At 63.2% G+C, this 57,671-nt stretch carries 56 protein-coding genes (1 of these 56 running past the window's edge); 48 read left to right on the top strand and 8 right to left on the bottom strand.

The window, feature by feature from the left end; translation table 11 throughout:
- From valS to proC, 3 genes are all read right to left on the bottom strand, one after another.
- On the bottom strand, positions 1-22 hold the 5' end (the start) of the coding sequence (valS, locus tag RYL44_RS01450) for a valine--tRNA ligase (RefSeq protein ID WP_314974857.1). 2,693 nt of this gene lie to the left of the window's left edge; only the first 22 of its 2,715 coding nucleotides appear in the window; its start codon is at positions 20-22; its stop codon lies beyond the left edge, outside the window.
- 319 nt (positions 23-341) lie between these two features.
- A complete protein-coding gene (locus RYL44_RS01445; RefSeq protein WP_276740777.1) occupies positions 342-1,706 on the bottom strand; it encodes a Na+/H+ antiporter family protein in 1,365 nt (454 codons plus the stop codon).
- Positions 1,707-1,779: 73 nt separating this feature from the next.
- On the bottom strand, positions 1,780-2,586 hold the full coding sequence (gene proC / locus RYL44_RS01440) for a pyrroline-5-carboxylate reductase (RefSeq protein ID WP_314974871.1): 807 nt from the start codon (positions 2,584-2,586) through the stop codon (positions 1,780-1,782).
- Positions 2,587-2,935: 349 nt separating this feature from the next.
- Here proC and RYL44_RS01435 point away from each other — a divergent pair, with 349 nt between their 5' ends.
- The 5 genes from RYL44_RS01435 (at position 2,936) to RYL44_RS01415 (ending at position 10,276) form a co-directional block, all read left to right on the top strand.
- Positions 2,936-3,682: a ComEA family DNA-binding protein gene (locus tag RYL44_RS01435; protein WP_314974856.1), complete on the top strand. Its 747-nt coding sequence runs from the start codon at positions 2,936-2,938 to the stop codon at positions 3,680-3,682.
- Positions 3,679-5,349 carry a ComEC/Rec2 family competence protein gene (locus RYL44_RS01430; RefSeq protein WP_314974855.1) on the top strand — a complete coding sequence of 557 codons (1,671 nt, stop codon included), beginning with the start codon at positions 3,679-3,681 and terminating at the stop codon, positions 5,347-5,349. Before RYL44_RS01435 ends, RYL44_RS01430 begins: the two co-directional genes overlap by 4 nt.
- 214 nt (positions 5,350-5,563) lie before the next feature.
- A complete protein-coding gene (holA, locus tag RYL44_RS01425) occupies positions 5,564-6,541 on the top strand; it encodes a DNA polymerase III subunit delta (RefSeq protein ID WP_314974854.1) in 978 nt (325 codons plus the stop codon).
- A gap of 53 nt (positions 6,542-6,594) precedes the next feature.
- Positions 6,595-8,343: an ABC transporter ATP-binding protein gene (locus RYL44_RS01420; protein ID WP_314974853.1), complete on the top strand. Its 1,749-nt coding sequence runs from the start codon at positions 6,595-6,597 to the stop codon at positions 8,341-8,343.
- A gap of 1 nt (position 8,344) precedes the next feature.
- On the top strand, positions 8,345-10,276 hold the full coding sequence (locus tag RYL44_RS01415; RefSeq protein ID WP_314974852.1) for an ABC transporter ATP-binding protein: 1,932 nt from the start codon (positions 8,345-8,347) through the stop codon (positions 10,274-10,276).
- A 233-nt stretch (positions 10,277-10,509) separates the two neighbouring features.
- Here the strand turns inward: RYL44_RS01415 and rpsT are convergent, their stop codons facing one another.
- Together rpsT and RYL44_RS01405 are read right to left on the bottom strand one after the other, a co-directional pair.
- Complete coding sequence (gene rpsT, locus RYL44_RS01410) at positions 10,510-10,776, bottom strand: 30S ribosomal protein S20 (RefSeq protein WP_009648032.1); 267 nt, start codon at positions 10,774-10,776, stop codon at positions 10,510-10,512.
- A 260-nt stretch (positions 10,777-11,036) separates the two neighbouring features.
- Entirely contained in the window at positions 11,037-11,672 is a 636-nt protein-coding gene (locus RYL44_RS01405; RefSeq protein WP_314803639.1) for a type II toxin-antitoxin system PemK/MazF family toxin, read from the bottom strand.
- A 186-nt stretch (positions 11,673-11,858) separates the two neighbouring features.
- Between RYL44_RS01405 and RYL44_RS01400 the strand changes: the two genes are divergently transcribed.
- The 14 genes from RYL44_RS01400 (at position 11,859) to RYL44_RS01335 (ending at position 26,751) form a co-directional block, all read left to right on the top strand.
- A complete protein-coding gene (locus RYL44_RS01400) occupies positions 11,859-12,845 on the top strand; it encodes a hypothetical protein (protein ID WP_390883762.1) in 987 nt (328 codons plus the stop codon).
- A 113-nt stretch (positions 12,846-12,958) separates the two neighbouring features.
- Positions 12,959-14,815: a translation elongation factor 4 gene (lepA, locus tag RYL44_RS01395; protein ID WP_276739312.1), complete on the top strand. Its 1,857-nt coding sequence runs from the start codon at positions 12,959-12,961 to the stop codon at positions 14,813-14,815.
- Positions 14,816-14,823: 8 nt separating this feature from the next.
- A complete protein-coding gene (trmB, locus tag RYL44_RS01390; protein ID WP_314974870.1) occupies positions 14,824-15,639 on the top strand; it encodes a tRNA (guanosine(46)-N7)-methyltransferase TrmB in 816 nt (271 codons plus the stop codon).
- A gap of 9 nt (positions 15,640-15,648) precedes the next feature.
- Positions 15,649-16,959 carry a radical SAM family heme chaperone HemW gene (gene hemW, locus RYL44_RS01385; RefSeq protein ID WP_314974850.1) on the top strand — a complete coding sequence of 437 codons (1,311 nt, stop codon included), beginning with the start codon at positions 15,649-15,651 and terminating at the stop codon, positions 16,957-16,959.
- 299 nt (positions 16,960-17,258) lie between these two features.
- A complete protein-coding gene (locus RYL44_RS01380; protein WP_276739317.1) occupies positions 17,259-17,948 on the top strand; it encodes a SatD family protein in 690 nt (229 codons plus the stop codon).
- Positions 17,941-18,795: a hypothetical protein gene (locus RYL44_RS01375; RefSeq protein WP_276739319.1), complete on the top strand. Its 855-nt coding sequence runs from the start codon at positions 17,941-17,943 to the stop codon at positions 18,793-18,795. The genes RYL44_RS01380 and RYL44_RS01375 overlap by 8 nt, the downstream gene beginning before the upstream one ends.
- 133 nt (positions 18,796-18,928) lie before the next feature.
- The gene (locus RYL44_RS01370; RefSeq protein WP_234968735.1) at positions 18,929-19,723 is read left to right on the top strand and encodes a DUF3097 family protein; all 795 of its coding nucleotides are present in this window, start codon (positions 18,929-18,931) and stop codon (positions 19,721-19,723) included.
- 124 nt (positions 19,724-19,847) lie between these two features.
- On the top strand, positions 19,848-20,891 hold the full coding sequence (gene hrcA / locus RYL44_RS01365) for a heat-inducible transcriptional repressor HrcA (protein WP_276739322.1): 1,044 nt from the start codon (positions 19,848-19,850) through the stop codon (positions 20,889-20,891).
- 61 nt (positions 20,892-20,952) lie between these two features.
- Positions 20,953-22,071, top strand: a complete 1,119-nt coding sequence (gene dnaJ, locus RYL44_RS01360; protein ID WP_314974849.1) for a molecular chaperone DnaJ — start codon at positions 20,953-20,955, stop codon at positions 22,069-22,071.
- A 6-nt stretch (positions 22,072-22,077) separates the two neighbouring features.
- On the top strand, positions 22,078-22,866 hold the full coding sequence (locus RYL44_RS01355; RefSeq protein WP_314974848.1) for a 16S rRNA (uracil(1498)-N(3))-methyltransferase: 789 nt from the start codon (positions 22,078-22,080) through the stop codon (positions 22,864-22,866).
- 168 nt (positions 22,867-23,034) lie between these two features.
- Positions 23,035-24,366, top strand: coding sequence for a C1 family peptidase (locus RYL44_RS01350; protein WP_073983098.1), 1,332 nt, complete (start codon positions 23,035-23,037; stop codon positions 24,364-24,366).
- A gap of 290 nt (positions 24,367-24,656) precedes the next feature.
- Positions 24,657-25,433, top strand: coding sequence for a gamma-glutamyl-gamma-aminobutyrate hydrolase family protein (locus tag RYL44_RS01345; protein WP_314768609.1), 777 nt, complete (start codon positions 24,657-24,659; stop codon positions 25,431-25,433).
- The gene (locus RYL44_RS01340) at positions 25,430-26,122 is read left to right on the top strand and encodes a sugar O-acetyltransferase (RefSeq protein ID WP_314768607.1); all 693 of its coding nucleotides are present in this window, start codon (positions 25,430-25,432) and stop codon (positions 26,120-26,122) included. Before RYL44_RS01345 ends, RYL44_RS01340 begins: the two co-directional genes overlap by 4 nt.
- Positions 26,119-26,751 (top strand): peptide deformylase, encoded by a 633-nt coding sequence (locus RYL44_RS01335; protein ID WP_314768605.1) that lies wholly within the window; start codon positions 26,119-26,121, stop codon positions 26,749-26,751. The genes RYL44_RS01340 and RYL44_RS01335 overlap by 4 nt, the downstream gene beginning before the upstream one ends.
- A 42-nt stretch (positions 26,752-26,793) precedes the next feature.
- On the opposite strand, the gene pflA is transcribed toward RYL44_RS01335, so the two are convergent.
- The 3 genes from pflA to pflB form a co-directional block, all read right to left on the bottom strand.
- Complete coding sequence (gene pflA / locus RYL44_RS01330; RefSeq protein ID WP_314974847.1) at positions 26,794-27,672, bottom strand: pyruvate formate-lyase-activating protein; 879 nt, start codon at positions 27,670-27,672, stop codon at positions 26,794-26,796.
- A gap of 131 nt (positions 27,673-27,803) precedes the next feature.
- Positions 27,804-28,055, bottom strand: coding sequence for an autonomous glycyl radical cofactor GrcA2 (gene grcA2 / locus RYL44_RS01325; protein ID WP_073983103.1), 252 nt, complete (start codon positions 28,053-28,055; stop codon positions 27,804-27,806).
- Between the two features lie 125 nt (positions 28,056-28,180).
- The gene (gene pflB / locus RYL44_RS01320) at positions 28,181-30,286 is read right to left on the bottom strand and encodes a formate C-acetyltransferase (RefSeq protein WP_073983104.1); all 2,106 of its coding nucleotides are present in this window, start codon (positions 30,284-30,286) and stop codon (positions 28,181-28,183) included.
- A gap of 275 nt (positions 30,287-30,561) precedes the next feature.
- On the opposite strand from pflB, the gene RYL44_RS01315 reads away from it, so the two are divergent.
- The 29 genes from RYL44_RS01315 to RYL44_RS01175 all read left to right on the top strand — a co-directional run bounded on the left by RYL44_RS01315 (position 30,562) and on the right by RYL44_RS01175 (position 56,975).
- Positions 30,562-31,869, top strand: coding sequence for a homoserine dehydrogenase (locus RYL44_RS01315; RefSeq protein ID WP_073983105.1), 1,308 nt, complete (start codon positions 30,562-30,564; stop codon positions 31,867-31,869).
- Between the two features lies 1 nt (position 31,870).
- Positions 31,871-32,821 (top strand): homoserine kinase, encoded by a 951-nt coding sequence (gene thrB / locus RYL44_RS01310; protein WP_314974869.1) that lies wholly within the window; start codon positions 31,871-31,873, stop codon positions 32,819-32,821.
- Positions 32,822-33,040: 219 nt separating this feature from the next.
- Positions 33,041-34,732 carry a transcription termination factor Rho gene (gene rho / locus RYL44_RS01305; RefSeq protein ID WP_314974846.1) on the top strand — a complete coding sequence of 564 codons (1,692 nt, stop codon included), beginning with the start codon at positions 33,041-33,043 and terminating at the stop codon, positions 34,730-34,732.
- A 108-nt stretch (positions 34,733-34,840) separates the two neighbouring features.
- Positions 34,841-36,016 (top strand): DUF5129 domain-containing protein, encoded by a 1,176-nt coding sequence (locus RYL44_RS01300; protein ID WP_314974845.1) that lies wholly within the window; start codon positions 34,841-34,843, stop codon positions 36,014-36,016.
- 425 nt (positions 36,017-36,441) lie between these two features.
- Entirely contained in the window at positions 36,442-36,837 is a 396-nt protein-coding gene (locus tag RYL44_RS01295) for a DUF5129 domain-containing protein (protein ID WP_314974844.1), read from the top strand.
- Between the two features lie 118 nt (positions 36,838-36,955).
- On the top strand, positions 36,956-37,126 hold the full coding sequence (locus RYL44_RS01290; protein ID WP_314974843.1) for a hypothetical protein: 171 nt from the start codon (positions 36,956-36,958) through the stop codon (positions 37,124-37,126).
- Positions 37,127-37,292: 166 nt separating this feature from the next.
- Positions 37,293-38,108, top strand: a complete 816-nt coding sequence (locus tag RYL44_RS01285; protein ID WP_314974842.1) for a DUF5129 domain-containing protein — start codon at positions 37,293-37,295, stop codon at positions 38,106-38,108.
- Between the two features lie 133 nt (positions 38,109-38,241).
- The gene (gene rpmE / locus RYL44_RS01280) at positions 38,242-38,463 is read left to right on the top strand and encodes a 50S ribosomal protein L31 (protein WP_009055255.1); all 222 of its coding nucleotides are present in this window, start codon (positions 38,242-38,244) and stop codon (positions 38,461-38,463) included.
- A gap of 95 nt (positions 38,464-38,558) precedes the next feature.
- A complete protein-coding gene (gene prfA / locus RYL44_RS01275; protein WP_314974841.1) occupies positions 38,559-39,653 on the top strand; it encodes a peptide chain release factor 1 in 1,095 nt (364 codons plus the stop codon).
- A complete protein-coding gene (locus tag RYL44_RS01270) occupies positions 39,650-40,531 on the top strand; it encodes a N5-glutamine methyltransferase family protein (protein WP_073983109.1) in 882 nt (293 codons plus the stop codon). Before prfA ends, RYL44_RS01270 begins: the two co-directional genes overlap by 4 nt.
- 33 nt (positions 40,532-40,564) lie before the next feature.
- A complete protein-coding gene (locus RYL44_RS01265; RefSeq protein WP_314974840.1) occupies positions 40,565-41,230 on the top strand; it encodes an L-threonylcarbamoyladenylate synthase in 666 nt (221 codons plus the stop codon).
- On the top strand, positions 41,227-42,333 hold the full coding sequence (locus RYL44_RS01260; RefSeq protein WP_314768593.1) for an MraY family glycosyltransferase: 1,107 nt from the start codon (positions 41,227-41,229) through the stop codon (positions 42,331-42,333). The genes RYL44_RS01265 and RYL44_RS01260 overlap by 4 nt, the downstream gene beginning before the upstream one ends.
- Positions 42,330-42,623: a hypothetical protein gene (locus tag RYL44_RS01255; protein ID WP_314768591.1), complete on the top strand. Its 294-nt coding sequence runs from the start codon at positions 42,330-42,332 to the stop codon at positions 42,621-42,623. The genes RYL44_RS01260 and RYL44_RS01255 overlap by 4 nt, the downstream gene beginning before the upstream one ends.
- A gap of 98 nt (positions 42,624-42,721) precedes the next feature.
- Positions 42,722-43,597 (top strand): F0F1 ATP synthase subunit A, encoded by an 876-nt coding sequence (atpB, locus tag RYL44_RS01250; RefSeq protein ID WP_314974839.1) that lies wholly within the window; start codon positions 42,722-42,724, stop codon positions 43,595-43,597.
- Between the two features lie 41 nt (positions 43,598-43,638).
- The gene (gene atpE / locus RYL44_RS01245) at positions 43,639-43,848 is read left to right on the top strand and encodes an ATP synthase F0 subunit C (RefSeq protein WP_003792932.1); all 210 of its coding nucleotides are present in this window, start codon (positions 43,639-43,641) and stop codon (positions 43,846-43,848) included.
- Between the two features lie 5 nt (positions 43,849-43,853).
- A complete protein-coding gene (gene atpF / locus RYL44_RS01240; protein WP_073983114.1) occupies positions 43,854-44,414 on the top strand; it encodes a F0F1 ATP synthase subunit B in 561 nt (186 codons plus the stop codon).
- A complete protein-coding gene (locus tag RYL44_RS01235; protein WP_314974838.1) occupies positions 44,411-45,229 on the top strand; it encodes a F0F1 ATP synthase subunit delta in 819 nt (272 codons plus the stop codon). The genes atpF and RYL44_RS01235 overlap by 4 nt, the downstream gene beginning before the upstream one ends.
- A 47-nt stretch (positions 45,230-45,276) precedes the next feature.
- Positions 45,277-46,914 (top strand): F0F1 ATP synthase subunit alpha, encoded by a 1,638-nt coding sequence (atpA, locus tag RYL44_RS01230; RefSeq protein ID WP_073983116.1) that lies wholly within the window; start codon positions 45,277-45,279, stop codon positions 46,912-46,914.
- A gap of 3 nt (positions 46,915-46,917) precedes the next feature.
- A complete protein-coding gene (locus RYL44_RS01225; protein WP_276740667.1) occupies positions 46,918-47,847 on the top strand; it encodes a F0F1 ATP synthase subunit gamma in 930 nt (309 codons plus the stop codon).
- A gap of 25 nt (positions 47,848-47,872) precedes the next feature.
- Entirely contained in the window at positions 47,873-49,321 is a 1,449-nt protein-coding gene (gene atpD / locus RYL44_RS01220; protein ID WP_073983118.1) for a F0F1 ATP synthase subunit beta, read from the top strand.
- Positions 49,321-49,593 carry a F0F1 ATP synthase subunit epsilon gene (locus RYL44_RS01215; protein ID WP_314805942.1) on the top strand — a complete coding sequence of 91 codons (273 nt, stop codon included), beginning with the start codon at positions 49,321-49,323 and terminating at the stop codon, positions 49,591-49,593. Before atpD ends, RYL44_RS01215 begins: the two co-directional genes overlap by 1 nt.
- Before the next feature lie 25 nt (positions 49,594-49,618).
- A complete protein-coding gene (locus tag RYL44_RS01210; protein WP_073983120.1) occupies positions 49,619-50,023 on the top strand; it encodes a DUF2550 family protein in 405 nt (134 codons plus the stop codon).
- Positions 50,024-50,045: 22 nt separating this feature from the next.
- Positions 50,046-50,738, top strand: a complete 693-nt coding sequence (gene nucS, locus RYL44_RS01205) for an endonuclease NucS (RefSeq protein WP_314974837.1) — start codon at positions 50,046-50,048, stop codon at positions 50,736-50,738.
- The gene (locus RYL44_RS01200; protein WP_314974836.1) at positions 50,738-51,844 is read left to right on the top strand and encodes a winged helix DNA-binding domain-containing protein; all 1,107 of its coding nucleotides are present in this window, start codon (positions 50,738-50,740) and stop codon (positions 51,842-51,844) included. The genes nucS and RYL44_RS01200 overlap by 1 nt, the downstream gene beginning before the upstream one ends.
- A 27-nt stretch (positions 51,845-51,871) precedes the next feature.
- The gene (locus tag RYL44_RS01195; RefSeq protein WP_314974835.1) at positions 51,872-53,062 is read left to right on the top strand and encodes an N-acetylglucosamine-6-phosphate deacetylase; all 1,191 of its coding nucleotides are present in this window, start codon (positions 51,872-51,874) and stop codon (positions 53,060-53,062) included.
- A gap of 50 nt (positions 53,063-53,112) precedes the next feature.
- The gene (locus tag RYL44_RS01190) at positions 53,113-53,355 is read left to right on the top strand and encodes a hypothetical protein (RefSeq protein WP_314974868.1); all 243 of its coding nucleotides are present in this window, start codon (positions 53,113-53,115) and stop codon (positions 53,353-53,355) included.
- Between the two features lie 151 nt (positions 53,356-53,506).
- Positions 53,507-54,976, top strand: coding sequence for a hypothetical protein (locus tag RYL44_RS01185; protein WP_314974867.1), 1,470 nt, complete (start codon positions 53,507-53,509; stop codon positions 54,974-54,976).
- Entirely contained in the window at positions 54,973-55,971 is a 999-nt protein-coding gene (locus RYL44_RS01180; protein ID WP_314769909.1) for a hypothetical protein, read from the top strand. The genes RYL44_RS01185 and RYL44_RS01180 overlap by 4 nt, the downstream gene beginning before the upstream one ends.
- A 98-nt stretch (positions 55,972-56,069) precedes the next feature.
- Complete coding sequence (locus RYL44_RS01175; protein ID WP_314974866.1) at positions 56,070-56,975, top strand: tetratricopeptide repeat protein; 906 nt, start codon at positions 56,070-56,072, stop codon at positions 56,973-56,975.
- Positions 56,976-57,671: the final 696 nt, after the last annotated feature.

Below are 57,671 nucleotides of genomic sequence, written 5' to 3'. Positions count from 1 at the left end.
GCGCACGGGTGTTCATGGCCATAATTGAGTTGTCTCCATCCGAGTCGTGGACTGTTTGCCTCACTAGCGTACTTTTGTGCAGGTGCGCCGGTCCAACGCAGCGCCGACGCGGCGGGTGCGGGTTGCTCACACGAGGCCGGGGCCGCCGTTGTGGGCGCATCGTTACTTTCGCACGTAATTCGACGGGCATTCGTGTCACTTCTTCATGGTTCATCAAGGGTAGTAACGGAATGACGTGCGACTTTTGGTGGAGAGAGCGAACGCGACGACCAACAAACGAGGCCGGGGCCAGGCCACCTCAGCAGTGAACCCAGCCCCGGCCTCGTCAATGAGAGACGGTATTACAGAACCATCGCGGCGATCCAGCCGCCGATGAGCAGCGGAATGTTGTAGTGAATGAACTCTGGGATGACCGTGTCCCGCATGTGGTCGTGCTGACCATCCACGCTCAGACCAGCTGTCGGACCCAGCGTCGAGTCCGACGCAGGTGAACCCGCGTCACCCAGGGCACCAGCCGTACCGATAATAGAGACGGTCGCGACAGGGGAGAAACCCAATGTCATGCACAGCGGAACGTAGATCGCGGAAATAATCGGCAGCGTTGAAAAAGACGAGCCGATACCCATCGTGATCACCAAACCGACCAGCAACATGATCATGGCGGCCAGAGCCTTCGAACCGTTGAACATCGCGGAAGTCTGCTGAACAAGCGGCTCGATCTGGCCCGACTCCTTCAACACCGCCGCATACCCCTGGGCAGTAATCATGATGAGGCCGATGAGGCTCATCATTCGCATACCACCCGAAAAGACGTCATCCGCCTGCTGCCACGGCACGACTCGCATAGCGAGCATGAGGCACAGGCCCACGAGTGCACCCACGAGAAGCGGGTCCGCTTCAGAGTCCATCTTGGTCATGACAGCTTGGATGACGAAACAGGCAACGAGGGCGATGACGGCAGCCCAAGCCTTCATCATGCTGACAGGTTTGTCGTCATTCGTGCTGAACTCAGTTTCGCGCTGCTCGTACTCGCGCGGCTTCCGGTAGGAGACGAAGAGCGCAATGAAGCAACCCACGGCCATTGAGGCGGCGGGGATGGCCATGGCAGCCATCGGGTTGACGACGCCCTCGACGGGCAGGCCAGCGTCCTCAATGTTCTTGTAGAGAATGTCGTGCAGGAAGATACGACCAAAGCCGATCGGCACGAACATGTAGGTGGTGACGATACCGAACGTGATCGCACAGGCCACCAGGCGTCGGTCCATCTTCAGCTCGTTCATGACGCCGATGAGCGGAGGCACCAGCAGCGGAATGAACGCGATGTGAATCGGGATCAGGTTCTGACTCATCACGCCCATGATGAGGACACCACCGAGGATGCCCCACTTCGCGGAGCGCGCCACACGCGCCGAATTAGACTGATCAGCGTTGCGCAGCTTTTTGATGATCCAATTCGCCAGCAGGCGAGGCAAACCCGAGTGAGCGACCGACATAGCGAACGCTCCCAGAAGCGCATAGGACAGGGCGATCTTGGCACCACCGGCAAGGCCTTCCTGGAAAGCAACCATCGTACCGGAAAGACCCATTCCGGCCACCAGGCCACCCACCAGTGAGGCGACGAAAAGAGAGATGACGACGTGCACGCGAGCGATGCTGAGGGCCAGCATGACGATCACGGAGAGTACGACTGCGTTGAAAAGCAACATGAGCGTTCCTGTGTTGAGGGTGCGCGAGTGCACCAAATGAGGGGGAAAGTAAGCCGCTTCGCGGCAGGTGGTGTCAGCCGAGATGAGAATCGGCGTGGATGGAGGCGTCGACGGCACCTACCAGTGCACTCGACAAACCACCTTCCTCGGCGGCCAGCAATCCTGCGATCGTGGTACCGCCGGGGCTCGTCACCCGGTCGATGAGTTGCGCGGGGATCGTTCCCGTCTCGCGCTCGGCAAGGAGCAGTGCGGCGGACCCCGCCATCGCCTGCGCAGCGATCTCGACGGCGCTGTCCTTGGACAGCCCGTACTTCAAGCCCGCGCGTGCGAAAGAATCGATGATCTGGAAATACCAAGCCGGTGAGCACGAGGCCAGGGCTTGGAAAACAGGGAAATAGTCCTCGTCAATGAGGATGGTTCGACCGACTGAGTTCATGAGGTCGCGCACGGCGTTGACCTGTTCGTCGGTCGTTCGACAGGAGGTGAGGGCAGTCATGGACTGTCTGACGGTGGCTGCCACGTTCGGCATGACGCGCACCAGAGGAATCCCCGCACCAAAGTCCTGCGTAATCTGGTCGAGAGTGCGCCCCGCAGCCAGGGACGCGACGCACACGTCGGGGCGTCCGACCACGACGGAGCCGATCTCCTTGATGACCGTACGCTGGTCCTTCGGCTTGACGGCCAGAACGATGACATCGACCTGGCGTGCCAAGGACACATTCGAGGACGCGGCTGCCGCCCCCAATTCGTCCGCCAGGTCGCAGGCCTTGGCAGGCGTACGGTTGGAGAAAACCAATGTCGCGGGATCGACACCGGACGCAACGGCGCCGCGAGCGATGGCCTGCGCCATGGCTCCCGTCCCGATAAACCCGATGCGCATGAGCTTCTCCCTGCGTGTGTTGGTCACTTGCCAGGCAGCCTACCCGTGTTTTGCCTTCTCTTGGTGCAGTGGTCGAACTGTGAGACGAGGCCGGGGTTGGATGGCCCTGTCGAACAACCTCGCTCCGGCCTCGTCGCGGAAAACAACGAAAAACGCTCTTTTGCGCGTGCGTGCGTCGCGGTTTGATCGCTACCACACCGGCACCCCCGGGACACCCGCGCCATGCCCTCCTGGACGAACAAGACAGCCTCGTGACTTTTATCCACAGGGGAATACGCCCAATCGCGGCTATCCACAGGGGAGCGTTTGCGGCGTGACATCCTCGATGCCTTGGGCCTAGCGTCGAAGGATGGACCTCTCACGATGGCTCGCGCGCCGCAAAATGGCTGCCCTGACCAAGGCCTTCTACGACAGTGCGATCAGAGACGACGACGAACCACCCGAACCGAGAGCCGTACGGCTACTGCCCGGAAGTGCCACCGTCGCCGCGCTCCTAGTCGTGCTCGTCGCACTCGCCCTCATCGGCGTGTGGCGGCACGCGCGGTCCACCGAACTGGCGCGCGCAAGCCAGCAAGCAACCGAACAATCAGCCGAACGACAGGCCGAGGAAACGCCGCACGAGGACAACAAGGACGAGCGCTTCAACCCCACAGCAACCGTTACCGCTCCCTCCGAGCAGGTCGTCGTGTACGTCTCGGGAGCAGTCGCCACACCCGGTGTCCTCACCCTGCCCGCATCCTCACGTGTCACAGACGCCATCACCGCAGCGGGCGGGGCACTCGACGGTGCCGACCTGACCACCATCAACCTCGCCCGCCCCCTCGTCGACGGCGAGCATATTCACGTCGCAGTCGCCGGTGAATCCCCGCCTCTCGCGCCGGGCAGCGAAGACAACACCCATGCCGCGTGCATCCACCTCGATACAGCCACCGCAACCGAACTGCAAACACTGCCCGGAATCGGACCCGCCCTGGCCTCGCGCATCATCGACTACCGAGCAACCCACCCGCACATTCCCTCCGTCGACTCCCTCGACGACATTCCCGGCATCGGCCCATCCCTCATCGAGAAAATACGACCAGGGGTATGCCCATGAGTAATGACATCGAGGGAGAAGAGACGGGTGGTGAGGAACTACTTCCCATCGCACAGTCGCCGCAACCAATAACCGTTCATCAGCCCTCCCCTGGAGCTGGCAAGCGAGCGCACCAAGTCACCGACCAGAGCATCCCACGCATGATCGACCTGCGCCTACTGCCCGCGGCTGTCGCGGCGTGGGCGGCCACGTGGTGGGCCACCGCTCACCCCGTAGCATGGCCAGCGATCGTCTTGTGTGCGCTCGCGGCCCTGTCGAGCGCCGCCTCCTACGCCTGGAACCGACGACATGCCCTGCCACCCCGCCACGCGCTCACCCCTCCCCGGTCAGTGCGGCTCGCCGCAACGCTCCTCCTCGCCTCCACCGCCTGCGCGCTTGCGGTCGCCTCCGCGGCCGGCCAATCCTCTCTCTTGGACCCCGTCCGCAGCGACGAAAATCCCGTGCACGTGCGGGTCCGTCTGCTCCGCGACCCGACACCAGCCTCGTCGGGGTTCTCAAGGCGGAGTCGAGCGCGAGTGCGCATCCTCGCCGTTGAGGTGGGCCAGCGATGGCTCACATCCAGCGCGACTGCCCTGGTCAGCGCCCCCTCCTGGCAGGACGCCGCGCGCGGCGACGTGTATCAGCTTGAGGGGAGCCTGGATACCTCCTTCGCTGCCCAGCCGCCCTCCGTGGGGGTGATTCGCGCGCGGAAAACTCAACTGCTTTGGCGCCCGGGTGGTCTTGATGCCTGGAGGCGAGAAACACACCGGGCCTTCGGCAGTGCATGCGGTAGCCTGCCGCGCGACGCGCGCGGACTCGTTCCCGGCATGTCGATTGGCGATGACCGCCTGGTTCCCTCCGATCTGGCAGACGCTATGAAAGCTACCTCGCTCACACACCTGACGGCCGTGTCCGGCTCCCACATCGTCATCATCCTGGCCACCCTCAACCTCCTCCTGCCCGCACGCAAGCCCCTGCGCGTCGGAGCAACGACCCTCGTCCTGGCCACCATCGTCATCCTCGTCGGCCCCGAAGCATCCGTGCTCCGATCCGTCTGCGTCGCCTCAGTCGCCTCCCTGGGCCTGGTGCTCGGGCGCGAGGGACAAGCCATCGCGGCGCTGTGCTCGGTCGTCACCGCGACACTCCTCATCGACCCCTGGGCCTCCCGGTCCTACGGATTCGCGCTGTCCGCGCTCGCGGCCCTGGCCGTCGTGGGACCCGCCGCCGCTCTCGCACGAGGGGCCAAGCAGCGCGTCAGGGGCGACACACGGATCGGGAAAGTCCTGCGCCGCCTGGCCGAACTGGTGTGCGTGCCCGCCCTGGCCGAGCTGTTCACCGCCCCCCTCATCGTCTCCCTGTCCGGCACCGTCCCCGTGTGGGGGATTGCCGCCAACGTCGCCGCCGAGCCCGCGGTGCCCGTGGCCACGCTCGCGGGCCTGTCGGGCGCCCTCCTCGCTCCGATCAGCCCTCCCACGTCGAGCGCCTGCGCGCGCGTCGCCTCCTGGGCGACCGGCTGGATCGCCGACTGTGCACGTTTCTTCGCCGCTTTGCCCGGTTCGAGAACGCAGGTGCCTGGGGGAGTGGGAACTGTGCTGAGCCTGTACGTGTGCGTTGGTGTCGGCTGGGCTTCGTGGCGCGCGTGGCAGCATTGGGTGCGTCCACTCGTGGACGAGGCCGGGGAACTTTGAGCGACCGGTGACACGCGCCCGGGTTTCCACGGAGACCTCGGCGTGTGATCGCTCATCGCATGTCAACACGTACCTGCGTGAGTTGTGCCCATGCAGTGTGCAACGTGGGTGACACCTGCCACGGCTTGTGTCCGCCCAGGGCAAAGGCGGACGCAGATGAGCGCCCGCGGTGGCAGACTTAGGGAGTTACTATCGCGTCGAAAGGCAGGCAGACGTGGCAGCACGCGGATCGCGCCCGGCGGCACCAGCCCAGATCACGCTGGCGCCCATCGTGTTGATTAAGGGGCCCGAGGGGCTCCTCGTCGACCGTGCCCTCGACCGGCTGCGCGCCCTGGCCTACCAGGCCGACCCGAACCTGGAACGCACGGACATCAACGCCGCCACCTACCAGGCGGGGCAGATTGACGTCATCGCCTCGCCCTCCCTGTTCGGCGAATCCCGCATGGTCATCATCCGGGACCTGGAGACCATGAGCGACGCGCTCGCCGCCGACCTCATCGCCTACGCGGCCGCCCCCGCGCCCGACGTATGGCTGTTCCTCGCGCACCCGGGCGGCAACGCCCGCGGAAAGAAGGTCACCGACGCGATCGCCAAGGCCAAGTGGCCGGTGATCCCCGCCGATCCGCTCAAAAACGACCGCGACAAGCTGGCCCTCATCGCCTCCGACGTGCGGGCCGCCCGCCGACAGATGGACACCGAGGCGCAGCAGGCCCTCGTCGACGCGCTCGGCAACGACCCCCGTGCCATGGCGGGCGCCCTGTCCCAGCTGCTCTCCGACGTGAGCGGGCGCATCACACTCGAGGACGTGCGCCGCTACCAGGCGGGACGCGTCGAGGCCACCGGCTACGACGTGGCTGACGCCGCTGTCGCCGGCAACTCCGCGAAAGCCCTGACCCTCGCCCGGCACGCCTTCGCGACCGGCATCGCCCCGCAGGTGCTCGTCGCCGCCCTGGCGATGAAGTTCCGCGCCATGGCGAAGGTATCCATCGGCGGGGCCGCCTCCGCGCTCAAGATGGCGCCCTGGCAGGTCGACCGGGCCCGGCGCGAGCTGCGCGGATGGTCCGACGCCTCCCTAGCTGGCGCATTCGGCGCCATCGCTACGGCAGACGCCGAAACGAAGGGTGCCTCGCGGGACCCGCAGCGCGCCATCGAAAAAGCCATTATCACCATCTGCAGGCTGCACGGGCGCTGAAAGCCGCCCCGGCCTCGTCTATCGGACGCCCGTTGGGAACGAAGAGGAGATACATGAAAACCATCCGCACACTGGTGGGGAGGCTACGCGAATTTAAGACCGCCTCGATCCTGACCCCGCTGTTCATCATCGGGGAGGTGATCCTCGAGTGCCTGATCCCGCTCACCATGGTCTCGCTCGTAGATGCACTCGACGGCGTATCCCTGAGTCCCGTCATGCGCCTGGGCCTGATCCTGACCGGGCTGGCCTTCGCCTCGCTTGCCTGCGGTATCCTCTCCGCACGCTTCGCGGCGACCGCCTCGGTGGGCCTGGCGAAGAACCTGCGCCAGGATCTCTTCTTTAAGGTGCAGGACTTCTCCTTCGCCGACATCGACCGCTTCTCCACGTCCTCGCTGGTCACCCGCATGACCACGGACGTCACCAACGTGCAAAACGCCTTCGGCATGCTCATCCGCATCGCTGTGCGTGTGCCCCTCATGATCGTCTTCTCGATCGTCATGGCGTGGCGTATCAACGTGCAGATGGCCCTCATCTTCCTCGGCATGGTGCCGGTGCTCGCCATCATCCTGGCAGCCATCGTGCTCATCGCCTTCCCGATCTTCCGCCGTATTTTCAAGAAGTACGATGCCCTGAACAACTCCGTCCAGGAGAACGTTGCGGCGATTCGCGTGGTGAAGTCCTTCGTCACCGAGGACTACGAGACCACCAAGTTCCGCGCTGCCTCGCAGGACGTGCGCAAGGACTTCACGAACGCCGAGAAGCTCATCGCGCTCAACAGCCCCGTCATGATGTTCTTCATCTTCGCCGCGATCACGGCCGTCGACTACGTGGGCGCCTCGATCATTATCAACTCGGGAGCGACCGAGCTGACGAAGGGTGGACTGACCGCGCTCATCACCTACGGCATCCAGATTCTGACACATATGCTGATGCTCGCCTTCATCTTCGTCATGACGACGATGGCCGCCGAGTCCGCGCATCGTATCGCAGAGGTCCTCAACCACGAGCCGTCGCTGACGTCACCTGAGAACGGCGCGACCGATGTTGCGGATGGTTCCGTCGTCTTCGAGGACGTGTCCTTCAAGTATTCGGCGAGCGCCGAAGAAAACGCGCTGTCCGACATCAACCTACGCGTCGAATCCGGGCAAACGCTCGGTATCGTCGGCGGCACGGGCTCCTCCAAGACCTCGCTCATCCAGCTGATCTGCCGACTCTACGACGTCTCCGAAGGCTCCGTGAAGGTCGGCGGGCGCGACGTGCGCGACTACGACCTGAGCTCGCTGCGCGACGCCGTCTCCGTCGTCCTGCAGAAGAACGTCCTCTTCTCCGGCACCATCAAGGACAACATGCGCTGGGGAAACCCGGACGCCACCGACGAACAGATTGAGCACGCGTGCAAGCTCGCGCAGGCCGACGAGTTCATCCAGCAGCTGCCCGGCGGCTACGACTACGTCATCGCGCGAGGCGGCACCAACGTCTCCGGCGGCCAGAAGCAGCGCCTGTGCATCGCACGCGCGCTCCTGAAGAACCCCAAAATCCTCATCCTGGACGACTCCACTTCCGCGGTGGACACCAGGACGGATTCGCTGATCCGAAGTGCCTTCGAGACCGAGATCCCGGGCACGACGACCATCATCATCGCCCAGCGTCTGTCCTCGGTGAGCCACGCCGACCAGATCATCGTGCTCGACGACGGTCGTATCAAGGAACGTGGCACCCACGACGAGCTGATGGCGGCGGGCGGGGAGTACCGCGAGATCTACGAGTCCCAGAACGCCGCGAGCGAAAGCGAGGTGGCCTGACATGGCGCGCACGCGCAACTCCCGGATCGACGATGGCGAGAAGCTCGAAGGCATCGATCGTCCCTTCGGTCGTCTCCTGCGATACGTCTTCCGCCATTACCCGGTGCGTATCAGCCTGACAGTCGTGTGCATCATTACGTCCGCCGTGGCCTCGGCCGTCGGCTCGATCTTCATGCAGCAGATCGTCGATAATGTCGTGACGCCGGGCCTCGAGAGCGGCTTTGACGCTGTGCGCGCAACGCTCGTGCGCCTCGTCGTCACCATGGGCGTCATCTTCAGCGCCGGCGTCATCGGTAGCTTCATCTACACCCGCGCCATGGCGATCGTGACCCAAGGGACGCTCAAGCACATGCGAGACGACATGTTCGACTCCATGGAGCGCCTGCCCCTGCGTTTCTTCGACACGCATCCGCACGGCGCGATCATGTCGACCTACACGAACGATACAGACGCGATCCGCCAGCTGATCGGTCAGTCGATCCCGACACTCATCCAGTCGGGCCTGACCATCGTCGTGCTCATCGCCACGATGCTCTACTACTCGGTGTGGCTCTTCCTCGTCGTCCTCAACGTGGGCGCCCTCATGGCCTTCCTGACGGGCAAGCTCGGTGGCCTCTCGGGGCGCTTCATGAAGGCGCAGCAGGCGGCCCTGGCTGACGAAGAGGGCTTCATCGAAGAGATGATGGACGGCCAGAAGGTCGTCCAGGTCTTCAACCACGAGCAGGACGCCAAGAACGAGTTCGTCGAGTACAACCAGAAGCTCTTCGACTCCTCCCAGAAGGCCAACATCTACGGCAACGTCCTGATGCCCGCCCTGGGCAACATCGGCAACATCATGTACGTCGTGGTCGCGATCGTCGGCGGCATCATGATCCTGGAACAGACGCCGAACATCCACCTTGTCGGCATCGACGTCATCACGGTCGGAATCGTCGTGTCCTTCCTGGGCATGGTCCGTAACTTCTCGCAGACGATCGGACAGATGTCGATGCAGGTGCCCATGATCGCGCTCGGCATGGCGGGGGCGGGCCGCGTGTTCGCCCTCATCGACCAGGAGCCCGAGGAGGACCACGGCTACGTGACCCTCGTGAGGGCCCGCGAGCTGCCCGACGGCTCGGTCGAGCCGACCGAGGAACGTACCGGAATCTGGGCCTGGCGTCACCCCCACCAGGCGGACGGCACCGTCACCTACACGCGCCTGCGCGGCGAGCTCGTCATGGAGGGCGTGGACTTCTCCTACGACGGCAAGAAGGAGGTCCTGCACGACATCTCCCTGTGGGCGAAGCCCGGCCAGAAGATCGCTTTCGTGGGCGCGACGGGTGCCGGCAAGACGACGATCACGAACCTGATCAACCGCTTCTACGACATCGCCGACGGCAAGATCCGCTACGACGGCATCAACATCAACAAGATCCGCAAGTCGGACCTGCGTCGCTCCCTGGGCGTCGTCCTGCAGGACGTCAAGCTCTTCACGGGCACAGTCATGGAGAATATCCGCTACGGCCGCCTGGACGCCACGGACGAGCAGTGCATTGAGGCCGCGAAGCTGGCTAACGCGGACTCCTTCATCCGGCGTCTGCCGGACGGATACGACACGATGCTGACGGGCAACGGCTCGAACCTGTCGCAGGGCCAGGCACAGCTCCTGTCGATCGCCCGCGCGGCCGTGGCCGATCCGCCGGCGATGATCCTGGACGAGGCCACCTCTTCGATCGACACGCGCACAGAGGCACTCGTGCAGGCGGGCATGGACAACCTGATGGAGGGACGCACGGTCTTCGTGATCGCCCACCGCCTCTCCACGGTGCGTAACTCGGACGCGATCATGGTCCTGGAGCAGGGGCGCATCATCGAGCGCGGCAGCCACGACGATCTGATCGCTCAGAAGGGCGTGTACTACCAGCTGTACACGGGCGCCTTCGAGCTCGACTAGGACGGGCGGCGTCCGCCCGCCCGCTCAGCCCCGGCCTCGTCCTGCACGAGGCTGGGGCTTCGTCGTGTGCTCGTGTGTTACCACGTGCGGGTGGGGTGTTTCCGGGCGCCTGGCGTGGTGGGCGCTGCTCGCAACGTGAGGTTATTTGCCAGGTGACGAAGTAGGGAATGAATATACGACAGCGGGCCGCCCCGAAGGGCGACCCGCTATGCGTCAAACGAAAGCGTCTGCGATCAGTCAGCGATCGAGGCGACGCGACGAGCAAGCTTGGACTTGCGGTTCGCGGCCTGGTTCTTGTGGATGACGCCCTTGGAGACGGCGACGTCCAGCTTGCGCGAAGCGACGCGCAGTGCAGCGAGAGCCTTCTCCTTGTCGCCGGCCTCAACGGCCTCGCGGGTGTGACGGACCAGGGTCTTCAGCTCGGACTTCACGGACTGGTTACGAACGCGGCGCTTCTCGTTGGTCAGGATGCGCTTCTTCTGGGACTTAATGTTTGCCACAGTCGGATTTCTCCTTGATGTATGTCTGACAGGGTCGGTGAGGGCTGTGTCAAGACCGGGACTTAGGCGTGGGGACACCCGCAAACGGTCCTAACCAGACCCCCTGCCCGACCAGGCCGGGAGTCCAACGACCAAGCATACCAGCAGCGGGCCCCGCGTCATGCCCCGAAGCCCGCCAATGCCTCGTAAGGTCGGTCACGTGGGTGCGGTCGCCCGGGCGTGAGCGCGCGTCGCGGCCGGCGCGGTGGCGACCTGGTGCGCTAGCCGCCGTGGGTGCGCCGGTGCTCCTCGAGCGCGTCAATGATGCGTCGCCACGTGACCTCCGGCAGGATCGAGCCTTCGCGGCGCACGTCGGTGGCCTTGACCCACAGGGCGCGATCGAGGCGTACCTCGGAGGGGCGGCCCTTCGGATCCCACGCGCCCGATCCGATGTCGAACCAGTAGCGTCCGGCGGCGGCCTCCTCGGCTGCGTCGCGCGAATGGTCCTTGCTGGTCAGCTGCAGGAGGTAGACGCCCTCACCCTGGGCGCCGATGACGACGGCGGGGCGGTCCTTGCCGACGGACGTGTCCTCCTGGTAGGGCACCCACGTCCACACGACCTCGCCCGGGTCGGCGTCACCGTCCATGATCGGCTGGTACGAGGCATGGGCGAGAGCGTCGGCGATGCTGGCTTCGCGGATGGAGGTGTGGGGCCTGTTCGACGTGGCGGGGTCCTGATGCGTGCTGGTGCGCGTGTGGGCGCGCTGCGCGGGCTTAGGAGTGGGGGCGGAGGGCTGCGTGGGCGGGTGAGGACGGGGCTGTGGGAGAGTTGTCGTCGAGTCGGTGTTGGTTGGGGAGTTCATGGTCGAAATGAACCCGACGAGTGCGTGCAGAACTCCGTTGACGAATGAACTCATGGCACCAGCATACGTGAGACGCATCGAACACTGGTTATCCACAGGTGGTCGGAGAGGTGAGTTATGCACAGGGTTCTTTCCAACGCGTGACAGTGGTTATATGTCGGTACCACTCTAGATATGTTCGTAGATAAACCTTTGACTGAAAGACGGGTGACAACAATGTCGGCCACATCAATCCACGGGGTGAGTATCCCACTGGACTCCTTCGGGCAGGCGAGCGCTCTGGGCGCAACGGACGCCGAAATGGAGGCCCGCGCCTTGCTCAGGGAAGCCTTGCGGTGCGCCGCTTCGGGTAGGATCGATCGTGCGCTCGCTCAAGCGCGCGATGTGTTCGGTAACGACGCTGCTTCGATGGAGCTGCGCCTCGAGGCAGCCAAGCTCTGCGTCGACTGGCATGCCAGCCTCGGTGCATACGAACAGTGTCGCAAGGTTGCGGCGGATGCCGCCCGGCTGGGTGCTAGCCGCCTCGAACGCGATCATCCTCTCATCCTCATGCTTCGCAACTCAGAAGCATACTGGCTTGCCGTCCTGGGAAATGCGGACATGGCGGCCCGTAAATTCTCGGCCCTGGTGTGCGATGTTAAAAATTGCCCGAACCTGGACCCGCAGATCGCCTTCGCGATTCGAAATAACTCTGCCATGCCGTGGAAGAACACCGGCAAGTGGGCGCGTGCCGCGCGCGTGTATCGCGAACTCCTTGCTGACATGGAACACCAGTGCGACGAGGAGGACATGACGGTGCTGACTGTGCGCGACAACCTCGCAGAAGTGCTCTCTGCTGACCGTCAGTACGAGGAGGCGATCCGGTTGTACGAAACCAATATGGACATTTTGCTACGCTTCGTCGACCATGGCGATTGGCGGGTTCTGCGTCTGCGCAGTGAGATCGCGCGTAACACCTGGATGGGAGGAGATCGCGCGGTGGGGGAACAACTGTGGACTGTCCTGGCGGAGGACTGCCGCAGATACCTTGGAGATCGAGACGAACTCACGGCGCGCATTCGCACGATTTTGCTGACCCTGGCCACCCTGCGTGGAGACGAGGACACTGCGATGTCCATCGCGCGGAAACTGAAGGATGATCATCCCGATGACTGGGCAGACGTGGACATGAGCGAGGCTATCGCGATGATCGCCGAATCTGGTCTCACGGAGAAAGACTTCCAGTAGGGAAAAACGAGCGTGAGTCTGGGAGACTGTGCGCGACCTCCCGGACGCATAACTAGCACAAAAGGCCTCGCCAATGGGACGATAAGGAGGTTAACGACTTCACGGAGGTACACGTGCCCATCCCCACGCCCGCGCAGCAGGAACAGATTCGCCCGTCCCGCACCCCGCAGGCGCAGATTCGTAACTTTTGTATCATCGCCCATATCGATCATGGGAAGTCGACGCTTGCGGACCGTATGCTTCAGCTCACCGGTGTCGTCGAGGCTCGCGAGATGCGCGACCAATACCTGGATCGCATGGACATTGAACGTGAGCGTGGCATCACAATCAAGAGTCAGGCGGTGCGCATGCCGTGGGCGCACGAGGACACCCCTTACGCGCTCAACATGATCGATACTCCCGGGCACGTGGACTTCACCTACGAGGTGTCCCGCTCCCTGGCAGCCTGCGAGGGTGCGGTTCTCCTTATCGACGCCGCCCAGGGGATCGAAGCCCAGACTTTGGCGAACTTGTACCTGGCACTCGAGAACGACCTGGCGATCATTCCTGTCCTCAACAAGATCGACCTCCCGGGCGCGCAACCCGAGAAGTACGCACACGAGGTCGCCCAGCTAATTGGCTGCGACGAAGACGAAGTCCTGAAGGTCTCCGGCAAGACCGGTGAGGGCGTCGAAGCCCTCCTTGACCGCATTGTCGAGGTCGTCCCCGCCCCCGCGGGAGAACCCGATGCGCCGACGCGCGCCATGATCTTCGATTCCGTCTACGACACCTACCGGGGCGTCGTCACGTACGTGCGCGTCGTCGACGGCGTGCTTACCACCCGCCAGCGTGTGCGCATGATGTCGACGGGTGCCACCCACGAGCTCCTTGAACTCGGTGTTATCTCACCCGAGCCGAAGCCCGAAGAGGGGATCGGTGCCGGCGAGGTCGGCTACCTCATCACGGGCGTCAAGGACGTGCGTCAATCCCGCGTCGGTGACACCGTCACCAGTCAGGTGCGTGGGGCAACCGATGCGCTCGCGGGCTACCGTGATCCGAATCCGATGGTGTTCTCCGGTATTTACCCGGTTGATGGTTCGGACTTTCCGGACCTGCGCGACGCGCTGGAGCGGCTCCAGCTCAATGATGCTGCCCTGACCTTCGAGCCGGAATCCTCGGCCGCACTCGGTTTCGGCTTCCGCTGTGGATTCCTGGGCTTGCTGCACCTGGAGATTATCCGAGAGCGACTCGAGCGCGAGTTTAATCTGGATCTGATCGCGACCGCGCCGAACGTTGTCTACAACGTTGTGACGGAGGACGGGACGCTGGTTCGCGTCGATAACCCAAGCGAGTTTCCTGAGGGCAAGATCGCGGAGGTGCGCGAACCGGTTGTCAACGCTACGATCCTGACGCCTACGGAGTTTACGGGCACGATCATGGAGCTGTGTCAGGATCGGCGTGGGTCGATGCGGGGAATGGATTATCTGAGCGAGGATCGTGTCGAGTTGCATTACCAGCTGCCCCTGGCTGAGATCGTCTTCGACTTCTTCGATCAGCTCAAGTCCCGTACGCGCGGCTATGCCTCCTTGGACTACCAGGAGAGCGGCGAGCAGAGCGCTGACCTCGTCAAGGTCGACATCTTGCTCAACGGTGACCGTGTGGATGCGTTCAGCGCGATCGTGCACCGCGACGGTGCCTACAACTATGGTCAGCGGATGACGAAGCGGTTGAAGGAGCTGATTCCTCGGCAGCAGTTTGAGATCCCGGTCCAGGCCGCGGTCGGCGCGCGTGTCATCGCCCGCGAGACCATTAAGGCTCTGCGCAAGGATATGCTGGCCAAGTGTTACGGCGGCGACATCAGCCGTAAGCGTAAGCTGCTGGAGAAGCAGAAGGAAGGCAAGAAGCGCATGAAGTCGATCGGTCGCGTGGACGTGCCGCAGGAGGCGTTCATCGCCGCTCTTACTTCCGACGTGCCGACGGGCAAGAAGTGAGTGGGCATATGGACGAGGCCGTGGCGGGCAACGCCGGGAGCGAGCGTCGTCCGGGCGAGGCCCCCGAAGGCACCGTCTTCATGAGCCGCACGAAGTCTTTCACGCGGCGCACGCGCGAGCTGCCCGCGAATCTGGCTCGCACGTGGGAGGTGCACTCCCGCCGCTATGTGGTGGAGCCGCGCCGCGGGGTGGGCTATACGACGGTCGCCGATGATTTTTCCGTGGACTTTGAGGAGTTGTTCGGGCGCGGCGCCCCCGTGACCCTCGAGATCGGGTCAGGCACGGGCGAGCAGGTTGTTGCGGCTGCCGCCGCGCATCCGGAGCGCGACTTCCTGGCCCTCGAGGTGTGGGTTCCGGGCATCGCGAAGCTGATCTCCAAGGCAGTTGATGCGGGCGTGGGTAACATTCGCGTCATTGAGGCGGACGCCGCCCAGGCGCTGCCGATCATGCTGGGGGAGGCCTGCCTCGACGAGGTGTGGACGTTCTTCCCGGATCCGTGGCGCAAGGCCCGCCATCGCAAGCGACGCCTGGTCTGTGACTCTTTTGCCCTTGAGGTTGCGCGCTTGTTGCGGGACGGGGGAGTGTGGCGTCTGGCAACCGACTGGGATGATTATGCGTGGCAGATGCGCGACGTCGTGGAGGCGTGTGAGCTTTTCGAGAACCCGCACGCGGGGGAGCGCCCGGACCCGGCGGATCCCCAGCCCGAGCGTGGCGGTTTCGCGCCGCGCTACGACGGGCGCGTCGTGACCCACTTCGAGACGCGCGGTATCGACGCGGGGCGTCATGCCCATGACATTGTCGGCGTGCGCCGCCCGCGCGGCTGACGGGCACGCATGAGTCCCACCCAACCCGACGGAACGCGCTGGCCGGAGAACGGCTTGCTGGACCCCAGCCTCGTCGAGGCGCAATGGGCGCGTCCTTTGTCCCTCTATGTGCACGTGCCTTTTTGTCGTGTGCGCTGCGGGTACTGTGACTTCAACACGTACACGGTGGGTTTTGGTCCGGGGGCACAGATCGGTGACTATGCTCCTTCGGTTCTCGCCGAGGCGGATCTGGCCGCCCGTGTCTTGGCGGACGCGGGAGTGTCAGGGCGGCTGGCACAGACAGTGTTTTTTGGTGGCGGAACGCCGACGATGCTCGACGCGGGTGAGTTGATCGCTATCTTGGATGGCCTGCGTGAGCGTATCGGTATTGCGGGGGGTGCCGAGGTGACACTCGAGGCCAACCCTGACACGGTGACGCGTGAGGACTTGCGTGCCTTTGCTGACTCTGGCTTCACTCGAGTGTCTTTCGGCATGCAGTCGGCTGTTCCGCGTATTTTGACAATCCTGGACCGTACGCACACGCCGAAGCGGGTGCCTCTCGTTGTTGAGTGGGCGAAGGAGGCGGGGCTGAGCACGTCCGTTGACCTCATTTACGGGACGCCGGGGGAGAGCCTTGCGGATTGGGAGACCTCGGTGCGCGCGGCTCTGTCCTACGACCCCGATCACATCAGCGCCTACGCGCTGGTCGTGGAGGAGGGGACCAAGATGGGCGCGCAGGTTGCTCGGGGCGAGCTGCCGACGCCGGACCCCGACGATGAGGCGGCGAAGTACGAGCTCGTCGATGAGCTCCTGGGTGAGGCGGGGTACGCCTGGTACGAGATCTCGAATTTTGCCCGCGCGAGCGCGTCGGATCGCGCCTCCGGGCGCGCCTCGACGACGTTTGAGCACGCGTCGCGCCATAACCTCGCGTACTGGCGTGACTGGGATTGGTGGGGCTTCGGCCCGGGCGCGCACTCGCACGTGGGGCGGATGCGCTGGTGGAACGTGAAGAATCCGGGTGCTTACGCAGGGCGCCTGCGCGCGGGCGTCTCGCCGGCTGCCGCGGGGGAGATTTTGGGCGAGGAGGAGCGTGAGCTTGAACGCGTCATGCTGGGGCTTCGTACCGCTGAGGGCGTGGAGCTTGACGGAGTGCCCGCAATGGCGATGCGGGATGGCATCGTCTCGGGTTTGTCTGTTTGTCAATCTTTGAGTGGGCGTGTTGCTTCGCTCATTTCGGATGGGTTCATTGACGGTGTGGCAGCCCTTGATGGACGCGCCGTGTTGACCCTGCGCGGTCGGCTTCTGGCCGACTATGTGACGCGTGAATTGATGGGTTATTGAGGTCGTCGGCTGGTCTGCGGCACGTAATATCCATTGTGTGGTAAACATTCGCAAGTGTTCAGACAAATCGTGAATAAGCTTGTATATACCGCGATACAAGGGGATGTATGTCAATCTATACCGGCCATTTGACAGTTGTGATCCTTCCCTTGTGTGACAAGCTGCGATTACGTGACAATAATGTTGACATCCTGGTTGAAGTATGTTTGCCTAGAGGTGCCATGTGAAGCCGTGCTGTCTGCAGGCCTTCTCCGCGAAGGGGCTTGTAGGGGGTCTGATACAAGGAAAAGTGTGGAACTGTGACTCTGCGATACGCGGTCATTGCTGACATCGTGGGTTCTCGTACGTTGACCAATCGTGCAGAGGCCCAGAAAATCTTTGAGGCTGTCCTTGAGCGGGCTGCCGAGGGACTCGCCCTCCTGGAGACACCCTACGCCACTGTTGGCGACGAGTTCCAGGCTGTCGCGTACTCTCTCGAAGATGCGTTGCTCTTGACGCTGCGCGCTCAGCTCCTTCTCCCTCCCCAGCTTCAACTACGCTTCGGCATCGGTGTGGGGCGCATTGAAGAGTTCGCTTCCGGCGTGCACCGACAGGCGCCCGCACGTCCCCGCCTTAGTGAGGGAGCCTCCCTCCAGGACGGTTCGGCGTGGTGGGCGGCGCGCGCCGCAATCAACCGTGCTCATGACGTCCAGGACTCTTCCAACCCGTTCATTCGCACGTGGTTCGTTGCTCACGCCTCCGTCGAGCCGTACATTTCTGCGACCTGCCAGACTGCTGTCAACGCCCTGCTGAGCTTGCGCGATCATGCGATTTTGAAGCTTTCGGCGCGCCACCGCCGCATCACTGCTTCGCTGCTGCTGGGTAAGACGCAGGTGGAGATTGCTCGCGTCGAAAAACTCTCCCAGCAGGCTATTTCTGACTTCGCTCGGGGCACGGGGGCAGGTCTCATCCAGTCCTCTCTCCTCATTGCGGAGGCCGCCCGTGCATGAAACTCTCCTCCTGGGCATTGCAGCCTCGGAGCTCACTGTTTTGCTGACGTCCGACCCGCGACGGTGGTCGCGTCGCCTGATCCTTTTCCTGACGCTGATGATCGCGGTCATCTTCTATTCGTGGCTCGTTCTCGGTGTCAGCGTCCTAGCAAACGTCCTTGGAACTGTGTTCGCCTTCGTGTGGTTCGGCTGGGATCTGGCAGACGGCTCAGCGCGCAGTGTTTTGGCGAGGTGGGCGTTGGCTGCGCTCGGCTTTGTTGCCCTGACGAGTGCCAATGTTGATGCCGTGCCCTCCCTGTCACTGCAGAGCGGACGAGCGATCGATCTCATTATTGCCGTTGTGTTCCTAGTGACGGGACCGGTCAACCACCTGATCTCGGCTGTTCTGTTGTGCGCCCGCGGACGTGCAAACGACCCCGTGCCCGGGTGGATTAACGCCCCCGTTCTGCCCTCGATGCCATCTGTTTCCCGAACCCCCCAAGACGAGCCCTCGTCGCAGGATCACGCGGAAGAAAAGAGTGAGGCGCGCGGTGGTGTGGATCCGGAGGCTCTGGGTGCCCTGCCGACCGTTTCCGAGGTGAGTGCTGGCGCGATCAACACGGGACCTTCCCTGCGTGGTGGACGCTGGATCGGTCCCCTCGAACGGCTTCTTATTATCATCTTGGCCGGAGCTGGGGCCGATGTGGCGATTGGTGCCGTCGTTGCCGCCAAGGGAGTCATTCGATTCCCCGAAATCTCTCAGGATGCGTCAGGCGAAAAAGCTGAGGAGTTCCTCATCGGATCGGTCTCCTCATGGATTCTTGCCGCGCTCGTGGCGATATTCATTCGCGTCAATCTCAACTCCTGAGCTCACCCCCGTTAGAGTATGCCGGGTGAGTGCACCAGATCCCTACGGGAACAATATTTTTGTCTATGACCCGCACCGGGACGGCCCGGGGGCGCGTCGCCCCCGATCGGTGGCCGTTCACGTCGAGATCGGCATGGTCCTCGAAGACGTGGGATCGGGCTGGGTCGGCGCGGTCACGCGCGTCGAAAAGTCCGGCGGCGTCTACCTGGTCGAGCTCGAAGATCGGCGCGGGGTGCGTCGCTCCTTCCCCCTCGGCCCCGGCTTCTGGCTCGACGGCCGCCCCATCGAGGCCCTTCCTCCCAAGCCCAAGCCCGCCCAGGCCTCGCCCGGGGTGCAGCGGAGCGCCGCGGGGCGCCGAATCACCAACTCGGGGTCCTTCGCGCCAGCCTCCAGCGCCCCCACGGTCGCCAAGCGCTCGCGAATCTGGGTGGAGGGGCGCCACGACGCCGAGCTCGTCCAGCACGTGTGGGGCGAGGACCTGGCCGCGGCCGGCATCGCCGTCCAGCTGCTCGAGGGCGTGGATAACCTCGAGGACGTCCTTGAGATCTTCGGGCCCACCGACACCGCCCGAGCGGGCGTGCTCGTCGACCACATGGTGCCCGGTTCGAAAGAATCGCGCATCGCCGACGCAGTCTCCAAGCGATGGCCTGGCTCTGTTCTGGTCGTGGGGCACCCCTTCGTTGACATCTGGCAGGCCGTTAAGCCCGAGCGGGTCGGCCTTGCCGCCTGGCCGGATATTCCCCGTGGTACCGACATCAAACATGGCACTCTCGGCGCGCTTGGATGGCCCAACGCGGACCAACGAGACATTGCGATGGGGTGGAAGCGCATCCTCGGCACTGTGCGCACCTATCGCGACCTGGAACCCGCCCTGCTAGGGCGCGTCGAAGAACTTATCGATTTCGTGACGGTGCCCTGGGCGCAGTGATGTGCGGACGTGCGTGAGGTTCGCAATGAGCGCACGCCCAGTGCACTGTCCGGCTCGCCGCCGTTCACAGGCGGGGAGTAGCATTGGCACTCAGAAGTAGGGAGTGCCAGACGGAGGGAGTGACATGGCACGCAACAGCGCGCAGAGCCGCAGGCTTGACGTCCTTCGCGCCATCGTCACCCAATACGTCGCCACCCGCGAACCCGTCGGATCGAAGGCCATTGCGACCGGGGGTCTGGGCGTCTCTTCTGCGACGATTCGTAACGACATGGCTGTCTTGGAGGAAGCTGGTCTCATCTACCAGCCCCATACCTCCGCCGGACGAGTCCCCACCGACAGGGGCTACCGCGTCTTCGTTGACCGGCTCGCCCGACTCAAGCCCATGAGCGCCCCGGAACGCCAGGCATTAGAAGCCTTCCTCTCCGAATCCGTTGACATCGACGACGTTGTGGAGCGTTCCGTCCGTCTTCTCGCGCAGGTTACTCACCAAGTAGCCCTCGTCCAGTACCCGGGATCGCGCGTGCGAACACTGAAGCATCTTGAGGTCCTCGGGATCGCCCCCGGTCGCATTCTCACCGTCGTCATCACGACTGATGGGGAAGTAGGGGAGCGCACCCTCACCCTTGATACCCCCCTCGACGACGCTCAGCTCGTCGCCGTGCGTGACCACATGCGCGCCCACTGCGACACCGCTACCTCACAGACCGCGCGCTCCTGTGTGGACGCCGCCACCGCCTCGTGTCGACCGGAACTCGCGGCGGCCATCACCGCGGTCGGCGCCGCGCTTACCGAGGTCCTTCGTGGGACCGGAGATGCAAAGATTGTTGTCGCCGGCGCGGCTAATCTAGCACGTGGGGCACTGGACTTTCGTGACATTGCCCCCGTCCTTGACGCGCTCGAAGAGCAGGTCGTCCTCATGCGGCTCTTCTCTGAGGCGGATCCAGGCGAGGACCTGCACGTGAGCATCGGTACGGAAAATCCGCACGACGCCCTGGCCGAGGCCGCGGTCGTCACGGGCACCTACCGCGCTGGAGCTGATAACAGCGGCGGTTCGGCACACCTTGGCATCGTAGGACCCATGCGGATGGACTATGCGCACACTATGAGTTCCGTCCGTGCCGTCGCCGCCTACCTGTCCAGGTATCTGGCGCAGGACACCGATCAGTGACCATGTATACGACCGCCTACCAAATCATGACGATTGCCCCCCACGGGAAGGAAGAGCAAGCGTGAGAGACTATTACGAGGTCCTCGGCGTCGCCCGCGATGCGAGCCAGGAAGAGATCAAGAAGGCATACCGCAAGCGTGCGCGTAAGCTTCACCCCGATTATGCGGGGGCCGACTCGGAAGAGGCCTTCAAAGAACTCTCGGTTGCCTACGAGACCCTGTCCGACCCGGAGAAGCGTCAGATGTACGACATCGGTGGCCCGGACGCGCTGCGCGGCGGAGGAGCTGGCGCGGGCGCACCCTTCACCGGCTTCTCCGATATTTTCGAGGCCATGTTCAGCGGCGGCTTCGGAGCTTCCGCGCAGGGTCCTGCCTCGCGCGTACGTCGCGGTAAGGACCAGCAGGTGACCGTTGACATTACGCTCGAAGATGCCACCTTCGGTGCCGCGAAAGAGGTGTCCTTCAAGACGCACGTCCTGTGTGACACCTGCCATGGCGCAATGTGTCAGCCGGGTACATCACCCGAGCGGTGTGCGACCTGTCAGGGCTCCGGTTTTGTGATGCAGGTTCAGAACTCGCTGTTTGGTCGCATGCAGACGCAGGCGCCCTGTCCCACATGTCAGGGTTACGGCTCCACGATCGCTCAGCCCTGCACTGAGTGCAACGGCGCGGGTCGCATTGCAACCCGCCGCACCCTCAACATTAATATTCCGGCAGGTGCCAGCGAGGGTACTCAGATTCGCGTCAGCGGCGAGGCTGAGATCGGTATGGGTGGCGGCCCGAATGGTGATCTGTACCTGATGATTCACGAGAAGAAGCATCCTGTCTTCGATCGTCGTGGCGACGACCTGCACACGTGGATCACGATCCCGATGACGACGGCGGCGCTGGGAACCGAGTTCGAGTTGGAAACCATGGATGGGAAGAAGACTGTCACGATCAACGCGGGCACGCAGCCCAACGACGACATTGTCTTGGAGGGACTCGGTGTCGGCCACTTGCAGCGTTCGGGGCGCGGCGCGATGCACGTGCACGTGGACGTGGAGATCCCCAAGAAGCTGGATGAGACCTCGCGGGTCCTGCTCGAACAGCTGGCGAAGGCGCGCGGTGAAGTCCGTGTCGAGCCGCATCGTCAGCAGGCGACATTCTTCGATAAGCTACGCGACACGTTCATGGGCTGATTGGCCATGACGCTGCCTGTTTTCCTCAGTGAGGATTTGACTCCCGAGCCCGCTCGCCTCACTGTCGGGGATAGTGCGACGCTGTCCGGCGCGGAGGGGCGCCACGCCGCCTCCGTGCGCCGTATCGGTGCGGGAGAATGGGTGGATGTCGTGGACGGGGCTGGTCTGCGCTTGAGGTGTGAGGTCAGTGAGTCCGATAAGTCGTCGTTGTCTCTCCTCGTGCGTGAGATTGTGCGGGAGAGTGCGCCTGACCCCGAGTTGGTGCTGGTCCAGGCCCTTGCCAAGGGCGGGCGAGATGAGGATGCCGTGGAGATCTGTACGGAGATCGGCATCGACCGCGTGATTCCGTGGGCTTCCCAGCGCGCGATCGTCCGGTGGAAGGGGGCGAAGGCGCACAAGGGTCGGTCTAAGTGGGAGGGCGTCGCTCGAGCCGCCGCGAAGCAGTCGCGTCGTGCCTTCGTGCCGACCATTGAGGCGGTCATGGACAGTCGTGAACTAGCGTCGTGGGTTGCCTCCCTCACGCGCGAGGCCGGGGTGGCTTTCGTATGTCACGAGGAGGCCACTGTCTCGCTTGGGGCAGTGCTCGCGCAGGTTCAGGACTCGTGCGCGAATGGGGTTCTGCCTGCGCGCATTGCTCTGATCGTGGGTCCCGAAGGTGGGATCGGTCCGGAGGAGACGGCGTTGCTGGTTGCGGCCGGTGCTCGTACGATCGGGCTGGGGGCCAACGTGCTGCGCTCTTCGACGGCTGGCGCGGTCGCGCTGACGCTGATACGCGCAGCAGCTGGAGCCTACTAGTCCCGTATGGTGCGCAGAAATACGTCGCGCCGCGACGCGCCATCGGTACGTTTCGGCTCCTGTTCTTTGTCTCATGGCGGCGCTCTAGTCAGGGATGGGTCGTCCGTGTCCCAGGGTTCGGAGTATTCTTATAGAGAATGACTCTCGATTGAAAGGAAGCCGTCACTTATGGCCCACGAGATCACCGACGAGCTGATCGATCGCCTCCACGCATACTCGGACACTGCCCGCACGGTCGCCCGTAACGCCGTCGCCCACGCCGGGGTTGAATCAGTAGCTGTCGACCGCGACAAGGTCGTGGGCACGCCCACCGTCGTCTCACACAAGGTGGACGACTGGACGGTCACCTCCCAGAAGAAGTCCGGTCGCTGCTGGCTCTTTTCCTCCCTTAACCTCCTGCGTTCAACTACCCGCACCCACCTGGGCCTGAAAAACTTTGAGTTCTCGCAGAACTACGTGCTCTTCTGGGACAAATTTGAACGCGCCAACTTTTTTCTCACCTCTGTCATCTCCACCGCGACGACAGAGAAACTCGATGGCCGCCTTCTACAGTTCCTCCTCGGTGACGTGCTCTCCGACGGTGGACAGTGGGACATGGCGGTATCCCTCTACCTCAAGCATGGACTCGTCCCCAAGATGGCGATGCCCGAAACCGAGTCTTCGGGTCACACGGCTCCCATGAACGCTCGTCTGAAGGTTCTCCTGCGCCGCACCGCCCTGGAACTGCGTGCACTCGTCGCCGAAGGCGCCTGTGAGGAAGAAATTAACGAAGTCAAGGACGCGGCCTTGGCCGACGTGTGGCGCATCCTCGTCATCTGCCTGGGTGAGCCTCCTGCTTCCTTCGAGTGGGAGTGGCGTGACGATGCAGGCGAGTTCCACCGTGACGGCATCCTCACCCCCCGCGAGTTCTATGAACGCTATGTGGATGTGGACCTGACACAGTACGTGTGCCTCGTCGACGATCCGCGCACCTGCCACCCCAAGGGCCACACACTGACCGTTGACTACATGGGCAACGTTGTCGGCGGACGCCCGATCCTCTACGTGAACGCCCCCATTAGGCAGATCCGTGCGATCACTACCTCGGTCCTGACATCGGGCCGCGCCGTCTGGTTCGGCGCCGACTGCCACCCGAACTCTGATCGCGCCTCCGGCCTGTTTGTTGACGGCCTCTACGACTTCGATAACCTTTTCGGCGTAGACTTTTCCACCTCGAAAGAGCAGCGCGTGGACACCGGCGAATCAGCGATGAACCACGCGATGCTTTTCACGGGCGTCGACGTAAACGAGGCAGGGGAGGGACGCCGCTTCCGTGTGGAAAACTCGTGGAGCGAGGAGCCTGGCGACAAAGGATTCTTCACGATGGATGCCCCCTGGTTCGACGCAAACGTCTTTGAGGTAGCAGTGCACGTGGATGACCTGCCCGCCGAGCTGCGCGCCGTTATCTCCGAAGAACCGACGCACCTGCCAGCGTGGGATCCGATGGGCGCACTTGCCTGAATGAGTCGCGCCTGACACAGGTCAGCGAATCCCTTTGTGTGGGACGAGTGACGTGGGACAATTGTTCTGCGACACTCGTCCCACATCCGCAAGGAGATCATCGACATCGCGTGGCTTCCAGACGAGCAGAAGGAAGCGATGTGTGCCCGAGCGCACCGAACCGTCGCGCAACACTGACAGAGCCGAAGTAACGGGACAAGAAGGATCCTGCGCGCAGACCCCACTGTCACAATAGGTCACCCCGTGAACGCTGCGCGCAGACGCGAGTCCGGCCTGCCATGATAGGAACCATGACGAACCACACGAAGCCGACGTTGTTGATTTCCAACGTCCTTCCGGCACGCCCGGGGGACGAGGCATACAACAACATTTGCATGCGCCTGTGGGATCGTCTGCTTCAAGCCGCCCTGCCCACCTGGAATGTCATTCGCGAATACGCGCAAGAAGACGGTGCTGAGGGGGCACCTCTGCGAGCACGCAGCGCAGACGCGATCATCATCATGGGCGGCGAAGACGTCCACCCCGCCCACTATGGTGCTTCCCAGGGGTACAACCGTGAGGGACACCACTGGTATCGTGCTGACCTCGGTCAGCTCGCCCTCGTCGACTATGCGGCTTCGACCGGCACCCCACTACTGGGTATCTGCCGCGGCATGCAACTCATCAACACCGCATTCGGCGGCACCCTCGAGCAGGACATCGCGGACGGCACCCACACGAATCCCTCCATCCTCACCGACCACCTTTTTGTCCGCCACAACGTGCGTGTGGAAGCTGAAAGCCACCTTCAGCGGGTCCTGTCGCCCGTCCTGCGCGACTCTCAGCTGACCATTTCCTCGGCCCACCATCAGCGCGTGGACCGTCTCGGAGACACCCTGCGCGTCAGCGCCTACGCCCCCGATGGCACGGTCGAAGCCATCGAATCCCCCGACGCTCCCATCATCGGCGTCCAGTGGCACCCCGAGGATCCCGCTGACGACATCGCCCAGCTGCTAGTCCTACTCCGACACATGGATGCGCGCCGTGTACCCCGACTCGCGAAGGCATCGACTACCCTGGTCGCATGAGCACCTCACCGGGTACGAACTTTGATGATGCCCGTTTTCGCGCTGACGCGCGCACACCCTCCCAACGCATGACAGATGGGGATTACTACGTCGCCGACGATGAACTGTCAGCCCACACGAAGCGCGCCGTGCGACTCCTCTCGCTCTACGAGCAGGCGCATCCCACCGATCCGGACATCGCCCGTTACCTCCTCGCCCAAGTTCTCGGCGAGGTAGGGCAGGACGTCGAGATTCGCCCACCCCTGTGGGTCGACTACGGGTACAACATCGCAATCGGCGACGGTTCCTGGGTCAACTACGGTCTCACCGCCCTCGACGTCGCTCCCATTGCCATCGGTGCTGATGTCCTTATCGGCCCCAACTGCTCGCTCTACACCGCGGTCCACCCGACCGAGCCCGGGCCTCGTCGCGCCAAGTGGGAATCCTGCGAACCCATCACTCTGGAAGACAACGTCTGGCTGGGTGGCTCGGTCACCGTGTGTCCGGGCGTGACCATCGGCGAAAATTCAATAATCGGGGCCGGTGCCGTCGTTACGCGTTCCATCCCGGCCAACTCCATCGCCGTCGGCAACCCTGCCCGCGTCATCAAAGCACTGGACCCGCGCGCGCCGCGCCCCATTGAAGCAGTGAGCGTCGGTGTCATCAACGAGTACGCAGTGCCGAAACGAATGACCAGGAAACGGACATGAGTATCCTCCCGATCTACATCACGGGCCAATCCGTCCTGCACAGAGCCGCCGAACCCGTCGAACGCTTCGACTCCTCCCTCTCCGATCTGGTCACCGACATGATCGACACAATGCACGCAGCCCCCGGCGTCGGCCTCGCAGCGCCGCAAATCGGCGTAGGACGACAAGTTTTCGTCTGGTCCTATCGGGGAGGCGGTGCGTTTGACCGGCGCTACCAGCACATTCTCCAACTCGAACGTGCCTCGGCTCTCGGCTTCAACAACGCGATGAGCGGAGTCGTCGTCAACCCGATTCTCGACCTCATCTGGGACGATTCAGGAGCGCGTGCGATCCTGCCCACCGATCTCGACATCGCGTGTGAATCCGAAGGATGCCTGTCCGTTCCCGGACTCCAGTACCCGCTGCGCCGAGCACTCGGTGCCGTCCTTCGCGGCTACGACACCACAGGGACACCAATCACCGTGGCCGCGCGCGGATGGCTCGCGCGTATCTTCCAGCACGAATACGACCACCTCCAGGGAACACTCTACGTTGACCGGCTCGAAGACCCCTACACGCAGATCGCCCGTCAGGCTGAAGCGGATAAAGGCTGGGGGCGCCCCGGATGCACGTGGACCCCAGGGGAGTGAACCTAAGCCACCCCGCTGGAAACCCTCTACGTGCGTCGACCCTCAGTGGACTTCGAAACCCAGTGAGCGGAAGTACTCGCGAACGTTCTCTGTCGCTTCCGGTGTAGGCGCCTTCACATCCTCAAGCTGATAGTTCAGACCCAGCGAATGCCACTTGTCTTTGCCCAGCTGGTGGAAGGGAAGAACCTCAATGCGGTCGATGACCTCCTTCCAACGCGTCACAATGTTGCCAACCTTGCGAATGTTCTCAGGGTCGTCGGTCAGACCCGGGACCAGGACGAAACGAATCCACATACGCGTCGCGCCGCCGCGCGCAGCAATACGATCGCCAAAGGCAATTGTGGGGGCAAGGTCACGCCCAGTCGTCTTCTTGTAGGTCTGTTCATCGCCGCTCTTGACATCTAACAGCACCAGGTCAGTTGCATCAAGCATCTCGTCGTCGCAGTTCGCGCCCAAGTAGCCGGAGGTGTCGATGCACGTGTGGACGCCCATCTCTTTGGCGCCGAGCAAGATCCGCTTAGCGAAATGAGGCTGCATAAGGACTTCGCCACCGGACAGAGTGATTCCGCCCTTCGTTGTGCGGAAAATACGCCGGTAGCGCGCAATCCGGGACAGCAGTTCTGTGTCCGATACGGGCGCTCCGTCCTTCATGAGGAAAGTGTCGGGATTATGACAGTACAGGCAGCGCAGTGGGCAGCCGTTGAGGAAGACCGTCATACGCGTCCCGGGACCGTCGACAGCGGTGACAAGCTCCCAGGAATGAATTGAGCCGAGCGTTCCCTCACGCATGCGCCTCAGGCGTTCAGACCGCTCCAGGTCCGTGATCTCTTCCAAACCTTCGACGCCGGCTCCGACAGTACGGGACTGGGGGGCTTGGAAGTCCTGTTCACGGAACGTGGGGATGGCAAGAGACTGCGTCATGTTATCTTCTTCGATGTCGTGTGGGCTCTGCGAATGCTTGATCGGGGGAAAGCGCCGGAGGAACGCGGGCACCCGCGGGTATAGCGGTGGGGCGCTGGGCGTGCGCCCAGCGCCCCACCGCGTCGCACCGATCAGGCCGAGTGGTGGAAAGTGCGGGACAGGACGTCCAGCTGCTGCTCACGGGTGAGCTTAACGAAATTGACGGCGTAGCCGGAAACACGAACGGTCAGGTTCGGGTACTTCTCCGGATGCTCCATGGCATCCTTCAGTGTGGACTCCTCAAGAACGTTGATGTTCGCGTGATAGAGGCCATCCTTCTCGCCGCGCTCCTCGCGGGCGGCCTTCATGTCAGCGAGGCGCTCCTCGTAGGTCTTGGTTGCCATAACATTTCTCCTTAATTGTGTGATACCGGGGCTTCCGGCTCGGGTAACGCCGGATCGCGACGTTACCCACGGGTGGGGTGGCGGGGATCAACGAGGGTGTCGGCTGATCCCCGCCGATGAGTCGATCAGTAACCCTTGGTGCCGTCGTAGGCGCAGGAATCATCCGGGACGAAACCAGCGTCGAGAATACCGACCAGGTTCTGAATCTGCTCTTCCTTCGAACGACCCAGGCCCTGGGGCGTGATCGTGTTGGTCAGCGAGATACCGTCGAGTGCGTCGTTGTAGTCCAGCTTGCCGACCGACAGCATGGAGGCAACCATGCCGTGCGTGTCAATGCCGTTCTCCGGGTTCGCGCCGGGGGCGAAGGGGGTGCCCTTCTCGTGGCCCGACGGGAAGGCTCCGGTGGCCTTGCCGTAGACGACGTTCGAGGTAATCGTCAGGACAGACTGGGTCGGGATGGCATCACGGTACATGGGGATCTGACGAATCTTGTCCATGACGGTGTGGACCACGGTCGCGGCGATGTCGTCGGCACGATCATCGTCATTGCCGTAGGTCGGGAAGTCGCCTTCGGTGCGGTAGTCGACGACAAGGCCGGTTTCGTCGCGGATCGGGTAGACCTTCGCGTACTTGATCGCGGACAGAGAGTCAGCGACGATGGACAGACCGGCGATACCGCAACCCATGGTGCGGACGATCTCGGCGTCGTGCAGAGCCATTTCGACGGCCTCGTAGGCGTAGCGGTCGTGACAGTAATGGATGATGTTGAGAGCCTCAACGTAGGTGCCGACGACCCAGTCCAGCATTTCCTCGTAGCGCTTCCACACGTCGTCGAAGTCGAGGGGACCATCGCCCTGAACGGGTTCGTAGCCGTCCATAATTTGCTTGCCGCTCATCTCGTCACGACCACCGTTGATGGCGTAGAGCAGAGCCTTGGCGGCGTTGACGCGGGCACCGAAGAACTGCATCTGCTTGCCGACCCTCATGGGGGACACGCAGCAGGCGATGGCGGCATCGTCGCCCCAGTGGGCGCGAATCTGCGGATCGGACTCGTATTGGATCGAGGAGGTCTCGATGGAAATGCGAGCGCAGAATTCCTTGTAACCGCGGGGCAGGTTCTCGTCCCAGAAGATCGTGATGTTCGGCTCGGGCGCGGGGCCGAGGTTCACCAGAGTCTGGAGCAGACGGAACGAGGTCTTGGTCACCAGCGTGCGGCCATCGTCGCCGAAGCCAGCGTCGGACCACGTGGCCCAGTAGGGGTCACCGGAGAAGATCTGGTCGTAGGCGATGGTGCGCAGGAAGCGCGTGATGCGAAGCTTGATAACAAGAGCGTCGATGATCTCCTGCGCGCCGGACTCATCCAGCGTGCCGTTCTTCAGGTCGCGTTCGAAGTAGCAGTCGAAGAAGCCGGACAGGCGACCGATCGACATGGCGGCGCCGTCCTGAGACTTCACCGAGGCCAGGTAGCCGAAGTAGGTCCACTGGACGGCCTCGTGCGCGTTGGTGGCCGGTCCGGAGATGTCGTAACCGTAGGATGCGGCCAGGTTCTTCAGCTTCTTCAGAGCCTTGATCTGCTCTGCATGTTCCTCGCGGTAGCGCGCCCAGTGCTCAGAGAAAGGCTGGTCGGCGTAGCGATCCTTGTCCTTCTGCTTTTCGGCGATGAGATGGTCCACGCCGTACAGGGCCACGCGGCGGTAGTCGCCGATAATGCGACCGCGACCGTAGGCATCCGGCAGGCCGGTGATGATGTGAGACGAGCGGGCGGCGCGGATGCGCGGGGTGTAGATGTCGAAGACCGCGTCGTTGTGGGTCTTGCGGTACTTGGTGAAGATTTTCTTCACCTCGGGGTTGTATTCCTTGCCGGCCTCGTGGATAGCGGTCTCGACCATGCGCCATCCGCCGTTGGGCATCATTGCACGCTTGAGTGGGGCATCGGTCTGCAGGCCGACGATCACGTTGTCGTCCTCGCAAATGTAACCGGGCTTGAAAGCATCGATGTCGGCCGGGGTGTCCGTGTCAACGTCAAGGATTCGAACCTTGCGCTCTTCGGAGAGGTACTTCTCCTCAAGGGTGTTCCAGACCCGCATCGTCTTGTCGGTGGGGCCGGACAGGAACGAGGCGTCGCCCTCGTACGGCGTGTAGTTCAGCTGGATGAAGTCGCGAACATCGATTTCATCGCACCAGTTACCCTTGACAAAACCTTCCCAGGCTTTCTGGTCTGCTGTCGTCATTCTTCCTCTTCTCGAATGTTCCGTAATCCCTGTGGGGACGGTCGTTGGGAGCGAAGCTCCGTCAGTGCGTCGGATTCCGGCGCTTGGGTCTATTGTCCTACGGTCTGTGGGTGAGCGACAAGCCGTTTCGTCGATCGACCTATGTTCTCTGTCTCAGGATGTGGGTCGAAGGTTTCCTGCGCCGCAATTATAGGACGAAGGTCCCCGCAAGGGAAGTGGAGCTGCCGACCACATACACTGGTACCAGTGCCCGTTTCACGAAGGAGAACATTCCCATGTCTGCACCCCGCCCGGTACTCGGAGTTGGCGTTCTTGGAGCTGGAACCGTCGGTAGCCAGGTCATTCGCATCCTGCAGGCGAGCCGCGAGGATTTCGCCGCCCGTTCCGGTGCCGAAATGGACGTGCGTCGCGTTCTTGTCCGTAATGTGGATGCACCGCGCGACTCGCCGATTGACCGCGAGCTGCTGACGACGGACCCGGCTGAGGCCATCGACGGAATGGATCTGGTGGTCGAACTCATCGGCGGTATCGAACCCGCACGCACGCTGGTTCTGCGGGCGCTCAACCAGGGGATCTCGGTCGTCACCGGGAATAAAGCCCTGCTGGCTGCCCACGGCCCCGAACTCTACGAGGCCGCTGCATCCAACGATGCCGACCTCTACTACGAGGCTGCCGTCGCCGGCGCTGTGCCCGTCGTTTACGGCCTGCGCGAATCGCTGGCCGGCGACCGCGTCACCACCGTGATGGGCATCGTGAACGGTACGACGAACTTCATCCTGGATGCGATGAGTTCCAAGGGTCTGAGCTATGAAGAAGCCCTCAAACAGGCCCAGGACCTAGGATTCGCTGAGGCCGATCCCACAGCTGATGTCGAGGGCCTGGATGCGGCTGCGAAGTGCTCGATCCTGGCGTCCCTTGCCTTCCACACCCGCGTCGGCATCGACGACGTCGCGGTCGAAGGTATTTCGAACATTACCAAGGAAGACATGGAGGAAGCCGCGCGCGTCGGACACACCATCAAGCTCCTGGCGATCGCCGAACGTCGCATCGGCGAGGATGGTCGCGAGGGCGTTGCAATGCGCGTCCACCCCGCCCTGGTCCCCTCTGATCACCCCCTCGCTTCCGTCGACGGTGCCTTCAACGCGATCCTCGTTGAGGGGGAGAACGCTGGACGCCTCATGTTCTATGGTCAGGGTGCCGGCGGCGCCCCCACGGCCTCGGCCGTCCTGTCTGACCTGGTGGCCGCGGCGCATCACCGTGCCTTTGGCGGTCACGCACCGCGCGAGTCCGTTTATGCGCACCTGCCGATCCTCGATCCCGGCTCGACCTACACGCGTTACCAGATCCGCCTCCAGGTGGAGGATCGCCTGGGTGTCCTGTCCGACGTAGCCGGTATCTTCGCCCGCCACGGTGTCTCCATCCAGTCGGTGCATCAACGCAACGACGAGGTGCCCGGTGCCTGCGTTATTGTCGTGACCAGCCACCAGGCCCGAGAGGCCGACCTGCGTGCGGTCGCCCGAGCGCTCGCCGTCTCCGACGCGGTGCGCGAGGTGACCTCCACGATCCGGGTTGAGGGTGAGTGACGTGCGCGTGCGTGACGACTTCGTCGCGGTGACAGTTCCTGCGACCAGCGCGAACCTGGGTCCTGGGTTTGATTGCATGGGCCTGGCCCTCGACCTGTGGGACGACGTTTCGGTCCATGCGACGACGGGGCCGACGTCGGTCGTCGTCGAGGGGGAGGGTGCCGGAAACGTTGAACGGGGCGAAGACAATCTCGTCGTTCGTGCACTGCGTTTTGCCCTCGACCGCGTGGGTGCCCCCCAGGTTGGAGTGCGCATGCATTGCACGAACCGAATCCCCCATTCGCGAGGCCTGGGTTCCTCTGCGAGTGCGATCGTCGCCGGTGTGGCGCTTGCCCGTGCGCTCGTCGGTGAAGAGGACGTGCTCGGACGACAGGAGATCCTTCAGATCGGCACCCAGATGGAGGGACACCCCGACAACGTGGCACCCGCCGTCTTTGGCGGTGCAACGGTCGCGTGGATGGACGAGGAGACGAACGCAGTGGGATCGCTGCGGCTGACCCCGCCCGCGGGCGTTGAACCCGTCGTCTTTATCCCGGATTTTAAGCTGCGCACCGCAACCGCGCGCGCCGCATTGCCGGATACTATCGCGCACGTTGACGCGCGTTTTAATGTCGCGCGCGCCGCTGCGCTCGCAGCAGCCCTGTCGGGACAGGCGCAAGCTAGCGGGGGAGCGGACATGCACTGCGTGCTGATGGAGGCCACACGCGATCGTCTGCACCAGGAACAGCGTCGAAGCGCCATGGAACCCTCTCTCGCGCTCGTCGACTGGCTGCGCGGTGCCGGCTACGCGGCCGTGGTGTCAGGTGCTGGCCCCACTGTGCTCTCTCTCGAAGCTGTTGGGGCGGATGTTCGCCGTGAGGCAGCGGCATCGGGGTGGCGTGTGCTGCCGCTGGGAGTTGCCGCTACTGGAGTTCAGATCACCCGTGGATCCCTTGCGAAAGTTGCCTTCTAAGTGGCTTCTCAGCTGTGAGTTTCTCCGCAAGCACCGCCAGTCGTGCCGTCTACATGACAGTGGGCTGGCGGTCTTGCTATATTTTTCCTAGGTTCGAATCGACAGTTCGACTCCGACCGTTGTGGTGCGTTTTTTACGCATCTTCCTTATCAAGCTTTTTCTTGTGCTTGAGCAATTCACCTCGCCCCATTTCGGGCGCATTCCAGTAAGGATCACTTCGTGAGCAACGAAACCCCCGCCGAGATGACGACCGCGTCGCTGTCGGCGATGAAGCTGCCCGAGCTCAAAGCTCTGGCTGTGTCCCGAGGATTGAAGGGCATCTCCCAGCTTCGTAAGTCCCAGCTGATCGAGCTCCTGAGCAATGGTGCCGGTGCTCCGACCACACCCCATGCCGATACCCGTGAGGAGGTTCACGGCGTCGAGGAAACATCGTCAGTGGACCTCACCCTCGAGGAAAGCTCAACCCAGGCTCCGACCTCCACCGAGGGTCCACGCCGTTCGCGCCGCCGCCGCGCAGTCAGCCAGGGTGCCGTCGAACCCGCACACGTAACGCTCGACCTGCCGCTGCCTGCCGCTGATCGCACGGAACCTACCCCGGAGCCAGATGCGGGTGTCGTCGAAACCGTTCTTAACATTGAGCTGCCCGACGGTGACGACACTGAGGGACGCCGCCCCCGCCGCGAGCGTGGGAGGCGTTCGCGCCGCGACCGCGACGCCCGCGCAGAGGCACGTGAGAATCGCGAGGCACGCAACGAGTCTCGTCCTGCTCGCGGCGGTGAGGACAACCTCGCGCCGATTGCCGGCATTCTTGACATTCAGGAAAATCACGCCTTCGTGCGTACCTCGGGCTACTTACCTGGCCCCAACGATGTCTATGTGACACTGGGCAACGTGCGCCGCTGGGGCCTGCGCGGCGGTGACGCCGTCGCCGGGGCCGTTCGTCTGCCCCGCGAAGGTGAGCGTCAGCGCCAAAAGTACAACGCCCTCGTGCGCGTCGACTCCGTGAACGGCATGACGATCGAGCAAGCGCAGGCGCGCCGCGAATTCGGTAAGCTCACCCCGGTCTACCCTTCCGAACAGCTACGCATGGAGACCTCACCGAAGGCTTACACGCCGCGCGTCATCGACCTGGTCGCCCCCGTGGGCAAGGGGCAGCGTGGTCTCATCGTCTCGCCGCCTAAGGCCGGAAAGACCATGGTCATCCAGCAGATGGCCAAGGCCATCGAGCTGAATAACCCCGAGGTGCACCTCATGGTCGTCCTGGTGGACGAGCGCCCCGAAGAGGTCACCGACATGCGTTCGATCGTCAAGGGCGAGGTCATCGCCTCCACCTTCGACCGTCCTGCCTCCGACCATACAACCGTCGCCGAGCTTGCGATTGAGCGCGCCAAGCGCCTCGTCGAGCTTGGGCAGGACGTTGTCGTCCTCCTTGATTCGTTGACGCGTCTGTCGCGTGCCTACAACCTGGCTGCGCCCGCATCGGGTCGTATTCTCTCCGGTGGCGTCGACGCCTCGGCCCTGTACCCGCCTAAGAAGTTCTTTGGAGCGGCCCGAAACATTTCTGAAGGTGGCTCACTCACGATCATCGCATCCGCATTGGTGGAGACGGGTTCGAAGATGGACGAGGTCATCTTTGAGGAGTTCAAGGGAACTGGCAACATGGAACTGCGTCTGTCGCGTCAGCTCGCCGAACGCCGCATCTTCCCAGCCATCGACCTCAATGCGTCGGGTACCCGCCGCGAGGAACTCCTGTTCAAGCCTGAAGAGCTGCGCATCATGTGGAAGCTGCGCCGTGTTCTGGGTACGCTCGATCAACAGCAGGGTCTCGAACTGGTGCTCGACAAGCTCAAGGAGACCCAGTCGAACGCAGAGTTCCTCATGCTCATCCAAAAGACCACGCCCTCCGAGTGATCGGAGCGTAGGAGTCGGGGCGAGTGGCGAGAGCCGCTCGCCCCGTTTTCTGATGAGGTGCACCTGCTCATACCGGACAACTGATAAGGCCTGTGCCAGAATTGGCGCATGGTGAACACGACACCGAGTGTGGCCAGTACGCGGGTGGAACGGGGGACCTCGCGCCGATCATGGAGCGCTGCGCGTGGACTTCTGCGCCTCGTTGTAGGTCTCTTTCTCTTGCTGACGGCTCCCCTTCAGCTGGCAATCGCCATCTACGATCAGGTCCATCACGGGATGGGGGCGGCGGTTGACTGGCCGAATTGGCCCGGCTGGGTCATGGCGCTGTGCGGAATCGGCGTGCTGTGGAGCGGAGTCAGTCGGCGGCGCTCGGGGCGTCAGAAGATGACGACGATTGCGCAGACATGGGAATCCTTGGAAAAGCAGCGGGCGCAGGTCGAGCGCGTCTTCTCCGCGCTCGTCGGCGCCGGGCACTACGAGAGCGGACTGACGGCGCGCTATGAGTGCGCCCGAGCCGAACGCGTCAGGGTTGGCACTCGAATCGAGGAGTACAGGCCGCCGGGTTTCCTCGCGTCGCTCAGCGAGGCATCCGCAGGCGCGGGGGATGAGATTCTGTCTGAGATGACTCGCCTGGCGGACGCGGATACCGCGATCATGGCGGCGCACGACTTGTTCGCGTTCGCGCCCGGCTGGCGCGACGTGTGGGACAACGAGATTGGCCCGCTCATCGAAGACTTGGACGTCATCGATGACGTCGCAGACACCCTCGAAGCGATCGTCATGGACCCGCACCTTCTGAAGGAAATTGAGGCTTTCCGAGAGCGTGTGGGGGATGACAAGGACACGGTGATCAACCTTGGAGAACGCCTCGAGGGCAGGCAGCTCGATCCTGCCCAGGCGCTGGAAGAACTCGACCGGATAGCCAACGAGGCGCGAGGACGCACCGCCGAGTTCATCGAGGCGACTCTCGCCACCGATGCCTCGTCGCAGGGGCGCGCACGCTACGCGCGATGGAAGGGTGCGGGAATCAGCCTGACCGCGGCTAATGCGGAGTACGACAGGGCCTACTGGAGCGAGGAGGCAGACACTGACGTCGAGTACAATCCGGCAGCCACGATCCGACTGATCGCAAACTCCGCGGGCGTTGACCTGAACGGGCTGCCAGCCCCGGCGACCGGTGTTCTGACGGCTGGCCGCTCATCCATCTATCTGCTGCCGATGTATCTCGATCGATACCTGACTGGCGAGGTGGATGCGGCGGGCGATGGCTGGTCCTCGGACTGAGTGGTAGCGAGGGTCACTTGCGCCGTTGCTGTGTCTCGAAAACGCTTGTGCGACCGTGCGTGAACCTGACCGGCATGTCAGCGTAAAGGTATGACGTCTTCGACGTGCGATGCTCTGAACTCAGACCCTATGAGCCAGAATTCCCGGAATACTCGGATCGATGTACGCGGTCTTCTGCGTATCGTGCTGGGGGACATTCTTGTCCTCTTCACGCCCGCTTGGTTGGCGTGGCAGCATACGAATACTTGCAGCCTACCGCCTCGGCGACGAGCCTCGTCTCACCCGTTGTAGAGATCCGCGACGAAACCAGTAGCTTCCAGAGCGTCGATGGTCGCCCACTCAGCGCCGTCCTGGAGGGATCGGCTTCCTGCACCCCACCCGCCTCGTCGCCGCGTCCACGGACAACCTGACGGACGACAACGTGGATGAGGCGACGCTCAGGTATGCGCGCGAATCATCCCGAGTGGATTTCGCCCAACGGCTACAAATGGGCCGACGGCTACTTCATCCTCGCGGTGTCTCCCACGCATCGACACATCGGCACTACCTCGGTGAGGACATCGACCCGGCACTGTCGATCCAGAGCGAGATTCAGGACGCCGCGAAGGACGATTTCCGCGAGAACGCGAGTAAGGTTGCCGAGGAGTGGCAAGCCTTGGAGGGGCGCCGCGGCGAGGTCGAGCGCGCGTTCGTGGCTCTTCTCGAAGCCGGGGACTACACGACGGGGCTGTCCGCGCGTTACGCGTGTGCGCGCGCCGAATACGAGAGGGTGCGCTCCCGGATCGCGCAGACGCAATCGACGCACTTCCTGGGAACGATGAGCGCGCAGGCATCGGACGAAACGCAAGAGATCCTCACGGATCTGCACGCACTGGCGGACGTGGTGACGAGCGCGCTAGCGCTCGACACCTCAACGGAGGGTACGCAGCGGTATGCCAGGTGGCAGAGCCCCCGGCAGAACTCGTGAACGCAGCCGAGATGTTCTACAACGGCTCCTACCTCAGCCAGGGAGCCACGCACGAGTACAATCCCGCGTCGAGCACGTCGAGCGCGGACTGTGGTTCCTCCTCGGGTGGCTTCTCGGGTTCCCCTTCCTCCTCATCCTACTGACGGTCATCAAGGTGCTGTGTGGATGAGGGCGATGCATGCCAGAGTGGAGCCATGACGTCAGTGACAAACGCTCCGATGAATCGTGCCGCCACCCCCGGCGAGCTGTCGCCCAGCGCGCGCGGTTGTCTGCGCCTCGGAGCGTGCCGTCGCAAGCTTTCCCTCACTGATGGATGCCGATGCGTCGATGATGGCCGCGTGCGAGTTCTTCGATCGCGGTCACAACTGGCGGCGGGTATGGAACAACGAGGTGGGGGTCGTCTTTGAGGACATGACCGTTATTGAGACCATCACGGACTCCATCCAGTGGCGAAGCAGGGCGCCGATGGTGAGGACCATGGTTGCCTCCCTTGTCGAGTGGTTGGATGAGCAACGCCTGGCCGTGATCGACATCTCAGAGAGCCTCGATCGCGCAGCGATTACTCCCGCGCAGGCTCTGGACCACCTCGACGCCATCGCCGACGAGGCGAGGGTGCGTTTGGTGGAACTCATCGAGGCGGCTCTCGCCTCCGACACGTCGATGCTTGGGCGCAGACGCTACAAGCGCTGGCGCAATGGAGCAGGGGAAAAGCTGCGCACGAACGAGACTCGCTACATCGGCGCGTACCGTATCGCTGGCGTGACGTACTCCTACAATCCCGCCCAGGCGGTTCGCCTGACGGCAAACAGTGCGGGTATCGATCTTGCGGGAAGCGCGGCCCATTCCACCGCGCGTTTCGTGGCGTTCAACGCAGGTCTACGTGCCTCCCGCGTACCTCCACCGCTACCTCGTGTGGGATGGGATGTCGCGGTACGGATCCTTGCTCGCGACGTACCTGACGTCGGCGGCGAACATTGGTCCGCACAGGAGCGAGATCGCTTTGTAACCGAGGCCGGTGCCTCGTCGTCCAACAGGCGGGCAAGGGGGACGATGGTCAGGCTTCGCGCATTGCGGATCTCACGCGTACAGGTGAGTTCCATCGTTGAAGGCGATGAAGAGCTGTGACATAATGACGTGTCGGCTTACCGGTTCACCGGCATGTCCCAGGCGTTCGCGCGCGCTGGAGGGCGAGCCCCCGTCAGATACGGGGCACGCTGCATGTCCGGACCCGGGGCACTAAACGATCCAGGAGAATTCCATGCGAAAGGGCATCCACCCCGAATACGTGGACACCGTCGTAACCTGCACGTGCGGCAATTCGTTCCACACCCGTTCCACGATCACCTCCGGCGAGATGCGCGTGGACGTGTGCTCTGCCTGCCACCCGTTCTACACGGGCAAGCAGAAGATCCTCGACACCGGCGGTCGCGTCGCCAAGTTCGAGGCCCGCTACGGCAAGCGCGTGCGTCCCTCCAAGTGAGGGCGAGCGGATAGCTCGACGGCGGTGTCGTCGGCCTGAAGGCTGGCGGCACCGCCGCGTTTTTAACACTGTGTAGGCGAAGGATGTGGTGAATCGTGGCCGCGACTGATGAGCTGGGCGCTCTGGGGCCACTGCTGGAGGAATATGCGCAGGTCGAGGAGCAGATGGCCGATCCTGCGACCCTGACAAACCCACAGCTGATGCGTCGCGTGGGCAGACGATACGCCGAACTCGGTCGCATCAAGGCTGCCGCCGATCGCCTGAATATCGCGGCGGGGGACCTTGAGGCTGCGCGCGAGCTTGCCGCTGAGGATCGCTCATTTGCAGACGAAATCCCGGCCCTTGAGAAGGAAGAAACCGCTGCTCACGAGGAGCTCGTAAAGATTCTCGCGCCGCGCGATCCAGAGGACGCCATGGACGTCATCCTCGAAATTAAGGCTGGTGAAGGCGGTGAGGAGTCCGCGCTCTTCGCTGCCGACTTGGCGCGCATGTACGGGCGCTACGCGGAGGAGCATGGCTGGAGCGTCACCCAGATGAGTGCGACCCACACCGAGTTGGGTGGCTTCAAAGACATTACGTTGGCGATCCGCGCGAAGGGGACGCCCGCTCCCGATGAGGGCGTGTGGGCTCACTTGAAGTATGAGGGGGGCGTGCACCGCGTGCAAAGAGTACCCGTCACCGAGTCGCAGGGGCGCATCCACACGAGTGCCGTCGGTGTCTTCGTCATGCCTGAACTTGAAGACGATGATGACATCGTTATCGACCCGAACGATTTGCGCATTGACGTGTATCGATCAAGTGGCCCTGGAGGGCAGTCTGTCAACACGACGGACTCAGCTGTGCGTATCACTCACCTTCCCTCGGGTATCGTCGTGTCGATGCAAAACGAAAAGTCGCAGCTGCAGAATAAGGAAGCAGCCATGCGCGTGCTCGCCTCACGCCTCGCGGCCGAAGCGCGCGCGAAAAAGGAAGCTGAGGCTTCGGCTCAGCGCCTGTCCCAGGTACGCACCGTGGACCGATCGGAGCGCATCCGCACGTATAACTTCCCGGAGAACCGCATCGCTGATCACCGCACGGGCTTTAAAGCCCACAACCTTGACCAGGTTCTGTCGGGCGCGCTTGACGGCGTCATCGCGTCGCTGCAGGAAGCTGACGAAGCTGAACGCCTGGCGGCAGTGGCACACGCATGAGCGGGCAGAACGAGGGACAGTGGGGTCTGCACGAGGCCAGGGCCTGGGCGCGCGCTCGCCTGGGCGAGGCCGGGATTGACTCGGTGGATGCAGATACGCGTGAACTCCTCGAGTGGGCGTGCAATGCGTCTTCGCAGTGGGAACTACCGACCGCTCTCACGCAGCGTCAGTCCGAGGCGCTGCGGTCAGGTGTTCGCGAGCGCTCCCTGCGCATTCCCCTCCAGCATGTCACGGGCCGCATGTTCTTCCGTTCCCTGACGCTGCGTTCCATGCCCGGCGTGTTCGTTGTGCGTCCCGAGACCGAGATCTTGGCCGGTTTCGCCATCGAAGAGGCGTGCCGAGTCGTCGCAGATCGTGGCGAAGCGCGTGTCGTCGACCTGTGCACCGGCTCCGGTGCGATTGCCCTAGCAGTGGCTGCCGAGGCTCCCTGCACTGAGGTCTGGGCGGTCGAGAAGGAACCCGACCCCTTCGCCTTGGCGTGCCGCAACCGGGATCTCACCGGTTGTCATGACGTGCACTTAGAACGCGGCGATGCGACTGAACCCATTACCCTCGACTTCCTTGATGGCCTTGTCGATATTGTGGTCACCAACCCACCCTATGTTCCAGCTAACGAGATGCCCACACAGCCCGAGGCCTCAGCCGACCCGCACTGCGCCCTCTACGGTGGCAGTGCGGACGGGACACAGATTCCCAGCAAGATTATCCGACGCGCACTCACCCTCCTACGCCCGGGCGGCCTTTTGCTCATGGAGCACTCGCCCAGCCAAGCTGCTGTCCTGCGCGAACATGCCACCCGCGTCGGTATGGTTGACGTGTCCACCGCACCCGATATGACCGGACGGTTGCGCTTCCTGCGAGCACGCGCGCCTCAATGACGGGCACCGGACAATCTGACACAATGAGCCGTGATGAGTACTGAGACGATCCTACGAGCGATACCGTCGCTGAGCGCCGATGACCTGGCCGTGGCAAGCCGCGAACTGCGAAACGGTCGCCTCCTCGTCGTCCCCACGGACACCGTCTACGGTATCGGATGCGACGCCGCTAACCCCAGCGCCGTCGCCGATGTGCTCGCAGCAAAAGGTCGTGGCCGCCAGATGCCGCCCCCCGTCCTCGTCTCCTGCGCGAACGCACTCGACGACTTGTGCGTCGACGTTCCTGACTATGCGCGCGCTCTCGCACGCGCATTCTGGCCCGGTGGCTTGACCCTGATTCTGCGTGCACGCCCCGACCTCGGCTGGGACCTCGGTGAGACGGGTGGCACGATCGGGGTGCGTATGCCTGATCAGCCCGCTCTGCTCGCCCTCCTGCGCACGTTCGGCCCAATGGCCGTGACATCGGCGAACCTCACTGGAGAGCCGCCGGCCACGTCGATCACAGAAGCGGTGAGTTCCTTCGGCTCTTGTGTCGCCGCCTATCTGGATGCCGGACCGACCGAGAGCGCCACGGCCTCGTCCATCGTCGACTGTTCCCATGGCGCTCCCCGCATGATCCGCAGAGGAACCATCAGCCTTGAGGAGCTGACGAGCGCCGCTGGCTTATCAATCGTGGACGTGCAGGGGGCGCGTCCGTGAAGGTCTACCTGCTGCTGGCTGCCATCGCGATGGCACTCACGATCCTCCTGACACCCGTCGTTCGCTGGGGATGCCTGCGCTTCAACATTTTGCCTCCCCTACGAGGGCGCGACCTCCAAAAGAAACCGATCCCGCGTCTCGGTGGTGTCGCCATGACACTCGCCCTGATCATCACGATGGCGCTGGCCTCGCGTATTCCCTACATGGCACCGCTCTTTGAGGGAACCATTCCGTGGGCTGTCATGGCGGGGGCCGGAGCGATGTGCGTCCTCGGTATCGTCGATGACATCATCGAGCTGGACTGGATGGCCAAACTCGGCGGACAAGTCCTCATCGCGGGGGGCATGGCCTTCGGGGGCGTCCAACTCGCTTCGTTCCCGATCTTCGGTTTGACGCTAGGCTCATCACGTCTGTGGCTCTTCGTCTCCGTCTTTTTCATCGTTGGCATCATGAACGCCGTTAACTTCATTGACGGTCTCGATGGGTTGGCGTCGGGAATGATCGCCATCGGAGCAGGATCCTTCTTCATCTACTCGTACATTATTACCCGGCTGATGGGAGCCGTGTCATACGCGACGACCGCGAGCCTCACTGTCATCGCCCTGCTCGGCGTGTGCGCCGGCTTCCTCTGGTTCAACTTCCACCCGAGTTCCATCATGATGGGCGGGGGAGCGGAGACCATGGGCCTCGTCCTGGCGTCTGCTGGCATCATCGTCACCGGCAAGATTGATCCATCGCTGCTTGAAAGCCAGCAGAAACTCGTTTCCGCGTTGCCCCTGATCTTGCCGATGTCGGTCATCTTCATGCCCGTTCTTGACCTGGTCGTAACCTCTATCCGTCGTATGAGACGAGGCAAGAGTCCATTTGTAGCTGATCGGTCACACTTTCATGACCGTCTCCTCGTCGCCGGGCACTCTCACCGCGGTGTCGTTGCGATCTTGTGGATGTGGACCGCCATCGTGTGTATTCCGGCCGTCGGCCTCCTCGTCTTCGACTGGTGGGGTGTTGCCCTGGTCGCGATTATCGCCGCATCGATTGGTGTCGCCATCACGACCCGCGAATTCCCAAAGGAAGACGCAACCGCACAGGAGCACAACGCATGACCTTAATCCTCGCACTCATCATGGTTGTCCTGATCGGTGGGGCCCAATGGTTCTTCACCTCGCGTGCCCTGCGATCACCCGCCCATTTCGTCGGCTGGGTGAGCGGCGGATACGCGGCAAAGATCGCTCTGCTCGTCACTGGGCTCTATGTGCCCCGAGTCCTCGGAGTGGACGTACGTATGGCCGCTATCGCCACGATCATCGCGATAATTGTGTCCTCGACCGTGGAGATGGGCGTCATGATGCGAAGGCGCACCATGAACGTCGATCCTCGCCCCGACGACGAGTAGTTGTTGCAGGTGCCGTGGGTCCACGGTCTGTATAGAATGGAATGTGTTGCTAGCACAGCGAACACCCCACTGGAGTTCAGACGAAGGAGGCACGTTCCGTGTCCAATAACGCGCCCGCTCGCACCGCCGCAGCGTCCAAGCCGCGTTGGTATTGGGTGAGTCTCGCGATCCTACTCCTCGTCATCGGCGCGACCGCCTATCCGGCGTTTACTCAGCATCCCCACCAGCCCGCTCTGAAGGATTTTTTTCCATCGGTAATCTTTGGAGAGGGAACGTTCTTCGAATTCAACCGACTGACGCTGGCCCGCGTCATCATGGGGTTCCTCGTGTGCATCGTGCTCGTTGCCGTTGCGCGTAAGCCGAAGCTCGTGCCTTCGCGCGGTCAGATGGCCGTTGAAGCCGTCGCCGGGTACATCCGCGACAACGTCGCTCTCGACATGCTCGGACCAACGACCGGACGCAAGTTCTCCGGCTTCGTCGGCTTCCTGTTCTTTGGTGTCCTTGCCATGAACATCGCTGGCGTTATTCCAGGCATCAACATCGCGGCATCCTCCGTGGTGGCAGTCCCCATGGTCTTCGCGATCATCACCTACGTAACCTTCATCGGTGCGGGTATCGCTAAGCAGGGCGTCGAGAGATTCTTCGCTGCCCAGCTTTTCCCGCCCGGGCTGCCCGTGCCAATGTACTTGCTGATCACGCCGATCGAGTTCCTCTCCAACTTCATCGTTCGACCCGTAACGTTGACGCTGCGACTCCTGTGCAACATGATCTCCGGTCACCTCCTGCTGGGCATGACCTACTTCGGCACAGCGATGCTGTTGCACGAGCTTTCCGTCCTGAGTGCTGCCTCCGCTCTGACCGGTGCCGCTGTCTTCATCATGACTGGCTTCGAAGTTTTCGTGGCCTTCCTGCAGGCCTACATTTTCACGATCCTGTCGACCGTGTACATCAAGCTTTCCATCGAACACCACTGACCCCTAACGCCACCCGGCGTTACTAACAGAAGGAAACCACTATGGGAACCGCTGCATTCGCCTACATCGGCTACGGCCTCGCCACCCTGGGCCCCGGCCTCGGTATTGGCCTGATGGTCGGCAAGACCCAGGAAGCGACTGCCCGCCAGCCTGAGGTTGCCGGTCGTCTCTTCACCAACATGATCATCGGCGCCGGCATGGTCGAGGCCCTCGGCCTCATCGGCTTCGTTCTGCCGCTCATCGTTAAGTGATCGCCATGTACCAGATTGTCGCCGCTGCGGACCAGGAGGTCGGCGGACTCGCCGTTATCCTGCCGCCGCTGTACGAGATTTTCTGGTCGGCTGTTGTTCTGCTCATCGTCCTGCTTCTCGTTGGACGCTACGCGCTTCCTCGCATCTACAAGACGATGGACGAGCGCGCTGCGGCGATCGAGGAGGGGCTTGGCGCCGCTGAGCAAGCGAAGGCTGACCAGGCAGCCGCTGCGCGCGAACGCGAGGAGATCATTCGCCAGGCACATGCCGAGGCACACACGATTCGAGAGCGGGCCAACGACGAAGCGAAAGCCATCGTGGCCGCCGCTCGCAACGAGGCCACCGGCGAAGCAAACCGCATCCTGGAGGGTGCGCAGCGCCAGGTTCTGGCCGAGAAGCAGGCTGCGCAGATCTCTCTGCGTTCCGAGGTGGGCCTGCTCGCCTCCGAGCTCGCCGAGAAGATCATCGGGGAGCAGCTTAAAGACACGGCCCTGACCTCTCGTGTGGTCGATCGTTTCCTCGACGAACTCGAGGCCGATAACGCGCTGGTCGAGGAGAAGCGATGACGCAGGTGCGCACGATCGAGTCCGTCCCGTTTGCATCCGACCTTGCGGCGGCCCTCGCCGTCCCGGGCGTCGATGCGATGCGGGTCGCCGAAGACTTCTTCGGTTTGGCCGACCTGTTCAAAGAGAACGCCCGCCTCGGACGTGCGCTGACCGACCCGGCGCGGACAACCGCTGACAAGCAGGCCCTCGCCGCACAGGCATTCTCCCCGCATATCACGAGCGCGACCATGTCCGTCATCAATGTCGTCGTGGCACACCATTGGCGTCACCCCGCTGACGTTACCGACGCACTCGAAGTCCTCGGTATCCTCGGCGTGCTGAACGCGGCTGGCGCTCACGACGACCTCGACCTGGTTCGTGAGGAGTTATTCCAGGTGCGCTACTTCTTGGCCCACAACCGCGAGGTGCGTGTGCGCCTCTCAGACAAGGCCAAGGGCAACTCCCACGAGCGCGGCGATATTGCGACCGCACTCTTCGGATCGCGTGTCAGCGCATGGACGATGCGCCTCGTTCGCCGAGCTGTCGGTCGATCGAACCACGGTCGTCTGCTGCACAACCTTCGCCGGTACGCGCAGTGGGCGGCGACCATGCAGGACCGCCTCTTCGTCACTGTTGCCACGGCTTCGCCGATGAGCCAAGCCCAGGTTGAGCGCCTGCGGGACATTCTGACCAAACGCTACGGCGTCACTGTCGACCTGGCGATCTCCGTCGATCCCGATATTATCGGGGGTTTCCGCCTGCGCGCAGGGATGACCGCCATCGATGCGTCGCTTGCCTCCAGGCTCAGCGCCGCACGGGACGCGATCGCTAGTTAGCGCCCCTCGTACACCACATTCATCATTTTTCTTAGTTAGGAATCCTCATGGCTGACCTCAGCATCTCCCCGGAGGAAATCCGCGGAGCACTGGACTCCTTCATGGAGTCCTACCGTCCGGCGGACGTGGCCACCGAAGAGGTGGGGCACGTCATCGAAACAGCCGATGGTATCGCTCACGTCGAGGGCCTGCCCGGCACCATGGCGAACGAACTGCTGCGTTTCGAGGACGGGACGCTAGGTCTGGCCATGAACCTGGACCAGCGCGAGATTGGCGCCGTCATCCTCGGCGATTTCGGAGGTATCGAAGAAGGACAGGTCGTCCACCGAACGGGCGAGGTTCTCTCCGTGCCGGTCGGTGACGGGTACCTCGGTCGCACGGTCGATCCCCTCGGTCGGCCCATCGACGGCCTCGGCGACATCACCAATCTGGAAGGACGCCGCGCGCTCGAGCTGCAGGCCCCTGGCGTCATGATGCGTAAGAGCGTCCACGAGCCCCTCGCCACCGGCCTGAAGGCCATCGACTCGATGATCCCGGTTGGTCGCGGCCAGCGTCAGCTCATCATCGGTGACCGTAAAACCGGTAAGACCGCCATCGCCTTGGATACGATCCTGAACCAGCGCGAGAACTGGAAGAGCGGCGACCCGAACAAGCAGGTGCGCTGCATCTACGTTGCCATCGGCCAGAAGGGGTCGACGATCGCATCCGTGCGCTCGACGCTTCAGGACGCCGGCGCGATGGAATACACGACAATCGTGGCATCCCCGGCCTCGGACCCCGCCGGTTACAAGTACATGGCCCCGTACACGGGTTCCGCCATCGGTCAGCACTGGATGTATCAGGGCAAGCACGTCCTCATCGTCTTCGATGACCTCTCGAAGCAGGCCGAGGCCTACCGCGCGGTGTCGCTGCTGCTGCGCCGTCCGCCGGGGCGCGAGGCCTACCCGGGCGACGTTTTCTATCTGCACTCGCGTCTACTGGAGCGCTGCGCGAAGCTGTCGGATGCCCTCGGCGGTGGCTCGATGACGGGCCTGCCGATCATCGAGACGAAGGCGAACGACGTGTCGGCCTACATCCCGACCAATGTCATTTCGATCACCGACGGCCAAATCTTCCTCCAATCGGACCTGTTCAACGCGAACCAGCGCCCCGCAGTCGATGTCGGTATTTCGGTGTCACGCGTCGGTGGTGCCGCGCAGCCTAAGGCCATGAAGAAGGTCGCCGGCACACTCAAGCTCACGCTCGCCCAGTACCGTTCGATGGCCGCCTTTGCCATGTTTGCCTCCGATCTGGATGCTGCAACCCGCCGCCAGCTGACCCGCGGCGAGCGCCTCATGGAGCTGCTCAAGCAGCCCCAGTCCACGCCGTACGCGCTGGAGGACCAGGTCGCGTCGATCTGGATGGGTACGAAGGGCTACCTCGACGACATTGAGGTCTCGGACGTGCTGCGCTTCGAGCGTGGCCTGCTCGATCACCTGCACGCCAACTCGACGGTTCTAGACACTATCGCAGCGAGTGGTGACCTGACCTCCGAGACGGAGGAAGCGCTGAAGGATGCCGTCGAGGAATTCCACCGTCAATGGCTGAGCGCCGGCCGCGGTGTGGACGACCTTGAAGACGGCCAGGTCGAGGCAGAGCGCACCCGCGAGGAAATTTCGCGCGGTCGCACGAACGAGAAGGCCTAAACGATGGGCGGACAGCAGAGGATCTACAAGCAGCGTATCGCCTCGACGACGACGCTCGCGAAGGTCTTCCGCGCCATGGAGATGATCGCTGCGTCTCGCATTGGCGCGGCGCGGCGCGCTGCCACCGAGGCGGGTCCCTACGAAAAGGCACTCACCCAGGCGGTCGCGGCGGTCGCGGTCCACACAGACCTCGACCATCCGCTGACGGAGGAACGCGAGGATACCAAGCGCGTCGCCGTCCTGGTCGTCGCCTCGGACCGCGGTATGGCCGGCGCCTACTCGGCGACCATCCTACGTGAGTCGGAGAAGCTCATTAGCGACCTGAAGGCTGAGGGACGCGAACCCGTCCTCTACACCTTCGGGCGCAGGGCTTCGGCGTATTTCCGTTTCCGTGGCGTGGTTATCGAACGCGAGTGGGAGGGCGAATCGGATTCGCCGAGTCCCGACACATCGCGCGACATTTCTCGCGTCTTGCTTGAACGATTCTTGGACACGGACCCCTCCACCGGCGTCGGCGAGCTTCATCTCGTCTACACGCGTTTCAAGACGGTCATGAGTCAGGTTCCCGAGGTACGCCAGATGCTGCCGCTCACGGTTGTGGATACCCCCGAGTCCGACGAGGAGCGCACGGTCGAACGCGGCTACGCCGATGATCCGGCCTCGGCGCTGCCCGAGTACGAGTTCATTCCCTCGCCCGAGGCAGTCCTGGACACGCTGCTGCCCCTCTACGTCGAGGCACGCATCCACAACGTCCTGCTTCAGTCGGCGGCGTCCGAACTCGCGTCGCGCCAGCGCGCCATGCACACGGCGACGGACAACGCCCAGGAACTCATCACGAAGTACACACGTCTGGCGAACTCGGCCCGCCAGGCGGAAATCACCCAGGAAATCACCGAAATCGTGGGCGGGGCCGACGCTCTGGGCGCGAGCTGAGCCCTTCGAGACACGGAGTAACACAATGACTGATACACCTGCAATCGCCGAGGGACGCGTCGCCCGCGTCGTCGGCCCTGTCGTCGATGTCGAGTTTCCCCCGGACCGCATCCCGCCCCTGTACAACGCGCTGACCGTCGAGGTTAACCTCGCCGGTCAGGGAGAGGGCGAGTCGAGCTTCACGATGACCCTCGAGGTCGCCCAGCACCTCGGCGATAACCTTGTTCGCGCAATTGCTTTGAAGCCTACGGACGGCTTGGTTCGCGGCGCCCCCGTCACCGACACCGGTGCACCCATCTCCGTTCCCGTCGGTGACGTGACCAAGGGCCACGTCTTCAACGTGACCGGCGATGTGCTCAACCTCGAAGAGGGCGAGACCCTTGAGATCACCGAGCGTTGGCCTATTCACCGCCAGCCACCGGCTTTCGATCAGCTCGAGGCACGCACCAAGATGTTCGAGACCGGTATCAAGGTGATCGACCTGTTGACCCCCTACGTGCAGGGCGGGAAGATCGGCCTGTTCGGTGGCGCAGGCGTCGGCAAGACGGTCCTCATCCAGGAGATGATCCAGCGCGTGGCCCAGGACCACGGAGGCGTCTCCGTGTTCGCTGGCGTCGGCGAGCGTACTCGTGAGGGTAACGATCTGATCGGTGAGATGGAAGAGGCTGGCGTCTTCGATAAGACCGCTCTCGTCTTTGGCCAAATGGATGAGCCGCCGGGGACGCGTCTGCGCATCGCCCTGACCGGCCTGACGATGGCGGAGTACTTCCGCGATGTTCAGCACCAGGACGTGCTGCTGTTCATCGACAACATCTTCCGCTTCACTCAGGCGGGATCCGAGGTGTCCACGCTGCTGGGTCGAATGCCTTCGGCCGTGGGTTACCAGCCGAACCTGGCTGACGAGATGGGGCAACTCCAGGAGCGCATCACCTCCGCCGGTGGCCACTCGATCACCTCCCTGCAGGCGATCTACGTGCCCGCCGACGACTACACCGACCCTGCGCCGGCGACGACCTTCGCACACCTGGACGCGACGACCGAGCTCTCCCGAGAGATTGCGGCTAAGGGTATTTACCCGGCCGTGGACCCCCTGGCCTCGTCCTCTCGTATTCTCGATCCGGCCTTGGTTGGACGCGAGCATTACGACGTTGCCACGCACGTCAAGGCGATTCTGCAGAAGAACAAGGAACTGCAGGACATCATCGCGATCCTCGGCGTGGACGAACTGAGTGAGGACGATAAGGTTACGGTCGCACGCGCGCGCCGTATCGAGCAGTTCCTCTCGCAGAACATGTACATGGCCGAGAAGTTCACGGGAGTGCCCGGCTCTACCGTGCCCTTGTCGGAAACCATCGAGGCGTTCAAGCGTATCGCCGAAGGTCACTATGACGATGTTCCCGAGCAGGCGTTCTACAACTGCGGTGGCATCGACGACCTGGAGCGCAACGCCCACGAACTGGCCAAGGAAGCCTGATGGCATCGAGCAAGTCCTTGCAGGTGGAGGTCGTCTCTCACGAGGGACGACTGTGGCACGGAGCGGCACTGTCCGTGCGGATTCCGACGGTGGATGGCGCCCTGGGCATCCTGCCGGGGCGGCAGCCGCTGCTCGCGCAGTTGGGCGAGGGAACAGTCACGGTGACTCGCGCGGACGAGGTCGTATCCTTCGAGGTCAATGGGGGATTCGCCTCAGTTGACTTCGACTTTGTCACGCTTGTCGCTGATCGCGCTACAGTGGCAGCACAATAAGTTGACGCAACGCGAGGAGGACCTCATGAACCTGACGCATTTTTCGATCTGGTGTGTGGTTCTCCTGGTGTGTGTTGGGGTGATCCTGTGGGCGTACATGAATGTGCGCGCCCGCAGGATCACGTCGCGTTTGGGCGCGTTTCGGTGTTGGTCGCGCCCCGACCATCACTCGGGTTGGACGGCCGGGATAGGCGTGTACGGGGTCGAGGAACTCTCGTGGTATCGGTTAGTTGGCCTCACGTTCACGCCCGTCTATACGATTCCTCGGCGTGGGATGGAGGTCTCCGCTCCGATCTCGCACACCGCCGACGGGGCGATGGTCGAGGTGCGCTTGGCCTATGGTGAGCATCGTTACGAGGTGGCCGTGGAACGCCTGACATATAACGGGTTAGTGTCCTGGGTGGAGTCGGGTCCTCCGCGCCGCCCGTGAGCGGGATTGGTAAGCTCACGGAGTGCGTATTGTTATTGCCTCTTGCACCGTTGATTATTCCGGTCGTCTGAGCGCCCACCTTGACGCCGCCAAGCGCGTCATCATGCTCAAGGGTGACGGCTCGGTTCTCATTCATTCCGAGGGTGGCTCCTACAAGCCGCTCAACTGGATGACGGCGCCGTGCACGGTCTCCGTTGGTGATCCTTCCGAGGACGAGGAGGGCGTGGAGGCCGTGTGGACGGTGCAGGCCGATAAGACGGATGACAAGCTGATCATCCGCATTCACGAGGTGATCGCGGACGTCAGCGAGGACCTGGGTGTGGACCCCGGCCTCGTGAAGGACGGAGTGGAGGCGCACCTGCAAGAGCTACTGGCCGAGCAGGTTCCGCAGATCCTCGGAGAGGGCTGGGAATTGGTGCGCCGGGAGTATCCGACGCCCGTGGGCCCCGTGGATCTCATGGTGCGCGACGCCGACGGCAATCACGTGGCGATCGAGGTCAAGCGTCGCGGCGGCATCGACGGCGTCGAACAGCTGACGCGCTACCTGTCGCTGCTGGGGCGCGACGCGCTCTTGGGTGACGTGACGGGTATCTTCGCCGCGCAGGAGATCACGAAGCAGGCGCGCACCCTCGCGGAGGATCGCGGGATCCGCTGCGTCATCCTGGATTATGACGCGATGCGAGGTTTTGATGACCCCGAGTCGCGTCTGTTCTGATGGTGTTATCTGCGCGGGTCAGCCTGGGGAGAATCGTCGCCCAAGGACTCGTCTCCGCGACCGCTTCGCGCTCACCGCTGGATGCCGTTGAGAATCTGGCGGCGCTGCAAGGCCAGCAGGCCAGCGCGATCCCGTGGGCGATCGGTGTGCGCTGCCAGGGCGCGTCGCGCGCTGACATTGAGGATTCGTTTGCGCGTGGGGAGTTGGTTCGTTCCTGGCCGATGCGCGGCACCGTGCACGTGACGAGCGCTCGTGACCACCACTGGCTGCGTCGCTTGCTGCGCCATCGACGTGCGGCGTGGGAACGCCAGGCGAACGCCCTCGGCCTCGATGATGCTACTGTCGAGCGCGCGGCTCAGGTGGCGTGCGAGCTGGCGGAGGCGTCGCCGATGGGGGTGAGCCGCGGGGAGCTGGTTGAGGCGTGGGCGCGCAGCGGGATCGACACTGTGACGGCCTCTTCCTCCGGGGCGGGCCTGCGTCGTCGCCACCTCGTGATGCGCCTGCACGTGGACGGGCTGGTGACCTCGGGCCCCGTGCGCGGCGGGGAGCATCTGATCGTTGACGCTCGACCGCTGCCCGGAGCCCCGGGAGTGGCGAAGGGGGAGCCGGGGCACGAGGAGGCCCTCGCTGTCCTGGCAGCGCGCTACGCCTGGGGACACGGTCCTATCGGCGAGGCCGACTTAGCCAGGTGGACCGGGTTGACTGTGACGGAGGCGCGTCGGGCGATGGACGGCGCGCGCGAGGCGGGGGAGAGCATGGGCTTTCCCCTGGCAGAGTTCGACGGCGCTTTGGCACGCGCAGACCTCGCGGACCTCGTAGAGGAGAACCGTGCCGAGGCCGAAGCGATGTTCGCGTTGCCCTCGTTCGACGAGCTGCACGTTGGGTACAAGGACCGCTCCTGCCTGACTGACGAGGCGGTTGAGGCCCTGATCTGCCCGGCGAAAAACGGCATGTTTCGTCCGATCATCGTCGAGGGCGGTCGAGTGGTGGGAGTGCGGGCTCCTGGGCATCAGGTCGTGATGGCCGCAGGATGCCAGTCCTTGCAGCAATTGGCGCGTTGCGCGTTCATCGAATGGGAGAAATGGTTGTCTGAGACACAGCGATGACGTGTCAGGTGTGCCACAATGAGGGGCATGACTGTTTCAGTGCTGCGCGGTCGTCTGGTCCTGGAAGATTCCATCGTTGAGGATGGAATTATTGAGATCGACGGCCCGACCATTACTCGTGTGTGTCCCGTGTCAGATTATGAGGTTGAGGCGCCAGAAGCCACCGATTCGACCTTCCTGCCCGGCCTCGTCGATGTGCATTGCCACGGTGGTGGAGGGGAATCCTTCCCCAATGCTGAAAGTGCCGAGGCTGCGCTTGTGGCTGTCATGGAGCATCGCCGCCACGGGACGACCACCCTTGTTGCTTCCTGCGTGACCGCCTCTGCGCGGGTGCTGCGCGCTCGCGCGAAGACCCTCGCGGAGCTGGCGAAGGCAGACGAGATTGCCGGCATTCACTTCGAAGGTCCCTTCGTGTCCCACGAGCGCTGCGGTGCCCAGGATCCGACCTTTATCATCGATCCCGACACGGAGTTGACGCGCACGCTCCTGCAGGACTGCGAGGGATATGCGCTCTCGATGACGCTTGCTCCCGAGAAACCGAATGCCTATGGGCCGGGTTCGGTCGCCGAGGCATTGATCGCGGGGGGAGCGATTCCCTCGTGGGGGCACACCGACTCGAACTCAATAAAGGCCCGCGAGGCACTGGCATACTCACGCGAGCGTTTCTCCCAGGTGGTGACTAAGCGTGGACCCCGCGCGACGATCACGCACCTCTTCAATGGCATGCGTCCTCTGCACCACCGTGATACGGGTCCTATCGCCGAATTCCTTTCCGATGCGGCCCGCGGTGGCGCGGTCGCGGAACTCATCTGTGACTCGATCCACGTCGATCCGACTCTTGTACGCGATGTCTATGAGATGGTGGGGCGCGAGCACGTCGTCTTCATTACTGACGCAATGGCAGCCGCTGGCATGGCCGACGGCCAGTACACGCTGGGACCGCAAGATGTTGTCGTGAAGGACGGCGTGGCGCGCCTGGCACAGGGCAATGCGATCGCTGGCGGTACCGCACACCTGATGGACTGCGTGCGCGTAGCAGTCACCCATGGTGGTATCCCCCTCGTCGATGCCGTGTACATGGCGTCCATGCAGGGTGCCACGATCCTGGGAGATCGTACAGTCGGCTCGCTTGCACCCGGTAAGAAGGCCGACATTGTTGAGGTGAGTGGGGATCTGAACGTGCGCCGCGTGTGGCGCCGTGGCACTGTGGTTGAGTGAGAGGTAAACGGAGCAAAAAACGACCGTGGGGCCAGGCGCGTCCGCTGCAGATGGACCGCCTCGCCTCCGTGCCGCGCACCGAGTGCGGCCCGGATGGGATCGATTACCAGGTTCGTCACCTACCCCGTGCGGCGAAGGAATATACGTGTCCGGCGTGCCTGCGTCCGATCCCTCGGGGCACAGCGCACGTCGTTGCCTGGCCACAGGAGGCTCCCTACGGTTTGCCTCAGGGCGTGGAAGGGCGTCGCCACTGGCATTCGGAGTGTTGGCGTCGGAGGCTTCGACCACTGTGACAAGAGATGTGATGCATCACTGCCCCGCCTGCGAATGTGCCTGTTCACACGGTTTGCACGTAGAGTGGGGGCTGAAGAATGCCCGCTGTGTGGGCGTTGGACCTGAGGAGCAACCGTGGAACTCTTGAAGCGATACGTGGCGGCATCGTCGATGGGCGCTGTCGCACTCGTATGCGTCCTTATCGGGCTGCTTGGCGTGACCGTGCTACGGCCGCCGACGCAGCAGGTCTCGTCGGTGGACTCTGCGACAGACCTGATTATGACGCGTGACAACGTGTTGTCGATCGTCAAGGATGACGTTACGGTGACCGCGACATCGAAGTCGGGTGCCCCGGTGACGCTCGTCATCGGCACGTCGCAGGATGCGAAAGGCTGGATCGGGAACGCCGCCTACACCGAGGTCATCGGTGTGGAGGCGGACCGCAATAAGCTCAAAGCGGAATCACACGAGGCGAACGGTACCGGCATGGTGAACACGCAGGCGCCCGCTCAGAAGTCAGCCCAGTCGGGCGCGCAGGCGGACGTTCAGTCCGGTGCCCAGCCCATCGCAGATCCGACGTCGGCTCAGCTGACTGATGAGCTGGCCAAGTCGCCTATGTGGTTCAAGCAGGAAAGCGGCACGGGTAGCGTGGCTATCGATTTGGAGAACGTTCCCAGTGGTCGTTCCGCGGTGGCGGCCTCCGCTGGAGGCCCCGGCGACTTGACACTGACGCTGACATGGAAGATCGAGCAGACGAACATGCTCGCGATTATCGCTTTCCTCGCGGCCTGTGTCTTTGCTCTCATCGCCCTCGCGATGTTCCTGACCCGCTGGCAGCTGTTGCGTTTGCGTAAGATTCGTGCAGCTCGCATCGAGGAACGCCGCAAGGCCGACTCACTGGAGACCTCGTCGATCAACACCGCAGAGGTTGCCGAGCGCATGGCTGCCGCTCGCGATTCTTCTTCCACTTCTGCACCCGAACCCGTCACTGAGGAAGCCGCCGTTGACGACGTCGGAGTGCAGGGAAGCGACGAGGAGCCGGTTGCGGAACAAGCAGAGACAGACGATGAAGAAGCAGCTGCGCCCGCGTGGGGTGCCGCAGTTTTCGCAGCGACGTCCGGTGAAACGAACGAACCGAGTGCAGACGAAACTGCCATTCGTGAGGCTCTCACACAAGAACCTGTACACCAGACGGTCATTCGTGAATCCATCGTGGGCATCCCAGCACCGGACCATAGCGCCGCGTTGGCTCAGGACGAGTATGTTCCCGACCCGATGACCGACACTTTTGAACGCCGAGGACGCCACGGCCTCGACAATGGCCCCATCGATCAGGACCCGCCCGAGCGCGCTACAAGTGACACGGGTGTCATCGACTTGTCTGGCATTCGTGGCGGTCGAACCCTGCCGTCGCGCCGCGCCTTGCGTGAAGCGCGCAACAAGGGTGAGGAGGTCGTGGTTGTTGACGGGCAGGAGTTCAATACCGGCCTGATTCCGATCACTCGCCCACGCAACGCAGCCGAGCAGACTCCTACGCCTATGGCACCCACCTCCGCCCCCGACGACGACGCATCAGCGACCGGCGGGTGGACCTCGATCATGTCCGGTTGGCTCAAGGACCGCCAGGGAGGAAAACAATGAAACGACGAACCCTTGCGGCCGCAGCGGCCCTCGTTCTCATGACGTCCACGCTCGGCCTGAGCGCCTGCTCCAAAGAACTTGTTGCCCAATCCGGCTCCGACGCGCAGAGCACCGCTAACCTCGATCTTGAGCGCATCTCATCCGTCCTAGATGATGTCGGCAGCGCGATGGCGAGCGCCGATGCATCGCAGAACGGCGCCGATCTGGGCGATAAAGTGACGAATGGGGCCCTGGAAACGAGGACCGCGCAGTACGCGTTGGCCACCGCCACCGGGCAGGCTCCTCTGACCCTCGATTTCACACCAGCGTCCCTAGCGATCACGAACTCCGACTCGTGGCCGCGCGCGATCTTCAATATTTCCGCGTCCACCAAAACAGCTCTGCCTGTTGTGCAGGTGTACGTACAGGATTCGGCCCGTTCGGACTACAAGCTGACGAACTTTGCGCGTCTGCTGGGTGGAACCCAGCTGACCCTTCCTCCCGTCGGAACCGGCTCCGCTTACGTGACCGGCGACTCCGAGGGGTTTACCGTCAGCCCCGACACTGCTCTCGCGCAGTACATCACGATGCTGAATTCCGGCACACAGGACACGAGTCAGTTCGTGGCCGATGAGTTTACGAAGCAGACCCTCCAGCAGGTCACCGATTTGAACTCGTCGGTCAGCGCTGCTGGCTCCGTGACGATGGCGGCGTCCGCGACTGATTATCCAATCTCCGGGCTGGTCCTGCAGGACGGCTCCGCGCTGGTGGCCGCGAACGTTGCGTACACGCTCACCTACCAGCGCACGGTCGCGGGTTCCACAATGAACCTGGGAGGCGCGACCGCCTCGCTAAGTAAGGACGGCACGACAGTCGAGGGCACGGCAACGGTCGACTACATCGAGACCGTCATCATGCGAATCCCTTCCCAGAAGGCGGGCGGCAACGTTCAGATCGTTGGTGGAGATCGCGCCATCGTGAAGGTTGCGCTCGATTCCTCGTCGAGTCCGGGCTGATTTTCACCCGTAGCGCACACGTCGTCCCCGCGCCCTGTGGCGCGGGGACGACGCATATTATCGTTATGGACACTCAACGCGATCCGGAGAGGACACTCATGAACACGCCAGACCCACGCAAAGCTACCCCAGCTGCGCCCGTCGTTCCCGCCGACTCTTACGGTGCTTATGACCTCGCGGAACGCGCGAGCCTGCCTGCCAACGACGAGCAGACGCCCGCGACGGGGGAGGGACTCCACATCCCGCTCATTACATCCGCGGACGAGGCCGGTTTCCAGGACGTCATGTCAACGTCCCAGGCGGTGCCGGTCATCCTGGCTCTGTGGTCGTCTCGCTCACTTGAATCGAAGCCGACGCTGGCGATGCTTGAAGAGATAACGCGTGAGCATGCGGGTGCCTTCCAGCTCGTCGAGGTGGACATCGACAAGGCTCCAGCGATCGCACAGGCCTTCCAGATTCAGGCAGTGCCCACAGTCGTCGCTCTTGTCGGAGGGCGACCTGTGCCCCTCTTCCAGGGCAGCGCAGGTAAAGATCAGGTTGCTCCCGTCATTTCCCAGATTCTTGAGGCTGGAGCCCAGATGGGCCTCACCGCTCGGATCGCCGTGGCCGCGCAAGACACCGTCGCTCCGATCCCTCCCGAGCACGAGGCACCGTTAGCAGCCGAGGAAGAGGGACGCCTAGACGAAGCGATCACCCTGTGGGAGCGGGTCGTGGAACTCAATCCGCGCGACGAGGACGCGAAGTCTCATCTGTCTCGCGTGCGCTTCGCTGCACGCGCCTACGGGGAGTCCGATGCGAGTGATCCGGCAGCCCGCGCCGATGCGCTCTTCGCCGCCGGCGATGCCACCGGAGCATTCGACGTACTGCTCGAACTCCTCGCAGGCACCACGAACGCCGAAGAACGAGACGCGCTGCGCGTGCGTCTCCTCGACCTTTTCCGCGTCGCCGGCTCATCCCCCGAGGTGTCCAAGGCGCGCACGCGCCTAGCGATGCTCCTTATGTGACGGTGCACGAAGCGGCTCCTAGCCGTACTGCATTTCAGCTGCACCACAAGAGAACCGAGGCCGGAGTAGGAATCCCTACCCCGGTCTCGTCATATCAGCTCATGCGGCAACGCCTCTCGGCATTCTAAAGAACGAGTTATAGGACAAAACGTGTTGGTCGCGGCTCGGTCCCCTGGCATTGTTGCCGGAGGCATCGGTGGCGCTGGCGTGCTCGCGCCGCCGATGGGGGTTGGCCGTGACGTGCGCTTGCGTCGTCCGTCATTGTGCTTGCGTGCTTGCATCGCCGATGGGAGGCATCCCATCGGAGGGTTCCACGTGATCGGGAGGATTGCACCCGTTAGGGAGGATTGCACGTGATCCGTTGGGGTTGGATCTTCCCGATCGGGTGTTTCGCCTCATCGGCAACAAGCGTCGCCTGGGAGCTGGCCGCCCGTGCCCCGGCCCCGTTTCTGTCGGCGACGCCGTTCGGACATTAGCGGCGCCTCGCCTTACACGCGCCCGTGCGGCAGGGTCCCGTCGGCGACTCCTTACCGGTGTTTATCGGCACCCCGCCGGGCAGTCCTGCACCAGTGAGGGAGCATAACACCAGTGAGGGAGCATGACACCGGGGGTAGTGGTGGGGGTTTTGCAGGGGCGTGTTTAATTGTCTGTGTATCCGTCTTTTTGTTTGAAAGGATTGATGCATGATGAATGATG

The sequence above is a fragment of the Actinomyces bouchesdurhonensis genome (assembly GCF_963540955.1).
GTDB lineage: Bacteria > Actinomycetota > Actinomycetes > Actinomycetales > Actinomycetaceae > Pauljensenia > Pauljensenia bouchesdurhonensis.
This window is presented reverse-complemented; position numbering and strand designations above follow the sequence as displayed.

Bases quoted from the DNA above. Each gene is read 5' to 3' on its own strand.
- RYL44_RS01255 (WP_314768591.1), top strand. From the start codon at position 42,330: ATGACCTTAATCCTCGCACTCATCATGGTTGTCCTGATCGGTGGGGCC.
- RYL44_RS01300 (WP_314974845.1), top strand. From the start codon at position 34,841: ATGGTGAACACGACACCGAGTGTGGCCAGTACGCGGGTGGAACGGGGG.
- RYL44_RS01200 (WP_314974836.1), top strand. From the start codon at position 50,738: ATGGTGTTATCTGCGCGGGTCAGCCTGGGGAGAATCGTCGCCCAAGGA.
- RYL44_RS01285 (WP_314974842.1), top strand. From the start codon at position 37,293: ATGGATGCCGATGCGTCGATGATGGCCGCGTGCGAGTTCTTCGATCGC.
- rpmE (WP_009055255.1), top strand. From the start codon at position 38,242: ATGCGAAAGGGCATCCACCCCGAATACGTGGACACCGTCGTAACCTGC.
- RYL44_RS01405 (WP_314803639.1), bottom strand. From the start codon at position 11,672: ATGAGTTCATTCGTCAACGGAGTTCTGCACGCACTCGTCGGGTTCATT.
- proC (WP_314974871.1), bottom strand. From the start codon at position 2,586: ATGCGCATCGGGTTTATCGGGACGGGAGCCATGGCGCAGGCCATCGCT.
- atpD (WP_073983118.1), top strand. From the start codon at position 47,873: ATGACTGATACACCTGCAATCGCCGAGGGACGCGTCGCCCGCGTCGTC.
- RYL44_RS01295 (WP_314974844.1), top strand. From the start codon at position 36,442: ATGAGGCGACGCTCAGGTATGCGCGCGAATCATCCCGAGTGGATTTCG.
- RYL44_RS01175 (WP_314974866.1), top strand. From the start codon at position 56,070: ATGAACACGCCAGACCCACGCAAAGCTACCCCAGCTGCGCCCGTCGTT.
- grcA2 (WP_073983103.1), bottom strand. From the start codon at position 28,055: ATGGCAACCAAGACCTACGAGGAGCGCCTCGCTGACATGAAGGCCGCC.
- RYL44_RS01345 (WP_314768609.1), top strand. From the start codon at position 24,657: ATGACGAACCACACGAAGCCGACGTTGTTGATTTCCAACGTCCTTCCG.
- RYL44_RS01420 (WP_314974853.1), top strand. From the start codon at position 6,595: ATGAAAACCATCCGCACACTGGTGGGGAGGCTACGCGAATTTAAGACC.
- RYL44_RS01180 (WP_314769909.1), top strand. From the start codon at position 54,973: ATGAAACGACGAACCCTTGCGGCCGCAGCGGCCCTCGTTCTCATGACG.
- pflA (WP_314974847.1), bottom strand. From the start codon at position 27,672: ATGACGCAGTCTCTTGCCATCCCCACGTTCCGTGAACAGGACTTCCAA.
- RYL44_RS01215 (WP_314805942.1), top strand. From the start codon at position 49,321: ATGGCATCGAGCAAGTCCTTGCAGGTGGAGGTCGTCTCTCACGAGGGA.
- RYL44_RS01185 (WP_314974867.1), top strand. From the start codon at position 53,507: ATGGGCGCTGTCGCACTCGTATGCGTCCTTATCGGGCTGCTTGGCGTG.
- RYL44_RS01315 (WP_073983105.1), top strand. From the start codon at position 30,562: ATGTCTGCACCCCGCCCGGTACTCGGAGTTGGCGTTCTTGGAGCTGGA.
- hrcA (WP_276739322.1), top strand. From the start codon at position 19,848: ATGGCACGCAACAGCGCGCAGAGCCGCAGGCTTGACGTCCTTCGCGCC.
- hemW (WP_314974850.1), top strand. From the start codon at position 15,649: ATGAGTCCCACCCAACCCGACGGAACGCGCTGGCCGGAGAACGGCTTG.
- RYL44_RS01415 (WP_314974852.1), top strand. From the start codon at position 8,345: ATGGCGCGCACGCGCAACTCCCGGATCGACGATGGCGAGAAGCTCGAA.
- RYL44_RS01270 (WP_073983109.1), top strand. From the start codon at position 39,650: ATGAGCGGGCAGAACGAGGGACAGTGGGGTCTGCACGAGGCCAGGGCC.
- RYL44_RS01430 (WP_314974855.1), top strand. From the start codon at position 3,679: ATGAGTAATGACATCGAGGGAGAAGAGACGGGTGGTGAGGAACTACTT.
- pflB (WP_073983104.1), bottom strand. From the start codon at position 30,286: ATGACGACAGCAGACCAGAAAGCCTGGGAAGGTTTTGTCAAGGGTAAC.
- RYL44_RS01335 (WP_314768605.1), top strand. From the start codon at position 26,119: ATGAGTATCCTCCCGATCTACATCACGGGCCAATCCGTCCTGCACAGA.
- RYL44_RS01370 (WP_234968735.1), top strand. From the start codon at position 18,929: ATGGTCCTCGAAGACGTGGGATCGGGCTGGGTCGGCGCGGTCACGCGC.
- RYL44_RS01445 (WP_276740777.1), bottom strand. From the start codon at position 1,706: ATGTTGCTTTTCAACGCAGTCGTACTCTCCGTGATCGTCATGCTGGCC.
- RYL44_RS01435 (WP_314974856.1), top strand. From the start codon at position 2,936: ATGGACCTCTCACGATGGCTCGCGCGCCGCAAAATGGCTGCCCTGACC.
- RYL44_RS01190 (WP_314974868.1), top strand. From the start codon at position 53,113: ATGGACCGCCTCGCCTCCGTGCCGCGCACCGAGTGCGGCCCGGATGGG.
- atpE (WP_003792932.1), top strand. From the start codon at position 43,639: ATGGGAACCGCTGCATTCGCCTACATCGGCTACGGCCTCGCCACCCTG.
- RYL44_RS01355 (WP_314974848.1), top strand. From the start codon at position 22,078: ATGACGCTGCCTGTTTTCCTCAGTGAGGATTTGACTCCCGAGCCCGCT.
- RYL44_RS01340 (WP_314768607.1), top strand. From the start codon at position 25,430: ATGAGCACCTCACCGGGTACGAACTTTGATGATGCCCGTTTTCGCGCT.
- trmB (WP_314974870.1), top strand. From the start codon at position 14,824: ATGGACGAGGCCGTGGCGGGCAACGCCGGGAGCGAGCGTCGTCCGGGC.
- RYL44_RS01265 (WP_314974840.1), top strand. From the start codon at position 40,565: ATGAGTACTGAGACGATCCTACGAGCGATACCGTCGCTGAGCGCCGAT.
- RYL44_RS01235 (WP_314974838.1), top strand. From the start codon at position 44,411: ATGACGCAGGTGCGCACGATCGAGTCCGTCCCGTTTGCATCCGACCTT.
- RYL44_RS01225 (WP_276740667.1), top strand. From the start codon at position 46,918: ATGGGCGGACAGCAGAGGATCTACAAGCAGCGTATCGCCTCGACGACG.
- atpA (WP_073983116.1), top strand. From the start codon at position 45,277: ATGGCTGACCTCAGCATCTCCCCGGAGGAAATCCGCGGAGCACTGGAC.
- RYL44_RS01195 (WP_314974835.1), top strand. From the start codon at position 51,872: ATGACTGTTTCAGTGCTGCGCGGTCGTCTGGTCCTGGAAGATTCCATC.
- RYL44_RS01350 (WP_073983098.1), top strand. From the start codon at position 23,035: ATGGCCCACGAGATCACCGACGAGCTGATCGATCGCCTCCACGCATAC.
- RYL44_RS01210 (WP_073983120.1), top strand. From the start codon at position 49,619: ATGAACCTGACGCATTTTTCGATCTGGTGTGTGGTTCTCCTGGTGTGT.
- atpF (WP_073983114.1), top strand. From the start codon at position 43,854: ATGTACCAGATTGTCGCCGCTGCGGACCAGGAGGTCGGCGGACTCGCC.